The 56,554-nt window shown below is 65.5% G+C and carries 49 protein-coding genes, 1 tRNA gene and 1 pseudogene (1 of these 51 cut by a window edge); 25 read left to right on the top strand and 26 right to left on the bottom strand.

The genetic code is table 11. The annotated features are described in order from the left end of the window. A protein-coding gene (locus J2S75_RS21165) for an endonuclease/exonuclease/phosphatase family protein (RefSeq protein WP_307023029.1) crosses the window boundary here: on the bottom strand, positions 1–943 show its 5' portion. 17 nt of this gene lie to the left of the window's left edge; 943 of the gene's 960 nt are visible here — the first part of the coding sequence; the start codon lies at positions 941–943; the stop codon falls past the left edge of the window. 136 nt (positions 944–1,079) lie between these two features. Between J2S75_RS21165 and J2S75_RS21160 the strand changes: the two genes are divergently transcribed. The 14 genes from J2S75_RS21160 to J2S75_RS21095 all read left to right on the top strand — a co-directional run bounded on the left by J2S75_RS21160 (position 1,080) and on the right by J2S75_RS21095 (position 16,964). Further along, on the top strand, positions 1,080–2,231 hold the full coding sequence (locus J2S75_RS21160; protein WP_307023027.1) for an aminotransferase: 1,152 nt from the start codon (positions 1,080–1,082) through the stop codon (positions 2,229–2,231). 130 nt (positions 2,232–2,361) lie between these two features. Beyond that, positions 2,362–3,225 carry an outer membrane protein gene (locus J2S75_RS21155; protein ID WP_307023025.1) on the top strand — a complete coding sequence of 288 codons (864 nt, stop codon included), beginning with the start codon at positions 2,362–2,364 and terminating at the stop codon, positions 3,223–3,225. A gap of 484 nt (positions 3,226–3,709) precedes the next feature. Continuing rightward, the gene (urtA, locus tag J2S75_RS21150) at positions 3,710–5,017 is read left to right on the top strand and encodes an urea ABC transporter substrate-binding protein (RefSeq protein ID WP_370874182.1); all 1,308 of its coding nucleotides are present in this window, start codon (positions 3,710–3,712) and stop codon (positions 5,015–5,017) included. 192 nt (positions 5,018–5,209) lie between these two features. Then, the gene (gene urtB, locus J2S75_RS21145) at positions 5,210–6,844 is read left to right on the top strand and encodes an urea ABC transporter permease subunit UrtB (protein ID WP_307023023.1); all 1,635 of its coding nucleotides are present in this window, start codon (positions 5,210–5,212) and stop codon (positions 6,842–6,844) included. Positions 6,845–6,861: 17 nt separating this feature from the next. Then, positions 6,862–8,004 carry an urea ABC transporter permease subunit UrtC gene (gene urtC / locus J2S75_RS21140; protein ID WP_307023021.1) on the top strand — a complete coding sequence of 381 codons (1,143 nt, stop codon included), beginning with the start codon at positions 6,862–6,864 and terminating at the stop codon, positions 8,002–8,004. 11 nt (positions 8,005–8,015) lie between these two features. Next, the gene (urtD, locus tag J2S75_RS21135; RefSeq protein WP_307023019.1) at positions 8,016–8,822 is read left to right on the top strand and encodes an urea ABC transporter ATP-binding protein UrtD; all 807 of its coding nucleotides are present in this window, start codon (positions 8,016–8,018) and stop codon (positions 8,820–8,822) included. Positions 8,823–8,826: 4 nt separating this feature from the next. Continuing rightward, a complete protein-coding gene (urtE, locus tag J2S75_RS21130; protein ID WP_307023017.1) occupies positions 8,827–9,522 on the top strand; it encodes an urea ABC transporter ATP-binding subunit UrtE in 696 nt (231 codons plus the stop codon). After that, on the top strand, positions 9,497–10,387 hold the full coding sequence (locus J2S75_RS21125) for an urease accessory protein UreD (RefSeq protein ID WP_307023015.1): 891 nt from the start codon (positions 9,497–9,499) through the stop codon (positions 10,385–10,387). The genes urtE and J2S75_RS21125 overlap by 26 nt, the downstream gene beginning before the upstream one ends. A gap of 58 nt (positions 10,388–10,445) precedes the next feature. After that, complete coding sequence (locus tag J2S75_RS21120; RefSeq protein WP_307023013.1) at positions 10,446–11,066, top strand: urease subunit gamma; 621 nt, start codon at positions 10,446–10,448, stop codon at positions 11,064–11,066. A gap of 61 nt (positions 11,067–11,127) precedes the next feature. After that, positions 11,128–12,840, top strand: coding sequence for an urease subunit alpha (gene ureC, locus J2S75_RS21115; RefSeq protein ID WP_307023011.1), 1,713 nt, complete (start codon positions 11,128–11,130; stop codon positions 12,838–12,840). 51 nt (positions 12,841–12,891) lie between these two features. Further along, positions 12,892–13,710, top strand: coding sequence for an urease accessory protein UreE (locus tag J2S75_RS21110; protein ID WP_307023009.1), 819 nt, complete (start codon positions 12,892–12,894; stop codon positions 13,708–13,710). A gap of 9 nt (positions 13,711–13,719) precedes the next feature. Further along, complete coding sequence (locus J2S75_RS21105; RefSeq protein ID WP_307023008.1) at positions 13,720–14,427, top strand: urease accessory protein UreF; 708 nt, start codon at positions 13,720–13,722, stop codon at positions 14,425–14,427. Between the two features lie 16 nt (positions 14,428–14,443). Beyond that, positions 14,444–15,097: an urease accessory protein UreG gene (gene ureG, locus J2S75_RS21100; protein WP_307023006.1), complete on the top strand. Its 654-nt coding sequence runs from the start codon at positions 14,444–14,446 to the stop codon at positions 15,095–15,097. 244 nt (positions 15,098–15,341) lie between these two features. Then, positions 15,342–16,964: an ArnT family glycosyltransferase gene (locus J2S75_RS21095; protein ID WP_307023004.1), complete on the top strand. Its 1,623-nt coding sequence runs from the start codon at positions 15,342–15,344 to the stop codon at positions 16,962–16,964. 36 nt (positions 16,965–17,000) lie between these two features. Here the strand turns inward: J2S75_RS21095 and metC are convergent, their stop codons facing one another. Then, positions 17,001–18,191: a cystathionine beta-lyase gene (metC, locus tag J2S75_RS21090; protein WP_307023002.1), complete on the bottom strand. Its 1,191-nt coding sequence runs from the start codon at positions 18,189–18,191 to the stop codon at positions 17,001–17,003. Between the two features lie 284 nt (positions 18,192–18,475). Between metC and J2S75_RS21085 the strand changes: the two genes are divergently transcribed. The 4 genes from J2S75_RS21085 (at position 18,476) to J2S75_RS21070 (ending at position 22,998) form a co-directional block, all read left to right on the top strand. Then, complete coding sequence (locus J2S75_RS21085; RefSeq protein WP_307023000.1) at positions 18,476–19,498, top strand: amino acid ABC transporter substrate-binding protein; 1,023 nt, start codon at positions 18,476–18,478, stop codon at positions 19,496–19,498. 110 nt (positions 19,499–19,608) lie between these two features. Further along, a complete protein-coding gene (locus J2S75_RS21080) occupies positions 19,609–20,799 on the top strand; it encodes an amino acid ABC transporter permease (protein WP_307022997.1) in 1,191 nt (396 codons plus the stop codon). Between the two features lie 7 nt (positions 20,800–20,806). After that, entirely contained in the window at positions 20,807–22,183 is a 1,377-nt protein-coding gene (locus J2S75_RS21075) for an amino acid ABC transporter permease (RefSeq protein ID WP_307022996.1), read from the top strand. A 17-nt stretch (positions 22,184–22,200) separates the two neighbouring features. After that, complete coding sequence (locus J2S75_RS21070; protein WP_307022994.1) at positions 22,201–22,998, top strand: amino acid ABC transporter ATP-binding protein; 798 nt, start codon at positions 22,201–22,203, stop codon at positions 22,996–22,998. A gap of 87 nt (positions 22,999–23,085) precedes the next feature. On the opposite strand, the gene sseA is transcribed toward J2S75_RS21070, so the two are convergent. The 4 genes from sseA to J2S75_RS21050 all read right to left on the bottom strand — a co-directional run bounded on the left by sseA (position 23,086) and on the right by J2S75_RS21050 (position 27,245). Then, the gene (sseA, locus tag J2S75_RS21065; protein WP_307022992.1) at positions 23,086–23,949 is read right to left on the bottom strand and encodes a 3-mercaptopyruvate sulfurtransferase; all 864 of its coding nucleotides are present in this window, start codon (positions 23,947–23,949) and stop codon (positions 23,086–23,088) included. A gap of 27 nt (positions 23,950–23,976) precedes the next feature. Further along, a complete protein-coding gene (locus J2S75_RS21060; protein WP_307022990.1) occupies positions 23,977–24,690 on the bottom strand; it encodes an alanyl-tRNA editing protein in 714 nt (237 codons plus the stop codon). Continuing rightward, positions 24,690–25,721: a cysteine synthase A gene (locus J2S75_RS21055; RefSeq protein WP_307022988.1), complete on the bottom strand. Its 1,032-nt coding sequence runs from the start codon at positions 25,719–25,721 to the stop codon at positions 24,690–24,692. The genes J2S75_RS21060 and J2S75_RS21055 overlap by 1 nt, the downstream gene beginning before the upstream one ends. A 75-nt stretch (positions 25,722–25,796) precedes the next feature. Then, positions 25,797–27,245, bottom strand: coding sequence for a cryptochrome/photolyase family protein (locus J2S75_RS21050; RefSeq protein ID WP_307023170.1), 1,449 nt, complete (start codon positions 27,243–27,245; stop codon positions 25,797–25,799). Positions 27,246–27,387: 142 nt separating this feature from the next. On the opposite strand from J2S75_RS21050, the gene J2S75_RS21045 reads away from it, so the two are divergent. Next, positions 27,388–28,197 carry an SDR family NAD(P)-dependent oxidoreductase gene (locus J2S75_RS21045; protein ID WP_307022986.1) on the top strand — a complete coding sequence of 270 codons (810 nt, stop codon included), beginning with the start codon at positions 27,388–27,390 and terminating at the stop codon, positions 28,195–28,197. A 4-nt stretch (positions 28,198–28,201) separates the two neighbouring features. Here J2S75_RS21045 and J2S75_RS21040 read toward each other — a convergent pair whose 3' ends face one another. The 4 genes from J2S75_RS21040 to J2S75_RS21025 all read right to left on the bottom strand — a co-directional run bounded on the left by J2S75_RS21040 (position 28,202) and on the right by J2S75_RS21025 (position 37,388). Next, positions 28,202–32,437 (bottom strand): translocation/assembly module TamB domain-containing protein, encoded by a 4,236-nt coding sequence (locus J2S75_RS21040; protein WP_307022984.1) that lies wholly within the window; start codon positions 32,435–32,437, stop codon positions 28,202–28,204. 26 nt (positions 32,438–32,463) lie between these two features. Continuing rightward, entirely contained in the window at positions 32,464–34,464 is a 2,001-nt protein-coding gene (locus tag J2S75_RS21035; protein ID WP_307022982.1) for an autotransporter assembly complex protein TamA, read from the bottom strand. Between the two features lie 1,565 nt (positions 34,465–36,029). Next, on the bottom strand, positions 36,030–36,686 hold the full coding sequence (gene parA, locus J2S75_RS21030) for a ParA family partition ATPase (protein ID WP_307022980.1): 657 nt from the start codon (positions 36,684–36,686) through the stop codon (positions 36,030–36,032). Positions 36,687–36,818: 132 nt separating this feature from the next. Further along, positions 36,819–37,388 carry a L,D-transpeptidase gene (locus J2S75_RS21025; RefSeq protein ID WP_465252686.1) on the bottom strand — a complete coding sequence of 190 codons (570 nt, stop codon included), beginning with the start codon at positions 37,386–37,388 and terminating at the stop codon, positions 36,819–36,821. A 1,050-nt stretch (positions 37,389–38,438) separates the two neighbouring features. Here J2S75_RS21025 and J2S75_RS21020 point away from each other — a divergent pair. Next, positions 38,439–38,972: a DUF7662 domain-containing protein gene (locus J2S75_RS21020; protein WP_307022976.1), complete on the top strand. Its 534-nt coding sequence runs from the start codon at positions 38,439–38,441 to the stop codon at positions 38,970–38,972. Positions 38,973–38,974: 2 nt separating this feature from the next. Continuing rightward, positions 38,975–39,391 (top strand): type II toxin-antitoxin system VapC family toxin, encoded by a 417-nt coding sequence (locus J2S75_RS21015; protein WP_307022974.1) that lies wholly within the window; start codon positions 38,975–38,977, stop codon positions 39,389–39,391. A 75-nt stretch (positions 39,392–39,466) separates the two neighbouring features. Here J2S75_RS21015 and J2S75_RS21010 read toward each other — a convergent pair whose 3' ends face one another. Next, positions 39,467–40,066: a flavin reductase family protein gene (locus tag J2S75_RS21010; RefSeq protein ID WP_307022972.1), complete on the bottom strand. Its 600-nt coding sequence runs from the start codon at positions 40,064–40,066 to the stop codon at positions 39,467–39,469. Positions 40,067–40,069: 3 nt separating this feature from the next. Further along, positions 40,070–40,642 carry a nitroreductase family protein gene (locus J2S75_RS21005; RefSeq protein ID WP_307022970.1) on the bottom strand — a complete coding sequence of 191 codons (573 nt, stop codon included), beginning with the start codon at positions 40,640–40,642 and terminating at the stop codon, positions 40,070–40,072. 1,808 nt (positions 40,643–42,450) lie between these two features. On the opposite strand from J2S75_RS21005, the gene J2S75_RS21000 reads away from it, so the two are divergent. After that, positions 42,451–43,242: an RgsD C-terminal domain-containing protein gene (locus J2S75_RS21000; RefSeq protein ID WP_307022968.1), complete on the top strand. Its 792-nt coding sequence runs from the start codon at positions 42,451–42,453 to the stop codon at positions 43,240–43,242. A 91-nt stretch (positions 43,243–43,333) separates the two neighbouring features. After that, positions 43,334–44,464: a DUF2336 domain-containing protein gene (locus tag J2S75_RS20995; RefSeq protein WP_307022966.1), complete on the top strand. Its 1,131-nt coding sequence runs from the start codon at positions 43,334–43,336 to the stop codon at positions 44,462–44,464. Positions 44,465–44,471: 7 nt separating this feature from the next. Here the strand turns inward: J2S75_RS20995 and J2S75_RS20990 are convergent, their stop codons facing one another. The 8 genes from J2S75_RS20990 to J2S75_RS20955 form a co-directional block, all read right to left on the bottom strand. After that, entirely contained in the window at positions 44,472–45,290 is an 819-nt protein-coding gene (locus J2S75_RS20990) for an NAD kinase (protein WP_307022964.1), read from the bottom strand. Between the two features lie 88 nt (positions 45,291–45,378). After that, positions 45,379–45,624, bottom strand: a complete 246-nt coding sequence (locus J2S75_RS20985; RefSeq protein ID WP_307022962.1) for a DUF3297 family protein — start codon at positions 45,622–45,624, stop codon at positions 45,379–45,381. 84 nt (positions 45,625–45,708) lie between these two features. Next, positions 45,709–46,698: an MBL fold metallo-hydrolase gene (locus J2S75_RS20980; RefSeq protein WP_307022960.1), complete on the bottom strand. Its 990-nt coding sequence runs from the start codon at positions 46,696–46,698 to the stop codon at positions 45,709–45,711. A 108-nt stretch (positions 46,699–46,806) separates the two neighbouring features. Further along, a complete protein-coding gene (locus J2S75_RS20975; protein ID WP_307022958.1) occupies positions 46,807–47,400 on the bottom strand; it encodes a hypothetical protein in 594 nt (197 codons plus the stop codon). A gap of 110 nt (positions 47,401–47,510) precedes the next feature. Next, positions 47,511–48,308, bottom strand: a complete 798-nt coding sequence (locus J2S75_RS20970) for an ABC transporter permease (protein ID WP_307022955.1) — start codon at positions 48,306–48,308, stop codon at positions 47,511–47,513. Next, positions 48,305–49,342: an ABC transporter permease gene (locus J2S75_RS20965; protein ID WP_307022953.1), complete on the bottom strand. Its 1,038-nt coding sequence runs from the start codon at positions 49,340–49,342 to the stop codon at positions 48,305–48,307. Before J2S75_RS20965 ends, J2S75_RS20970 begins: the two co-directional genes overlap by 4 nt. After that, positions 49,335–50,429 carry an ABC transporter ATP-binding protein gene (locus tag J2S75_RS20960; protein WP_307022952.1) on the bottom strand — a complete coding sequence of 365 codons (1,095 nt, stop codon included), beginning with the start codon at positions 50,427–50,429 and terminating at the stop codon, positions 49,335–49,337. Before J2S75_RS20960 ends, J2S75_RS20965 begins: the two co-directional genes overlap by 8 nt. A gap of 118 nt (positions 50,430–50,547) precedes the next feature. Continuing rightward, entirely contained in the window at positions 50,548–51,675 is a 1,128-nt protein-coding gene (locus J2S75_RS20955; protein ID WP_307022950.1) for an extracellular solute-binding protein, read from the bottom strand. Between the two features lie 448 nt (positions 51,676–52,123). On the opposite strand from J2S75_RS20955, the gene J2S75_RS20950 reads away from it, so the two are divergent. Together J2S75_RS20950 and J2S75_RS20945 are read left to right on the top strand one after the other, a co-directional pair. Then, the gene (locus tag J2S75_RS20950; protein ID WP_307022948.1) at positions 52,124–52,936 is read left to right on the top strand and encodes a TerC family protein; all 813 of its coding nucleotides are present in this window, start codon (positions 52,124–52,126) and stop codon (positions 52,934–52,936) included. A gap of 87 nt (positions 52,937–53,023) precedes the next feature. Next, positions 53,024–53,722, top strand: coding sequence for a sulfite oxidase-like oxidoreductase (locus tag J2S75_RS20945; protein WP_307022946.1), 699 nt, complete (start codon positions 53,024–53,026; stop codon positions 53,720–53,722). A gap of 35 nt (positions 53,723–53,757) precedes the next feature. Here the strand turns inward: J2S75_RS20945 and J2S75_RS20940 are convergent. The 6 genes and pseudogenes from J2S75_RS20940 to J2S75_RS20915 all read right to left on the bottom strand — a co-directional run. Continuing rightward, a tRNA-Thr gene (locus J2S75_RS20940) sits at positions 53,758–53,832 on the bottom strand. Positions 53,833–53,918: 86 nt separating this feature from the next. Further along, on the bottom strand, positions 53,919–54,866 hold the full coding sequence (locus J2S75_RS20935) for a tyrosine-type recombinase/integrase (RefSeq protein WP_307022944.1): 948 nt from the start codon (positions 54,864–54,866) through the stop codon (positions 53,919–53,921). 5 nt (positions 54,867–54,871) lie between these two features. Continuing rightward, complete coding sequence (locus J2S75_RS20930) at positions 54,872–55,192, bottom strand: helix-turn-helix domain-containing protein (protein WP_307022942.1); 321 nt, start codon at positions 55,190–55,192, stop codon at positions 54,872–54,874. Then, on the bottom strand, positions 55,189–55,632 hold the full coding sequence (locus tag J2S75_RS20925) for a thermonuclease family protein (protein WP_307022940.1): 444 nt from the start codon (positions 55,630–55,632) through the stop codon (positions 55,189–55,191). The genes J2S75_RS20930 and J2S75_RS20925 overlap by 4 nt, the downstream gene beginning before the upstream one ends. Further along, positions 55,629–55,898, bottom strand: a complete 270-nt coding sequence (locus J2S75_RS20920) for a hypothetical protein (protein WP_307022938.1) — start codon at positions 55,896–55,898, stop codon at positions 55,629–55,631. The genes J2S75_RS20925 and J2S75_RS20920 overlap by 4 nt, the downstream gene beginning before the upstream one ends. A gap of 222 nt (positions 55,899–56,120) precedes the next feature. Beyond that, positions 56,121–56,554 (bottom strand): annotated as a pseudogene (locus tag J2S75_RS20915) (hypothetical protein); the annotation flags it as partial.

The following is a 56,554-nucleotide window of genomic DNA, read 5'->3' as shown; positions in this document are numbered from 1 at the left end:
CCATGCTGGCGCGGTGGTCGGACGGCCAGGGCGTGACCACCAAGTCGGCCTCCGGCGCCTTCTCGCCGACAATGCCGGCCTTCACCACGGTGAGGCCGGCGGCGCGGCCATAGGTGAAGTCGATGCGGTCGTGATGGTCGCTCGGGTCGGTCGGCTCGCTGGTGGTGGTCCAGGTCATGCCGGGCTTGGCGGCCGGGTCGGGATAGGCGACGCGGAACAGGTCGAGAAAGCCGGCCTCATCCGTCAGGCGCCGCGAGGTCGGCCAGGCGACGGCGAGCGGCTGGCGCCCGGCCTTCACCGCCGCCTCGGTCCAGTCGAGATGCGAGGGCTCGTTGAAGTCGCCGAACACGAACACCGCGTCGGCGCCGTCCGCTTCCTTCAGATCCTGCAGGAACAGGTCGATGGCCGGCCCGCGCGCCGCCTTCGCCGCCGCGATCGCCCCGTCGGCGGTGGCGAGCTTCGGCGCCGGGCCATAGTCGATGCCGAGCAGTTGATAGGGCTGGTAGGGGAAATCCGGCAGGTGCAGCGCATAGGCGAAGACCTTGCGGCCCTTCACCTCGATCGCGACGCCGAGATCGTTCGCCGTCGGCTGGAGGATGGGGGTGCGGCTCAGGATCGCGCCGCCCCACAGAGCCGGGTTCTGCTTGGCCTGGTCGTAATAGAAATAGCCGAGCCGCCCGGCGATCTCCTTGGCGACGCTGGGGCCGGTCGGCACGCAGTTATCGGCGTCGCAGGGGTCCGGCTCCGGCCGGGTTTCCAGCAGCGCGACGATGTCCGGGTCGACCGCCCTGATCACAGCCACCGTCTCGTCGACGGGCTTGCCGGCATTGGCGCCGCCGCCCCAGATGTTGAAGCTCATCACCGTGAGTTCGACGGGTTCCGCCCGCGTCGCCGCCGGCAGCAGCGTGGCGGCGATCAGCGTGGCCATCAGCAGGCGTTTCATTTCGGGCGCTCCTGAGTTGCGCCGAGGTGTAGGGCCCGGCGTTGACGCCGGTATGACGGTGCCGCACGTCGCTGTGCCCTTTCACCGGCGCCGGGGCGGAGCTAAGGAAGGCCGTGAACCTGCCGCAGGACCCGTCATGAATTCGCTTTTCGCCGCCCTGCCGACCACCGTGTTCGAGACTATGTCGGCGCTGGCGCGCCAGCATGAGGCGGTCAATCTCGGCCAGGGTTTCCCGGACGATCCCGGCCCGCGCGACGTGCGCGAGAAAGCGGCGGAAGCGGTGCTCGACGGCTGGAACCAGTACCCGCCGATGATGGGCACAATGGATCTTCGCCGCGCGGTGGCCACTCATTACCGCGACTGGCAGGGGCTCGACCTCGACCCGGAGCGCGAGGTGATGGTGACCTCTGGCGCCACCGAGGCCATTGCCGGCGCGCTGCTTGCGCTGATCGAGCCGGGCGACGAGGTGGTGCTGTTCCAGCCGCTCTATGACGCCTATCTGCCGCTGGTGAAGCGCGCCGGCGGCGTGCCGCGCCTGGTGCGGCTGGTGCCGCCGCACTGGCGGCTTACCGAGGACGCGCTGGCAGCCGCGTTTACGCCGCGCACCAGGCTGGTGCTGTTCAACAATCCGCACAATCCCACGGGCCGCGTGTTCGACGGCGGGGAACTCGCGCTGCTTGCCCATTTCTGCACCCGCTCCGGCGCTGTGCTGGTGAGCGACGAGGTGTGGGAACACGTCATCTTCGACGGCCTTGCGCATCAGTCGGTTCTCGCCTTGCCGGGGATGCGCGAGCGCGCGGTGAAGATCGGCTCGGCCGGCAAGATCTTCGGCATGACCGGCTGGAAGGTCGGCTTCGTCTGCGCTGCGCCGGAGCTGATGCGCGTGCTGTCCAAGGCGCACCAGTTTCTCACCTTCACCACGCCGCCGGCGCTGCAGCACGCCGTTGCCTATGGGCTGGGCAAGGAGCGCGAGTGGTTTCTCGCCATGCGCGCCGGGCTCCAGCGCTCGCGCGACCGGCTGGCGGAGGGGCTGACGCGAATCGGGCTGAGCGTGCTGCCCTCCGCCGGCACCTATTTCCTCAATGTCGATCTCGCCGCGCTGTCGCCGCAGCTGCGCGACGAGGCGTTCTGCCTGTCGCTGGTGGCGCGCGAGGGCGTGGCGGCGATCCCCGTCTCGGCCTTCTATGCGCAGGACCCGGTGGAGAGCGTGGTGCGGCTGTGCTTCGCCAAGACCGACGCCACGCTCGACCGCGCTCTGGAGCGGCTGAGCGGGCTGAACGCCGGCTGATCGCCGGCTAACAGCTTGATGTTGCTCCTCAGCCCGCGACCTATGGTTAGCAGGATATGAACAAAATTCGACGTTGAGGGCGGTATCCTCGTCCCTATCCTCCGCCGCACTCATCACGGGGGATTGATCCATGAACTACCGCATCTTTGGTTTTGCACTGTGCCTTGCGGGCCTGCCGCTGGCGGCGCAGGCGCAGGAAGCGTCCGAGCCGCTCATGCCGGCGAATGGCGTCTTCATCGGTGCCGGCGCGGCCTTGAACAAGGCGGATTTCGGCAATCAGGATCTGTTCGGCTTCGGCGTCAGCGATGTCTACGCCCTCGGTTTCTGGGTCGCGAATGGGCAGGCGGCAGGATCGACCTATCCCGATCTCGGGAACGAAACCGGCGCCTCATTCGTGCTGCAGGGCGGCTTCTACCGCACGATCAACGACACGCCCTGGATATGGGGAGCCAAGTTCAGCTATAACAGCCTTGGGCTCACGGGCTCGCGCGACAACATTCTCATCCCGCAGACCGGCAGCTATTCCGGCGAAATTTCCGGCACATTCAACGGCAATTACCTGCTGCAGAACTACAAGGTGGAAATCGAACATCAGTTCGCGCTGGTGCCACTGATCGGTTATTCCTTCGGCCGCGGGTTCGTCTATGGCGGCGCCGGCCCGACGCTCTCGCGCGTGAATTCCAACATGAACGGCCTGATCGGCTTCGCCGAACTCGACCATCGCTACGATGTGTCCGGGACACCCGGCTATTTCTCGTCGTCCGACTGGGTGTGGGGCGGCACCGCGACCGTCGGCGTCACCTATTTCCTCACGCGCAACTGGTTCCTCGACCTGAATTACTCCTATACGGCCTCGTCCACGGTGACCAATAAGTTCCTCAACCAGTTCGATACGGTCTATCCGACGGTTGAATTCTCCGGCACCTCGGGCGGCAATTATTCCGCGACCGCGAACAATCAGGCGGTCGCGCTCACCATCAACTACGTGTTCTGACCGAAGGTAGGGCGTGCCGGTCGGCGGACCGGCACGCCTCGCCCGTTACGCCGGGAGACGCCGCGCTGGTCGCGCCGTCCCCCGCTCGGCCGCCCCCAGGGTGAGGCTTGTCCCGGGGGGCGAACGAGGCGACCCGCGCACGCCTCCTCGACGCGGCGCCCCTCCGACGTTGCCACAGTCGGTATCTGATAACCCCATTCATCTGCCGCGCTCGTCACGTTGCGGCGCCAGCAAGGCGCCGTGCGGACGGGAGGCGCTGCGCAAGAAACAGGCGATCACGGCATGGATCGGCTATGATGTGCAATTCGTTGCATTTTTGATTAAAAAATAGGCTAATTGTTTCGCTGCTGCGTCGTCCGCCGGAACCCAAAGCGAGGCCGATCCCCGTTACCGGCCGCAATGCCGCCCTTGGCACGCGGGTTGCAAACAATCCCTTCGGCACGCGGACGGGGGTCCTGCGTGTGTACTCCAGAAGGGAATAAAGATGCTGAACATGTTCACGCATGCCCGGCGTATGGCCGGTCGCGCGCTTGTGGGTGCGGCTGCGCTGGCGCTGGCCGGAGGCGGCGTCGCGAGCGCCCAGGAGACGATCAAGGTCGGCGTGCTGCACTCTCTGTCCGGCACCATGGCGATCAGCGAGACGACGCTGAAGGACACCGTGCTGTTCATGGTGCAGGAGCAGAACGCGGCCGGCGGCGTGCTCGGCAAGAAGCTGGAAGCCGTGGTGGTCGATCCCGCCTCGAACTGGCCGCTCTTCGCCGAAAAGGCGCGCGAACTCATCGCCAAGGAGAAGGTCGCGGTGGTGTTCGGCTGCTGGACCTCGGTGTCGCGCAAGTCCGTGCTCCCGGTGTTCAAGGAGCTCAACAGCATTCTGTTCTACCCGGTCCAGTATGAGGGCGAGGAGAGCGAGCGCAACGTGTTCTACACCGGCGCCGCCCCGAACCAGCAGGCCATTCCGGCGGTCGATTACCTCATGGAGAATGAGGGCGTGCAGCGCTGGGTGCTCGCCGGCACCGACTATGTCTATCCGCGCACGACCAACAAGATCCTTGAAGCCTATCTGAAGTCCAAGGGCGTCAAGTCCGAAGACATCATGATCAACTACACGCCGTTCGGTCATTCCGACTGGCAGACCATCGTCGCCGACATCAAGAAGTTCGGCTCGGCGGGCAAGAAGACGGCGGTAGTCTCCACCATCAACGGCGATGCCAACGTGCCGTTCTACAAGGAACTCGGCAACCAGGGCATCAAGGCCACCGACATTCCGGTCGTGGCCTTCTCGGTGGGTGAAGAAGAACTCGCCGGCATCGACACCAAGCCGCTGGTCGGCCACCTCGCGGCCTGGAACTACTTCCAGTCGGTCGATGTGCCGGAGAACGCCGCCTTCATCAAGAAGTGGCAGGCCTTCACCAAGAACGACAAGCGCGTGACCAACGACCCGATGGAAGCCACCGTCATCGGCTTCAACATGTGGGTGAAGGCGGTCGAGAAGGCCGGCACCACGGATGCCGATAAGGTCATCGACGCGCTGATCGGCGTCACCGTGCCGAACCTCTCCGGCGGCTTCTCGGCCATGATGCCGAACCACCACATCACCAAGCCGGTGCTCATCGGCGAGATCAAGGAAGACGGCCAGTTCGACATCGTTGAGCAGACCCCCGGCCTGATCGTCGCCGAGGAATGGTCCCCCTATCTCGAAGGCTCTAAGGACCTGATCGCCGATTGGCGCAAGCCGCTCTCCTGCGGCAACTTCAACGTCAAGACCGGCAAGTGCGGCGGCGCCGGCCAGTGAGGCCGCGCCGCGGGCGGGGGGCATCCCCTCCCACCTGCTTCGCCTGACATCTCCGGCCGCCCTCGCGGCGGCCGGAACCGGCCCGGCCCCTCTGGGGCCCTAGGTCGGCCGGGAGCCCCTCCCGCTTTCGCGTACCGCCGTCGCCGCCGGAGCCCGCTCCGGTCTTCCGCAGCGCCACATCGACGGACGATGATGACCTCACGCGCTCGCCTTTTCCGCTTCGCCCGCCTGCTCTGTGCGCTCGCCCTGCTGTGTGCCGCCGCCCCGTTCGGGCGCGCCGCCGCGCAGGACGCTGGCGCCCCGGACATCAGCGCGCCGCTGGCCCAGCTCACCACCAACAAATATGACGACACCGAAGCCGCGCTCGGCGCGCTGGCGCTGAGCGGCAGCCCGGCCGCCGCCGGAATCGTCACGGCGCTGGCCGAGGGCAAGCTCGTCTTCGGCGGCACGCCGCCGCGCCTGTTCATCCAGGGCGAGGCTGGAGCGCTGCTCGACCCGCTGACCCTGCAGCCGGTCGCCGAGGCGCCCGCCGTCAAGCCGGTGCGCGTCAATAACCGCGTCCGCCGAGCCATTGATGCGGCGAATGGCGCCCTCTCGCTGGTGAGCCCCGATGCCGGCAAGCGGCGGGAGGCCGCGCTGGCGGTGGGCCGCTCGCGCGACGAGGCCGCCCTGCCGGCGCTGGAAGCCGCGCTCGCCAAGGAGAGCGACCCGAAGGTGAAGTCGGCGATGAACCTCGCCCGCGCCTCGATCCTGATCGGCAAGGAAGGCATCACCCCGGCCGAGCGCATCGCCGCCGTCGAGCTGGTGGGGGCCGAGGGCAATCAGGACGCGCTCGCCATCCTGCGCTCGGTGCCGGACAGCGCGGCGCCGGAGGTGAAGCAGGCCGCTGCCGACGCGATCGCCGGCATCGAGCGCAACCTCGCTTTGTGGGGCATGGCGCAGAATGTCTGGTACGGCCTCTCGCTCGGCTCGGTGCTGCTGCTGGCCGCCATCGGACTCGCCATCACCTTCGGCGTGATGGGCGTCATCAACATGGCGCATGGCGAAATGGTCATGCTCGGGGCCTACACCACCTTCGTCGTGCAGGAGGTGATCCGCACCTCCTATCCCGGCCTGTTCGACGTGTCGCTGCTGATCGCCATCCCGCTCGCTTTCGTCTTCACCGGCCTCATCGGCGTCCTCATCGAACGCACCGTCATCCGCTTTCTCTACGGCCGGGCGCTGGAGACACTCCTTGCGACATGGGGCATTTCGCTGATCCTGCAGCAGGCGATCCGCACCATTTTCGGCCCCACTAACCGCGAAGTCGGCGCCCCAAGCTGGATGTCCGGCAGCTTCGAGATCGGCCAGCTGGCGATCACCTCGGGGCGGCTATGGATTATCGTCTTCTCATTGCTGGTGTTTTTCGCGCTGCTCGCGACGCTTCGGCTGACCCGCATCGGCCTTGAAATGCGGGCCGTGACGCAGAACCGTCGGATGGCTGCCTCTATGGGCATCCGCACCAACTGGGTCGACGCGATGACCTTCGGCCTCGGCTCCGGCATCGCCGGCATGGCCGGGGTGGCGCTGAGCCAGATCGACAATGTGTCGCCAAACCTCGGACAGAGCTACATCATCGACAGTTTCCTCGTCGTCGTGTTCGGCGGCGTCGGCAACCTCTGGGGTACGCTGGTGGGCGCCATGACGCTCGGCGTCGCCAACAAATTGCTGGAACCCTATGCCGGCGCCGTGCTCGGCAAGATCGCGTTGCTGGTCATCGTCATCCTGTTCATCCAGAAGCGCCCAAGAGGCCTCTTCGCCCTCAAGGGAAGGTCGATTGAGGCATGAATACCAAGGGCTTAGCCATGACCCGACCGCCCGCCCTGCTTGGCACCAGCGGCATCGTTTTTCTCATCGTGCTCGCCGTCGTCGCGGTGCTGGTTCCCGTCCTCAACCTTGCCGTGACGCCGGACTCGGCGGTGCATGTGCCGACCTATGTGGTCTCGCTGCTCGGCAAATATCTGACCTATGCGCTGCTCGCACTCTCGGTGGATCTCATCTGGGGCTATGTCGGCATTCTCTCGCTCGGGCAGGGCGCGTTCTTCGCGCTCGGCGGCTATGCGATGGGCATGTATCTGATGCGCCAGATCGGCACGCGCGGCGTCTATGGCGACCCGGTGCTGCCGGATTTCATGGTGTTCCTCAATTGGAAGGAACTGCCCTGGTTCTGGTACGGCTTCGACATGTTCCCCTTCGCCGCACTGATGGTGCTGCTGGCGCCGGGCCTTCTTGCGCTGGTGTTCGGCTGGTTCGCCTTCCGCTCGCGCGTCACCGGCGTGTACCTGTCCATCATCACCCAGGCGATGACCTTCGCCCTGCTGCTGGCCTTCTTCCGCAACGATATGGGTTTCGGTGGCAATAACGGCCTCACAGACTTCAAGGACATTCTCGGCTTCAACATACAGGCGGACGGCACGCGGCTGGTGCTGTTCGTGCTGTCGGCGGTGGCGCTGGGGCTCGGCTATGTTCTGTGCCGCTTCCTCGTGCGCTCGCATTTCGGCAAGGTGCTGGTCGCCATCCGCGATGCGGAAACCCGCGTGCGCTTCACCGGCTACCGCGCGGAGAACTACAAGCTGGTCGCCTTCGTCGTTTCCGCCATGCTCGCGGGTATTGCCGGCGCGCTCTATGTCCCGCAGGTCGGCATCATCAACCCCTCCGAGTTCTCGCCGGCCAATTCCATCGAGATCATCGTCTGGGTGGCGGTCGGCGGGCGTGGCACGCTGGTCGGCGCGGCGCTGGGGGCGGTGCTGGTGAACTACGCCAAGACCTATTTCACGTCAGGCATCCTCGCCCCGTACTGGCTGTTCATGCTCGGCGGCCTGTTCGTCGCCGTCACCCTGTTCCTGCCCAAGGGCATCGTCGGCACCTATTACGACTGGCGCGAGAAGCGCCGGCCGCATGATGACATACCGGGCGCGCCCATAGCCGCGCCCGGCCCGGCCGAGTGAGGGAGAGCGACATGACCGACACCGCGACGCTCGAACCCCTTGCCGAGGCGGCACCTGCCGCGAAGAAGGAGCTGACCGAGGCGCTGCTCTATCTCGACGCCGTCACCGTGACCTTCGATGGCTTCCGCGCGCTCAACGCGCTGTCCTTCACCGTCGATCCCGGCGAGATGCGGGCCGTGATCGGCCCCAATGGCGCCGGCAAAACGACGATGATGGATGTCATCACCGGCAAGACCCGTCCCGATCGGGGCGACGTGTTCTTCAATGGTGGCACCACCGATCTCACCAAGCTGGACGAGACGCAGATCGCCACGTTGGGCATCGGTCGCAAGTTCCAGAAGCCGACCGTGTTCGAGAGCCACACGGTGCTCGACAATCTCCGCCTCGCGCTGAAGGGCCAGCGGCGGGCATTGCCGAACATCTTCCGGCGCGAAAGTGCGGCGGAGCGCGAGCGCATCGACGAGATTTTCGAGACCATCCGTCTCACCGAGCACCGCGACCGCCTCGGTGGGGCGTTGTCGCACGGGCAGAAGCAGTGGCTGGAAATCGGCATGCTGCTGGCGCAGGACCCCAAGCTCCTGTTGGTCGACGAGCCGGTCGCTGGCATGACTGACGCGGAGACCGCCCAGACCGCCGAACTGCTGCGGGCGATCAACGCCAACGGCCATTCGGTCGTGGTGGTCGAGCACGACATGACCTTCGTGCGTGACCTCGGCGTGCGGGTCATGTGCCTGCATGAAGGTTCTGTGCTGGCCGAGGGGACGCTCGATCAGGTGAGCGCCAATGAGCGCGTCATCGAAGTCTATCTGGGGCGCTAGGCTCATGCTGGAAGTTCAGGACATCAACCTCTTCTACGGCGCGGCGCAGGCCCTGCGCGGCGTCTCGCTGACCGCCGAGCCCGGCAAGGTGACGTGCGTGCTCGGCCGCAACGGCGTCGGCAAGACCAGCCTGATGCGCGCCATTGTCGGCCAGGCGCCTGTCGCCAAGGGCACAATACGGTTCAATGGCGAGGACATCACCGCCATGGCGCCGTCCGAACGGGCGCGGCGGGGCATCGCCTTCGTGCCGCAGGGGCGCGAGATCTTCCCGCTGCTCACCGTGGCGGAAAATCTGCAGACCGGCTTCGCCCCCCTTAAGCGCGCGGAGCGTTTCATTCCCGACGATGTGTTCTCTTTGTTCCCAGTGCTCGATTCGATGATGCGCCGGCGCGGCGGCGATCTCTCCGGCGGCCAGCAGCAGCAACTGGCCATCGGCCGGGCGCTGACGATGCGGCCCAAGGTGCTGGTGCTGGACGAACCGACCGAGGGCATTCAGCCTTCGATCATCAAGGACATCGGCAATGCCATCCGCTATCTGCGGTCCAAGGGCGATATGGCCATTGTCCTCGTTGAGCAGTATTTCGACTTTGCCAAGGAACTTGCCGACCATTTCATCGTCATGGAGCGTGGCGCCGTGGTGATGTCCGGCGATGGTGCCGCGCTTGAGGATCCCGATGTTCGCAACCGCATTGCCGTCTGACGCCGCCACCACCATCCCGGTCGAACGGCGCGGGCAGGGGCGGTTGCGGGTCGAGGCACAGGCGCTGGATGGGCGCACGGTGCGCGGGCGAATAGAGGAGGAGGGTTTCGCGCGCGTGCGTTTCCCGCGCTCGGGCCGCCGGGGGAGCGCCCTGGAAGCGGTGATGATCAACACCGGCGGCGGGCTTGCGGGGGGCGATGCCTCGCAAAGTTGCCTTGTTGCTGGGCGCGATGCCCAATTGGTAGTCACCACCCAGGCGGCCGAGAAGATCTACCGCTCCGACGGGGCCACCTCCCACATCGAGGTCGAACTCATCGCGGAGACGGGTGCCAGCCTGCACTGGATGCCGCAGGCGACCATCGTGTTCGATGGGGCGCGGGTGGAGCGCTCCATTGTTGCCGAGGTGGCGCCGGATGCGCGCCTGCTGCTGGTCGAGCCGATCATTCTCGGTCGCACCGCCCGCGGTGAGCGCCTCTCCTATGGCAGCTTGCGGGACCGCTGGCGTATCCGCCGCGGCGGCCGTCTGGTTTATGCTGACGGGCTCCAGCTCGACGGCGACATCGCCGCCACGCTCGACCGCCCCGCCACCGCCGGTGGCTGGGCCGCTTTCGCCACGCTGCTGCTGGTCGCGCCGGATGCCGAAACGCGGCTCGATGCCGTGCGCGGCGCCCTCGGACTCGCTGCGGGAGAGGACGCATTTCTGCCCGCCGAATTGCCGGACGGGCTCGACGCCGGGGCCAGCGCGTGGGACGGCATGCTCTCCGTGCGGCTGCTCGCCCGTGATGGTGCGCCGCTGGAAAGTGCCATCCGCCGTGTGCTCGCCGTGCTCGGTGTCGGCGAGGTGCCGCGCATTTGGCATTCCTGATGCAAGTAAGGCGGACTTTTGCCGCGACCATCGCCTTTGCAGAGCCGGAGATGCTTCCATGAACCTCAGCCCGCGCGAGAAGGACAAGCTGCTCGTCGCTATGGCGGCCCTGGTGGCCCGCCGTCGCCTGGAGCGGGGCGTGAAGCTCAACTATCCCGAAGCGGTCGCGCTCATCACCGATGTGGTGGTCGAGGGCGCGCGCGACGGGCGCACGGTTGCCGAACTGATGACGCTTGGCACCACGGTGCTGTCCGCCGACCAGGTGATGCCGGGCGTCGCGGAAATGATCGTCGAAATCCAGGTCGAGGCCACCTTTCCGGACGGGACCAAGCTCGTCACCGTGCATGAGCCGATCGCCTCCGCCCATGCTGCGGGGGCGCCGGGCGAGATGCTGCTGGAAGAGGGCGAGATCGAACTGCTGGCCGGGCGTGACTTTGTCTCCGTCACCGTCGCCAATACGGGCGACCGGCCGATTCAGGTCGGCAGCCATTACCACTTCTTCGAAACCAACCCCGCCCTCGCTTTCGAGCGGGAGAAGGCGCGCGGCATGCGCCTCGCCATCCCTTCCGGCACGGCGGTGCGCTTCGAACCCGGGCAGAGCCGCGAGGTGACGCTGGTCGCGCTCGCCGGCAAGCGCGAGGTCTACGGCTTCCGCCAGGACGTGATGGGCAAGCTCTGACGCCCGCCCCACAAGATCGCCGCCGCTTGTCTTATCCGACCGCCTGAAACGGATTGCCGCCATGTCCCTGAAGATGTCCCGCGCCTCCTATGCCGAGATGTTCGGCCCGACCACGGGCGACCGGGTGCGCCTCGCCGACACTGCCCTCGTCATCGAGGTGGAGAAGGACCTCACCGTCTATGGCGAAGAGGTCAAGTTCGGCGGCGGCAAGACCATTCGAGACGGCATGGGCCAGTCGCAGGTGATGCGGGCAGAGGGGGCGGTCGACACCGTCATCACCAACGCGCTGATCCTCGACCACTGGGGCATCGTCAAGGCCGATATCGGCATCCGCGACGGCCGCATCTGCGGCATCGGCAAGGCCGGCAACCCGGACATCCAGCCGGGCGTCACCATTATCATCGGCGCCTCGACCGAGGTCATCGCCGGCGAGGGCAAGATCATCACCGCCGGCGGTTTCGACTGCCACATCCACTTCATCTGCCCGCAGCAGATCGAACATGCGCTGATGAGTGGCGTCACCACCATGCTGGGCGGCGGCACGGGCCCCGCGGCGGGCACCAACGCCACCACCTGCACGCCCGGCCCGTGGCATATCGAGATGATGCTGCGCGCCTTTGACAGCTTCCCCGTCAATCTCGCTTTGTCGGGCAAGGGCAATGCTTCGCTGCCGGGACCGCTGGTCGAGCAGATCGAGGCGGGCGCCTGCTCGCTGAAGCTGCATGAGGACTGGGGCACGACGCCGGCGACGATCGACAATTGCCTGTCGGTGGCCGATGAGTACGACATCCAGGTGATGATCCACACCGACACGCTCAATGAGAGCGGCTTCGTCGAGGACACCATCGCCGCCTTCAAGGGGCGCACCATTCACGCCTTCCACACCGAAGGCGCCGGCGGCGGGCATGCGCCCGACATCATGAAGGTGGCCGGTCTGCCGAACGTGCTGCCGTCTTCCACCAATCCGACGCGGCCCTTCACCATCAATACGCTCGACGAGCATCTCGACATGCTGATGGTGTGCCATCACCTCGATCCGCTGATCGCCGAGGACCTCGCCTTCGCCGAAAGCCGCATCCGCAAGGAGACCATCGCGGCGGAGGACATCCTGCACGATCTCGGCGCGATCTCGATGATGAGTTCCGACAGCCAGGCCATGGGCCGGCTCGGCGAGGTGATCACCCGTACCTGGCAGACCGCTCACAAGATGAAGCTGCAGCGCGGCCTGCTGCCGGGCGACAGCGAGCGCAACGACAATGAACGCGCCAAACGCTACATCGCCAAATACACGATCAACCCCGCCATCACCCATGGCATTTCCCGCCATATCGGCTCGGTTGAGACCGGCAAGCTGGCCGATCTCGTGGTTTGGACGCCGGCCTTCTTCGGCACCAAACCGGACATGGTGATCAAGGGCGGGACCATCGTTGCGGCGGTCATGGGCGACCCCAACGCCTCCATCCCCACTCCTCAGCCGGTGCATTACCGGCCGATGTGGGGCGCTTACGGCAAGGCGCGCACCGCGACCTCGCTCACCTTCGTCTCGCAGGCGGCGATGGATCTGAACGTCGCGCATAAGCTCGGTCTGGAGAAGCGGACGGTGGCGGTGGAGAACGTGCGCGGCGGCATCTCCAAGGCGTCGATGATTCACAATTCCGCGACACCGCATCTGGAGATCGACCCGGAAACCTATGAGGTGCGGGCGGATGGCGAATTGCTGACCTGCGCCCCGGCCACCGAGCTGCCCATGGCGCAGCGCTATTTCCTGTTCTAAGGGTTGGGGGAGGACGCCTAGACCGCGCGTCGCCCCCACCGGAGTTGTCCCATGATCCGTGCCCGCACTGTGCTTCCCGCCGGCAGCTGGGATGCCGCCACCGCCGCCGACCGTGTGGTGCTGCCGCATGACGGGCGCTACCGCCGCCGTATCGCCATGCGCGGCGAGGGCGACGTGGCGTTCCTGCTCGACCTTGTCGAGGCGACGCGGCTGAAGGACGGAGACGGCCTCTCGCTCGAAGACGGACGCATCGTCGCGGTGGTTGCGGCCGAGGAGCCGGTGGCGGAGATCGTGGCGCAGGATGCGCATCATCTGGCGCGGCTCGCCTGGCATCTGGGCAACCGGCATGTGCCGGCGGAGCTTCTTGCCGATCGCATCCGCATCGCCCGCGACAGCGTGCTGGAGGAGATGGCGCGCGGCCTTGGTGCCACCGTCGCGGTGGTCGACGCGGCCTTCGAGCCGGAGGGCGGCGCCTATGAAGCCGCCGAGGCACACGGGCACCACGCCCACGGCCATGAGCACCATCACGACCACGCCCATGGCGAGGCCTGCGGCTGCGGTCACGACCATCACGACCACGACCATCACGACCACGACCATCACGACCACGACCATCACGCTCATGACCACCACGATCATGCGCATCATGACCACCATGGCCATGATCACCATGGTCATGAGCACGCCCATCACGCGCCTGCCCGCGAGCGCGATGTGCTGCACGTTCAGGACGGCAAGCCGCCCGCGCATGAGCACGGTCCCGGCTGCGGTTGCGGCCACGACCATGTGCATGAGCACGGCCACGACCACAAGCATGGCCATGACCATGAACATCATGGCCATGGGCACGACCACAAGCACGGACACTAGGGCGCTGGCATGAGCGAGGCACCTGTGGCGCTCTCTGGCGCCTCGCCCGATCTCCTAGCCTTGTTCGTCTGGCTGTCGCCGGCCTATCCCGTGGGGGCGTTCGCCTATTCGCACGGGCTCGAATGGGCGGTGGAGACGCAGGAAGTCTCCGATCTCGCCTCACTCACCGGCTGGGTGGACGATCTTCTGCGCCACGGCGGTCCGTTTGCCGATGCTGTTCTGCTGGCGCACGCCTTCGAAGCGGCGCGGGAGGGCAACGATGCGCGGCTGCGCGATGTCCTGGAACTCGCAGCCGCCTTCGCGCCCTCGCGCGAGCGGCAGATGGAAACGCTGAATCAGGGCGAGGCCTTCCTCGCCGCCACCCGCGCCGCGTGGCCGGCGCCGCTGCTGGAGCGGCTGCCGGCCCTCTGGGACGGACGCGTCGCCTATCCCACTGCCGTGGGCGTCGCTGCGGCCGCACATGGTCTGCCGCTGGCGGCCACGGTTTCCGCCTTCCTCAACGCCGTCGCGGCGAACCTCATCTCCGCCGCAGTGAGGCTCGTGCCGCTTGGCCAGACCGACGGCAACCGGGCGCTGGCTGCGACCCTGGCCATCATCCGCGAGGTTGCCCCCCATGCGGCCGAGATGCCGCTGGATCGCCTCGGTGGAGCGGCGCTCAAATCCGATATCGCGTCGATGCGTCACGAGACGCAGTACACGCGGCTGTTCCGAAGCTGAAGGCGAGGAGACAATCATGGCTAGCGAGACGAGCGGCCCGCTCCGGGTCGGCATTGGCGGGCCGGTCGGTTCTGGCAAGACGGCGCTGATGGAGGCGCTGTGCCGGACTTTCCGCGAGCGCTACGACCTCGCTGCCATTACCAACGACATCTACACCAAAGAGGACGCGGAAATCCTCACCCGCGCCGGCGCGCTTCCGGCGGAGCGCATCATGGGCGTGGAGACGGGCGGCTGTCCGCACACCGCCATCCGCGAGGATGCCTCCGCCAACCTCGCCGCTATCGCCGAGATGCGCGCACGCTTCCCTCGGCTTGACCTGATCCTCATTGAGTCCGGTGGCGACAACCTCGCCGCGACCTTTTCGCCGGAGCTGGCGGACCTGACGATCTATGTCATCGACGTTTCCGCCGGTGAGAAGATCCCGCGCAAGGGCGGCCCCGGCATCACCCGCTCCGATCTCCTCGTCATCAACAAGGTGGATCTCGCCCCGCTGGTGGGCGCCTCGCTCGACGTAATGGACCGGGATTCGCGCCGCATGCGGGGGCGCCGCCCCTTCGTGTTCGCCAATGTGCGGGCAGGTGACGGTGTTGCCGAGGTGGCGCGCTTTATCGAGGAAGCGGGTGGGCTCACGGCGACGGCGGGCGCGGGCGGAGACAAGGTGCCGGCCTGACCTGACCGTACTGTGGCGGATCGGCGGCACGCCCGGATGCGGGGTGGCCGGTCGGTCTGCTAAGGTTTCATCGAGCCGGGAGGGATTCCATTCGATGAAGTCATTTGCTTCGGGCCGCAAGGCACGTTCCGCCCCGCTTTATTCCGCGCGGGGCCCGCGCTTTCCGGATCGCATCGTCGCGCTGTTCGAGGCGTGCTGCCGCACCGACCGCCGGGCCTGCCTGTTCCTCATCGGCCTCTGTCTGGTGGCGCTGCTGCCCGGCCTCTTTTCGATTCCGCCCGTGGACAGAGACGGCGCGCGTTATGCCTTGATCAGCCGTCATATGGCGGAAACGGGTGCGCTGACGGAAACGAGGCTCGGCTGGGAGCCCAAGCGGACCCAGGCGCTGGGGCTGCACTGGATGCAGGCCGGTCTGGTCAAAGCCGCGGCCTCCATAGGCGTCGCAGAGGCGCCGACCCGCGTCTGGCTTTATCGCCTGCCGTCTCTGGCGGGGGGCATCGCCGCCGTGCTGCTGACCTTCTGGGCGGCACTGGCCTTCACGCACCGCCGTGGAGCGCTATTGGCCGGCAGCCTGCTGGCCAGCAGCGTTGCCCTTGGTGTCGCCGGGCGGCTCGCTGTGCCGGAAGTGTTCCTGATCGCGGCGGTCGCGGCGATGCTCGGAGCGATGGGCCGGCTCTATCTTGCCGAGCGCCAGAACGGAGCGGCAGGCGCCTGGCACCAGTCAGGTCACGAGGCGCGCATAGCCCTGGTGTTCTGGGCGGCTCTGGCATTCGGGTTGTTCACCAAAGGGCTGATGACACCCCTGTACGTTCTGATGCCGCTGGTGTCGCTGGTGGCGGTGGACCGCTCGGCACTCTTCCTGCGACGCGCCCGTTCCTATGCCGGGTTGGCTCTCCTCCTGCTGGTCATCATCGGCTGGGTCGTGTTGCGCCGCTATGGGCCGGCGGAGACACAGCCCGAATTGCTCGCGCGCACGCTGCTGGGGCCGGTGGCGCGTGAATACCAGGGCTTTACCGGTCTGCCGGGCGTGTATCTTCTGTTGTTCTTCGCCCTGTTCTGGCCGGCGGCGCCGCTGGCTCCCCTCGCGGCCCCCATTCTTTGGAAAGCCCGACGCATTGGCACAGTGCGCTTTTTGCTCGCCTGGGTCGTGCCGGTCTGGGTTCTCTTCGAAATCCTGCCGACCAAGGTCCCGGCCTATGTGGCGCCAACGCTACCGGCTATTGCCATACTGATCGCTCTGGCGGTCGAGCGGGGAGCGCTGGCGATCGGCAATACGCGGCTCACGCGGGTGCTCTGGCTGTGGCCGCTGATCGGAGCGGTGATCGCGGTGGGAGCGCTGCTGGGCATGGCGGTGTTCGATCGCACGACCAGCGTGCTGGCGTGGCCGCTGCTGCTGATGGGCTTCTTCGCGTTGGTGATCGCTGCCGCCTCCGTCCGAGACTATGGGGTGGAGAAAGCGGCGCTGGTCGCTATCGCCGGCATGCTGGTGTCCGGCCTGGGCGTGATGCAGCTTGTGCTGCCGAACATTGAGAGCTTCTGGATGGCGCCGCGCGTGGTTGCGGCGGCCGCGCGCGAATCCTGCGGGGCCGATGCAGGCCCGATCGAGGTGGCCATAGCCGGCTATAATGAGCCGAGCTTCGCGCTGCTCCTGCCCAATGCGCCGCGCTTTCTTGACGGGGCGGCGGCAGCGGACTTCCTCAAGGCCGGCGGCACCTGCCGGGTCGCCTTCGTGGAGAAGCGGCAGGAGCCGCGCTTTGCCCGCCGGGCGGAGGCGATCGGCTTGCGCATTCAGCGCGGGGCGGATCTGCGCGGCTTCGACTATAACGGGCTGCGCGAGGTGCGGCTGGCGCCTTATCGGCCGGGATGACGGCAAGTCGCCGCCCGCCCGGACCGGTTGGCGCGTTCAGCGCGCTGCCGCGAGGGCCGCGAAGCCGGAATCGAGGTCGGCGATGAGATCGGCGGGGTCCTCAAGGCCGATCTGCAGCCGGATCGCCGGGCCGCCTGGAGTCCAACAGGTCGCGGTACGATAGGCGCTGCAGTCGAACGGTATGGCGAGGCTCTCATAGCCGCCCCAGCTGTAGCCGAGGCCAAAAAGGGCCAGGCTGTCGAGGAAGGCGTCGACGGCCGGTTTCGGCACCGGTTCGAGGATGATGCTGAACAGGCCTGACGCGCCCTTGAAGTCGCGCTTCCACAAAGCGTGGCCCGGGTGCTCCGGCAGGCCGGGATGCAGAACCTGTCGCACTTCCGGCCGCGACGAGAGCCAACGTGCCACCGCGAGCGCCGACTGCTGGTGGCGTTCGAGCCGCACCGCCATGGTGCGCAGGCCGCGCGACGCCAGGAAGGCATCCTCCGGCGCGACGGTGATGCCGAGATCGCCATGGGTGGCGAGGACGCGGCGGAACGTGCGCTGATTGGCGGAGATGGTGCCGATATTCAGGTCTGAATGGCCGCTGAGATATTTGGTGCCGGCCTGAATGGAAACATCCACGCCGAAATCATGCGGGCGGAAAAACAGCGGCGTTGCCCACGTATTGTCCATCAGCGTCGTGATATCGCGCGCGGAGGCGGCAGCGACGATGGTGGGTATGTCCTGGATCTCGAAGGATTGGGAGCCTGGGGACTCAAGGAAGATGGCGCGGGTGTGGGGGCGGATAAGGCCGGCGATGTCGCCGGCGATCAGCGGGTCATAATAGGTGGTTTCGATCCCGTAGCGCGTCAGCACCTCATCGCAGATGCGGCGTGTCGGCTGATAGGCGCTGTCGACCATCAGCAGATGATCGCCGGCCTTTAGAACTGAGAGAAGCGCAATGCTGACGGCCGAAAGGCCGGAGGGGGTAAGTACCACGCCAGCGCCGCCTTCGAGGCGAGTCAGGGCGGATTCCAGGCTCTCGACCGTCGGGTTGCCGCGCCGGCCATAGGTATAGCGGCCGGTATGGCCTTCAAGATCCGCGACGCTGGGCGAGAGAACGGTCGAACCTCGGACGATGGGGGTGTTCACGAAGCCGTCATGGCGAAACGGATCGCGTCCGGCGAGGACGAGTTCGGTTTCCACGGAGAGATTGCCGGGGAGTGTGGTTTTTGCCTTGTTCGCCATGGTTGTAGCCTGCTGAAGCGAGAATATCGAAGGTCGCATAGGGAAGGGAGGGGTGGTGCGCCGTCAAGCGCTTGACCGGGCTTGATTGCGGCGCTCTGATGACGCTGCGTTCGCTGCAATGGTGCCCGAGGGGGTCTTCTGGGCACCATAAGACGAAGGACGCAGGCATGACACGTTGCCGGAAGTTCTCCGCGGCATGCGAATTGCCTTTTCTGTCGCCCGTTCCGTCCCGCACCGTTGCGGCGGAAACGTCAGCTCCAATCCGAATGAAGAAGGCTGCCATCATGAAACGCCTCCTCTCCACATTCGCCCTTGCGGGTGCCATGGGCCTCTGTGCCTTCGGCGCGCAGGCGGCCACCAAGCTTGAGCAGGTGAAGTCGAAGGGCTTTGTCCAGTGCGGCGTCAGCCAGGGCCTGCCCGGCTTCTCCAACCCCAATGACAAGGGTGAGTGGAGCGGCCTCGATGTGGAATTCTGCCGTGCGGTTGCGGCTGCCATCTTCGGCGACGCCACCAAGGTGAAGTTCACGCCGCTCTCGGCCAAGGACCGCTTCACAGCTCTGCAGTCCGGTGACATCGACATCCTGTCGCGCAACACCACCTGGACCATCACCCGCGACACGTCGCTGGGCCTGAACTTCACCGGCGTCACTTACTATGACGGCCAGGGCTTCATGATCCGCAAGGACAAGAAGGTGAATTCGGCTCTCGAACTGTCCGGCGCCTCGGTCTGCACGCAGACCGGCACCACGACCGAGCAGAACCTCGCCGACTATTTCCGCGCCAACAACATGACCTATGAGGTCATCGCCTTCGCCACCAATGACGAAGTGGTCAAGGCCTACGACGCCGGGCGCTGCGACGTGCTCACCACCGACCGTTCGGGCCTCGCCGGTGAACGCCTCAAGCTGACGAACCCCGACGACCACGTGGTGCTGCCCGAGATCATCTCCAAGGAGCCGCTCGGCCCTGTGGTCGCCCATGGCGACGACCAGTGGTTCGACATCGTGAAGTGGGTTCTGTTCGCCCAGCTCAACGCCGAAGAACTCGGTGTCAACTCCAAGAATGTCGACGACCAGCTCAAGAACGCCACCAACCCCGAGATCAAGCGTCTGCTCGGCACCGAGGGCAAGTATGGCGAGGGCATGGGCATCGGCAATGACTGGGGCTACCTGATCATCAAGAATGTCGGCAACTACGCCGAGATGTATGACCGCACCGTCGGTCCGGACACGCCCCTGAAGCTCAGCCGCGGCCTCAATGCGCTGTGGAACAAGGGTGGCATCCAGTACGCCCCGCCGATCCGCTGACACATCGATGTAAGGAGGCTCCCGCGCGTCGGGAGCCTCCCCGCTCCGGAGAAGCTGGCAAAAGTCCGGCACCGGAACATTTCGGGCCTCGATCCGAGGCGAGGGGGACTATGACGGATTTGGCTGGGCCCGCCGGCGGGCACGAGAAGACTACATTCATCAACGACCCGAAGGTCCGCAGCATCGGCCTTCAGCTTGTGGCCCTGATCGTGGTCATTTTTCTCGGCTGGAGCTTCGCCGAGAACGCGCGCGACAACCTCGCGGCGCAGAAGATCGCAACCGGATTCGGCTTTCTGGACAACACGGCCGGCTTCGGCATCAACCAGACGCTGATCCCCTATTCCGAAACCTCGACCTATGGCCGCGCCTTCATTGTCGGCCTGCTGAACACCATCCTGGTCGCGGTGGTCGGCATTTTTATCGCTACGATTATCGGCTTCCTGGTGGGCATCGGCCGCCTGTCGAAGAACTTCATGGTGCGCACGATCTCGACCGTCTATGTCGAAGTGCTGCGCAACCTGCCGCCGCTGTTCCAGATCCTGTTCTGGTACCTTGCCGTTCTGAGCGCCATGCCCGGGCCGCGCAACAGCATCAGCGTCTTTGGCGAGATCTTCATTTCCAATCGCGGCATCATCATTCCGCGCCCGCTGTTCGGTGAAGGTGCCGGAATCGTCGTCTGGGCGATCGGTCTCGCCATTCTCGGCGTCATCCTGTTTCGCCACTGGGCGGCGAGCCGGCAGGAGGAGACGGGGCGCCGGCTTCCCGTCCTTTGGGTGTCTCTCTGCGTTCTCATCGGCCTGCCGCTCGCGGCGATGATCGCGACCGGTTTCCCCATCAGCTTCGAGGTGCCCGAACTCAAGGGCTTCAATTTCGTCGGCGGCGTGCGGGTGATTCCCGAATTCGTCGCCCTGACGCTCGCGCTGGCCACCTATACGGCGGCCTTTATCGCCGAGAATGTGCGCGCCGGTATCCAGTCGGTGAGCCATGGGCAGACGGAGGCGGCGCATTCGCTCGGCCTGCGTCACGGGCAGACGCTGCGGCTGGTGGTCATTCCCCAGGCCATGCGGGTGATCATCCCCCCGCTGACCAGCCAGTATCTGAACCTCACCAAGAACTCGTCGCTTGCCGTCGGCATCGGCTATCCCGATCTCGTCGCGGTATTCGCCGGCACGTCGCTCAACCAGACGGGTCAGGCGATCGAGATCATCGCCATCACCATGGGCGTCTATCTCCTGCTCTCGATCATCACCGCGATCATCATGAACGCCTACAACAAGCGCGTCGCGCTGGTGGAACGGTGAGCCGGCCATGAGCATGACCTTCGACGACGGAACCTTCATCCGCAACGAGATGGCGCCGGTCCTCCCGCCGCCCAAGCTGCGCATCGGCCCGGTGGCCTGGATGCGGGAGAACCTGTTCTCCGGCATCTTCAATACGCTGCTGACCCTTCTCGGCATCCTGCTGGTGATTTCGGTGGTGCCGCCCTTTGTCCGCTTCATGTTCATCGATGCGGTGTGGACCGGAGAGAACCGCGAAGCCTGTCTCGGCCCCGATGTCGGCGCGTGCTGGCCGTTCATCCACGCCAAGTTCGGCCAGCTGATCTACGGTTTCTACCCCATTTCCGAGCGCTGGCGTGTGGACATCGTCTTCGCCCTTGGCGCGGTACTGCTGGTGCCGCTTCTCGTGCCGAGCCTACCGTTCAAGCGGACGGGCTCGTTGCTCTTCTTCGTTGTCTATCCCGTGGTTGCCTTCGTGCTGCTGACCGGCGGCAACATCAACGCATCGGCTTTCCTGCTGGAGCGCTTCGGCCTGATCCGCCCGTTTGTCGGTGACGCGCAACTGGGGGGCATCAACCTCGCCTTCTGGGTCGACTTCGGGCTGACGACCCTGCTGTTCATGGCGGCCATCGGCGGGTTTATCGCACTGTTGGGGGGGAATGGCCGTTCCGCCGCGCGCACCACGCTGTTCGTGTTCCTGGCGCTCGGCGCGGTCATTTTCTGCTGGGATGCCGATGTCGGGCTTAGCTATGTCGAGACGCGGCAGTGGGGCGGGCTGCTGGTGACGCTGGTGATCGCAGTGACCGGGATTGTCGCCTCCCTGCCGCTCGGCATTCTGCTGGCGCTCGGCAGGCGCTCGCAGATGCCGGTGGTCCGACTGCTCTCGGTGATCTTCATCGAGTTCTGGCGCGGCGTGCCGCTGATCACGGTGCTGTTCTTCGCCACCTATATGCTGCCGCTGTTTCTGCCGCAGGGCACGAATCCGGACGCATTGCTGCGGGCGCTCGTGGGTGTTGCTCTGTTCTCGGCCGCCTATATGGCGGAGGTGGTGCGCGGCGGCCTGCAGGCTATCCCGAAGGGCCAGTATGAGGGAGCGATGGCGGTCGGGCTGACCTGGAGCCAGATGATGCGCCTTATCGTCCTGCCGCAGGCGCTGACCCTCGTCATTCCCGGCATCGTGAACAGCTTCATCAGCCTGTTCAAGGACACGACTCTGGTCCTGATCGTCTCGATCTTCGACTTTCTCGGCCAGCTGCGCGCCGCCTTCACCGACCCCAACTGGGCGACGCCGGTGACGCTCTATACGGGCTTCGCCTTTGCCGGCGTGGTCTATTTCTTCTTCTGCTTCGGTATGTCACGCTACTCGCTCTTCGTGGAGCGGCGGCTCAACACCTCCCACCGGCATTGAGAAACGGAGAAACCCATATGAGTGAACTTCATTCGACCGTTTCCCCTGACGAACTCCCCGCCGTCCACACGCGCCCGGGACGGGAGGTCGCCGTCGATCTCGTCGGCGTGCATAAATGGTACGGCGAGTTCCATGTGCTGAAGGACATCAATCTCAGGGTGCATCGGGGCGAGCGCATCGTCATTTGCGGGCCGTCGGGCTCCGGCAAGTCCACCATGATCCGCTGCATCAACCGGCTGGAGGAGCACCAGCAGGGCTCGATCATCGTCGACGGCATCGAACTGACCAACGACCTCAAGCGCATCGACGAGATCCGCCGCGAGGTCGGCATGTGCTTCCAGCACTTCAACCTGTTCCCGCATCTCACCATTCTGGAAAATCTGACGCTGGCGCCGATCTGGGTCCGCAAGATGCCCAAGAAGGATGCCGACGAACTGGCGATGCATTTTCTGCGGAAGGTGAAAATCCCGGAGCAGGCGAACAAATATCCCGGCCAGCTTTCCGGCGGCCAGCAGCAGCGCGTCGCCATCGCCCGCGCCCTGTGCATGAAGCCGAAGATCATGCTGTTCGATGAGCCGACCTCGGCGCTCGACCCGGAAATGGTCAAGGAAGTGCTGGAGACCATGGTGAGCCTGGCCGAAGAGGGCATGACCATGCTGTGCGTGACCCATGAGATGGGCTTCGCCCGCCAGGTGGCCAACCGGGTGATCTTCATGGATGCGGGGCAGATCATCGAGATGAACGAGCCGGAAGCGTTCTTCTCAAACCCGCAGCATGAGCGCACCAAGCTGTTCCTCAGCCAGATACTGCACTGAAGCGTGCAGGCGAAATAGAAACGGCCGGAGCGCCCAAGCGCTCCGGCCGTTTTTCATTTGGGCAAAGCTACAGCGGTCGGTGCCTGCTCAGTCCGCCGGGCCCGTCGCCACGGGTTTGTCGGAGGCGCCCCACTCGGTCCACGAGCCATCGTATAGCGCGACCGGTGGCGTTCCGATCGTGTCCAGTGCCAGCCACAATATGGCGGCGGTCACCCCTGAGCCGCAGCTGGTGATGACGGGCTGGGAGAGGTCGATGCCTGCTTCCTTCACCGCCTGGCGAATGGTAGCGGCGTCGACGAGCCGGCCACCCCTCACCACCTCGGACACTGGCAGGTTGCGCGCGCCGGGAATGTGCCCCGCACGGACTCCGGCGCGCGGTTCCGGCGCCTCGCCGCGGAAACGTTCCGCCGCGCGCGCATCGAGCACCTGTGCGCTGCGGTCGGCAAGCCGGGCGGCCACATCGTCGATGGAGGCCACCCAGTCCGTGTCCAGCTTCGCGTCGAAACGGGCAGGAAGATAGGGTGCCTCGCCCTCCTCGGTGGGGCGGCCTTCGGCCAGCCATTTGGGAAAGCCGCCATCGAGAATGGCCACATCGACCGCGCCGAAAGCCCGCAGGGTCCACCAGACGCGCGGCGCTGAGAACAGGCCCTGCGTGTCATAGACGACGATCTTCATCTGCCGGCCGATGCCGAGCGATTCCATCGCCGCCCGGAACAGAGTCTCGGAGGGCAGCATATGCGGCAGCGGGCTCGTCAGGTCCGAGATGCCGTCAATGTCGAAGAACACCGCGCCCGGAATATGCGCCTTGAGATATTCCTCGCGTGCCTTCCGGCCGGTCGCCGGCATGTGCCAGGAGCCGTCCACCACGACGAGGTTGGGCGCCCCGAGATGGGCGGCCAGCCATTCGGTGGAAACGAAGCGGCTGACATCAGGCAGATCGGATTCGGGCATCGGGCACTCCGGAACCGCGCGCGGACATCAAGCCCAGGCCAGCCGCACGCGGCGGTTCTGCTGGCCCTTCTTTTCGATCTTGGTCACCTGCACCGCGCCGATCTCGTCGAGGCTTCGAACATGGGTGCCGCCGCAAGGCTGCAGGTCGATCCCTTCGATGTCGACCAGGCGGACCTTGCCGCTTCCCATTGGCGGCTTGACCGACATGGTCTTCACCAGCCCGGGATTGGCGAGCAATTCGTCATCCGAGATCCAGCGTTCGGTCACCCGGGCGCCGGTGGCGATCAGCCCCGCCAACTTGGCGGTGATGGCGTCCTTGTCGAGGCCGGCATCGGGAATGTCGAAATCGAGCCGGCTCTCTTCCTCACCGATCGACCCGCCGGTGACGGGAAAGGGCAGGGCGACGGAGAGCAGATGCAGCGCGGTATGCATGCGCATCCGCTTGTGGCGGGTCGGCCAATCCAGCCGCAGCGTCACGGCCTCGCCCAGTTCGGGCAACGCGGCTGCGGGGGCCGGGACATGGATCACATCGACCTTGGAGGGGCCGTAGACGGCCGTCTCGATGCCGATCTCGCAGCCATCCGCGCGGATCAGCGTGCCGCGATCACCCGGCTGGCCACCGGCGCTGGCGTAGAACACCGTGCGGTCGACGACGACACCTCCCTCCGGCGTCAGCGCGGTGACGACGGCGGAGGTTTCGGTCTGGTAGGCGTCGTCGCGAAACAGCAGAAGCGTTGCCATCACACCAGCACATTGGGCACGCCGATGCTGCGCTCAAGCCAGCCCGGCACGGGCAGGCCCTTCTCGCGCAGGAAGGCGGGGTTGAACAGCTTCGACTGATAGCGGGTGCCGAAGTCGCAAAGAATGGTGACGATGGTGTGGCCCGGGCCGAGTTCCTTCGCCAGCCGGATCGCGCCGGCGACATTGATGCCGGAGGAGCCGCCGAGGCACAGACCCTCATGCTCCAGCAGATCGAACACGATCTCAACCGCCTCCGCGTCGCCGATCTGATAGGCGCAGTCGACCGGCGCGCCCTCCAGATTGGCGGTGATGCGGCCCTGGCCGATACCTTCGGTGATCGACGAACCTTCGGCCTTCAATTCGCCCGTGGTGTAATAGCTGTAGAGCGCCGCGCCGAAGGGGTCGGCGAGGCCGATCCGGATCGCCGGGTTGCGGGCCTTGAGCGCGATGCCCGTGCCCGCCAGCGTGCCGCCCGTACCCACGGCGCAGACGAAACCGTCCACCTTGCCATTGGTCTGCGCCCAGATTTCCGGCCCCGTGGTTTCGATATGGGCGAGGCGGTTCGCGACATTGTCGAACTGGTTGGCCCAGACCGCGCCATTCGGCTCGGTTGCCGCCAGCGCCTCAGCGAGCCGGCCGGACACTTTCACATAGTTGTTGGGGTTGGCGTAGGCGACGGCCGGCACTTCCACGAGCGTGGCGCCGGCGAGGCGGAGCATGTCCTTCTTTTCCTGGCTCTGCGTCTCGGGAATGACGATCACTGAGCGGAAGCCAAGCGCGTTTCCCACGAGCGCGAGGCCGATGCCGGTATTGCCCGCCGTGCCTTCGACAATGACACCGCCGGGGCGAAGCTGGCCGCGCGCCACGGCGTCCTGAATGATGAACAGGGCTGCGCGGTCCTTTACCGATTGACCGGGATTGAGGAACTCGGCTTTCCCGAGAATGGTGCAGCCGGTGGCCTCGGAAGCGCGCTTGAGCTTGATGAGCGGCGTGTTGCCGATCGCCTCGACGAGACCGTTGCGGATTTCCATGGACCTGTTTCTTCTTCCGAATTGACGGTCCACGAAGTTAGTGATGCATGCCCGTCTCGGCAACCGGGCGCCGGCCTAATCCCCGCGAATGGGCTGAAAGCGTTCGAGTGCGCGGTCGCGGGCGGCGGCATGGTCGACGATGGGGCGGGGATAGGTTTCCCCGAGTCGCACACCTGCCCGGCGCAGCACGTCGGGAGTTGCTTCCCAAGGGCGGTGGACGACATTCGACGGCAGCGCCGTCAGTTCCGGCACGTAGCGGCGGACATAGTCACCATCGGGATCGAACTTCTCACCCTGGGCGACGGGATTGAAGATGCGGAAATAGGGGGCTGCGTCGGCGCCGGACCCCGCGACCCACTGCCAGCTCGCGGGATTATTGGCGGCGTCGGCATCCACCAGCGTGTCCCAGAACCACGCCTCGCCTTGGCGCCAGTCTGTCAGACAATGTTTGATCAGGAAGGAGGCGGCCACCATACGCACGCGATTATGCATCCAGCCGGTCTGCCAGAGCTGGCGCATGCCGGCATCGACAATGGGATAGCCCGTCATTCCACGCCGCCAAGCGCGGAGTAGCGCAGGCGCGTTCTGCCACGCGAAGGCATCGAAACGGTCGTTGAAATTGGCGGTGCCGATATCCGGATAATGGAACAGCAGATGATAGCTGAATTCGCGCCAATAGAGCTCGCTGACGAACTTCTCCACGTCGCGCGGGGCCGCGCTTGCACCCGCTTCCGCGTGCCGTACGGCGGCAAGGATGCGGTGTGGCGCGATTTCGCCGAAGCGCAGATGCGGGGAGAGGCGGGAGGTCGACGTCCGGTCCGGGCGGTCGCGCTCGTCGGCGTAGCCCGTGATCCCGCCATCGAGGAAGCGGGTCAGCGCGTCACGCGCGCCTTCCTCGCCCGGTGTCCACGTCTCACGCAGCCCGCCGGCCCAATCCGGCCGGGAGGGCTCCAGCGCCCAGTTCTCCAGTCGCTCGCCCTCTGGGTAGGGGGCGAAGCGCCAGGGCAGGCGGGTCTGAGACGGCGTGCGCGGCGCTTGCATCCTCGCGCGGCGATAGAAGGGGGTGAAGACACGGAAGGGACCGCCTGACTGCGTTGCCACCGTCCAGGGCTCGTGCAGGAGGTTGCCGCCGAAGCTCTCGACCGCGACGCCGGCCGCGGTAAGGGCGGACTTCACCGCCGTATCGACGGCGATCTCGGCCGCGCCATAGCGCCGATTCCAGTAGACCGCCTGCGCATTCACGTCTCCGGCGAGGCGCGTCAGCGCGTCGAGCGCCATCCCGCGCCGCAGCAGCAATCGCCCGCCCTTGGCCTCAATGGTCGCCGCCAGGGCCTTGAGCGAGTGGCTCAGCCACCAGCGCGCGGCCCCACCGAGCGGGCGCAGGCCGGGGCTCTCCTCGTCAAGGAGGAAGGCAAGCAGCAGCGGGCGCCCGCTCGCCTGCGCCGCCGCGAGTGCGGGATTGTCGTCGAGACGGAGATCGTCGCGAAGCCAGACAAGGGCGGGGCGTTCAGTGGAGGAGGGCATGAGCGTTCCGGACATTGTGTGACTTTTACGAAACCGCACGCAGAACCGATCAGCCTCTCTGGCGCAAGCGTGCGCGATTTATTAATGATGCTTGTCATGAAAGTGGTCCGATGCGGGCCGCGACAAACGGGAAACCTCCACCATGACCTCCTCCCTAAACACCGCACTGGTGACGGGTGCTTCCAGCGGCATTGGCCGGGTCTATGCCGAGAAGCTCGCCCGACGCGGTCATGATGTTGTGCTGGTTGCCCGCGATGGAGCCCGGCTGGAATCGCTCGCGGCAGCCATTGCCGGCGAGACGGGCCGGCGGGCGGAGGTGCTGGCGGCCGATCTTTCGCGCAACGAAGGCATCGAGACCGTTGCCGCCCGGCTCGCCTCCGATCAGAGGATCACCGTGCTGGTGAACAATGCAGGCATGGGTACTGAGGGGCCGATCCTGGGCGCCGCGGCGGAAAAGACCGATGCCATGGTGCAGCTCAACGTTGCCGCGCTGACGCGGCTCTCTCTGGCCGCTGTCACGGCCTTTGCCGGGCGTGGCGAAGGAACCCTGGTCAACATCGCTTCCGTCGTGGCTCTGGTGCCGGAGCATTTCCCTGGCGCCTATGCCGCAACCAAGGCTTATGTGCTGGCCTTCACGCAATCGCTGCAGAGTGAACTGAGGGGCGGGCCGTTGCGCGTGCAGGCGGTGCTGCCGGGCTATACGCGCACGGAGTTTTTCGACCGGGCCGGCATCGACGCCGCGGCACTTCCGGCCGAAATGGTGATGGCTGCCGAGGATCTGGTCGAAGCCGCCTTGCGCGGGCTTGAGGCAGGTGAGGCGATCACCATTCCTTCCTTGCCCGACATGGCCGCCTGGCAGGTGCTGGTGGATGACCGGATGCGGATGATGCCGGGCCTTTCGCTGAGCCGCCCGGCCGCGCGCTACGGGCTGGGCGAGGCTGCGCCGGCCTGAGCACTCAATAATCCCATTGGGCGCCGATGCCGACTTCGGCGGCGCCGTCGGCGCCTGTGGCGCCCTGCAGGCGAATGTTCCGGGTCACGTCGACATCGACCGTGACCCGGCTGGATCCCGCCGACGTGCCCTGGCGGACGCCGAGATAGATGTTGTCATTGAGCCGGCGCCCGAGACCGACCTGACCGCCGGTGCCGGCGGCGTCGGTGCCGATTTCGAGACTGTCGACGCCGAGCGAGCGACGCACATTCTCCAGTACGCCGGCACCACCGGAGAATTGAGCGGCGGCCTGGGCCAGCTGCAGCGCCTGCCCGCCATTGAGCGAGCCGGCGGAGCGGCCGAACAGCAGACGCGAGATCACCTCGTCCTGCGGCAGGGTGGGGGTCGACGAGAAGCTCACCACCGGGCGGGAGGCCGGCCCGGACACGAGCACCCGGGCGGTGATATCCGTCGTGGTCGTCTCGGCGATGAAGTCGAGCTCGGGATCGGTGTTGCCGGTGAAGGTGATGGTGCCGCGCGTGAAGGTGAGACGGCGCCCACCGAAATCGAACGAGCCGCGCCGCAGCTGGAAGGCGCCGAGGGTTACCGGCGCGCGCGTCGTTCCGGTCAGCTTCAGTTCGCCGCCGAGTTGCGCCTCAATGCCGAGGCCGCGGACAAACACGTTATTGTTCGGCGCCGACAGCACGAGATCGAGCGCCACGCCGTTGCGCGCGGGCGGCGCGGGGCCCTGCTGGCGTTGCACGGTCGGGCTCTTGCGCTTGAACTCGGCGCTGGCGTTGACGTGGCGGACATTGAGGTCTTGAACGCCGCCGGGGAAGCGGTCCGGCACATTGATGTCCAGCGCGCGCAGCACCAGCCGTCCGGTCAGGCGCGGTCCATTGAGAAATGCGCCTTCAACGCCGAGGCGACCCTCGGCCACGAGGCGCATGAGGTCGCTGTTCACCAGTGCGGCGTTGACGAGATCAAGGTCGATGCGGCCGGGATAGCCGGCAGCGGGGTCGAGCGCGACATTGCCGCGGCCGGTGATGCTTCCGCCATTGGTGGTTGCGGCGCGGAAACTGGTGATCGTGACGGAGCGATCGGTACCGGTGAGCACGGCGTCGATATTGCTCAACGCCACGCCATTGACGGAATCGTCGAAGCGCCCACCGCTCACCCGCACGGTGCCGCCTGCGCGGGGCGCGGCGGCCGTTCCGCGCAGCGTGGCGTCGACATTGGCGATGCCGGTGATGCGGGCGCCGGTGGCGGCGAGCATCGGATTGGCGATGGCGAGATTGATCGCGCCGCGCAAGGCGAGGTCCAACTCGCCGGCCCCGAGCGGAACCGAGCCGCTGACGGTGAAATTCTGGAGGTTGGTGCCCGCAATGGTCGCCCGGAGCTGCGCCCGGCCATTGCCGAGCGTGCCATTGGCCGCGATGTCGAACGGCCCGGCGCCGGAACTGGCGAGGTCGGGCCGGCTCAGGCGGGTGATGCGCAGGTCAAACGGTCCCGTCGGGGCCGAGGTGGTGCCGCCGATGCGCGCGGTGCCGGCCAGCGTGCCGGAGAGGTTCAATTCCGGCGCGACGATATTGAGCAGCGAGAGCGGCAGAGCGCGTAGGTTTACTGCGAGGTCGAGCCGCTCCCCCACACTGCCCGAGACCGTGGCGGTACCGCCGCTGGCGGCGAGCGCGAAACGGTCGATGGCGACGGTGCCGCCCGAGAGGGTGAGGGTGGCCGGCGCGCTCAGGGCTGCATTCAGTCCGGGGCGGGTGGCGGTGAGCCGGTCGAGCCGCAGGCGGGCGCCGTCCGGTCGTGGCTCCAGCCGGCCGCCGGCACGCAGATTGGTGCCCTGGGCGAGCGCTTCCACCGTCAGGTCGGTTCCGGTGGCGTTGCCGGTAGCCCGGAGGGTCGCGGTTTCGACCGCGACGCCCGCTATCGAGACGGTGCGCAAGGCCGCGGTGCCATCCAGCATCGGCACGCCGCGCAGATCGAGGACGCGGCCATTGATATCGGCCGAGTCGACGCTTTGGTCGAATGCCAGCAACTGCTGGGCGCTCGCGCGTATATCGGCGTTCTGGCGGCCCTGCGCGACGCTCAATGTGATATCGGCTTTCAGCGTGCCCGCCATGTCGGTGAGGGTGAGCGCGGCAATGTCCGCTAGGTCGCCCGCAACGATCGCGAGCCTCCCTGAGGCCAAACCGGCGGGGCTGAGCGCCATGTCGCCGCGGGCCGTAACCGAACCGATGGCGAGATCGAGGCTCGACAGCTGGCGGGTTCCGTCCGGCTGCGTCCGCAGCGCGGCAGTGCCACGCGCCGGCTTGCCGCCGACCTCGCCGGCGAGGGCGAAATTGCCGGAAATTTCTCCGGTGATGTCGGCAGCGGTGATGTCGACGGTGACATCGCGCAGCGGCCTACCTTCCGCCATGCCATTCGGCACGCGTAACGTCGCCGTCACGCCGAGTGCGTCGAGTGTCCCGGAGAAGGCGGCGTTGGCCTCAGCGCCGCCGGCCAGGCGCGGATCGAGCCGCGCGAGATCGTCCAGGGTAAGTGCGGCGGTCAGATTGGCGACATCCGTGGCGAGGCGGCCATTGACGGTCGCTGAGATGCCGTTGGTAGCGATCTTCAGATTGTCCACGGCCAGCGCGTTGACGCCGTCGCGGGCGAGGGCGCCGTCGATGCTGACACTGCGGCCAATCAGTGCGTCGAGCCGCGCGATACCTGTCTCGAGCCGCTCCGCGCGGCCCTTTACGGCTGCGCTGGCGCGGCTGAAATCGGTGGAGGCGGAAAGCCGGGCGTCGACCACGGCTGAACCGGCGAGGGGGCGGCCGGCAAGCGGCGAGAAGGCGGCGAGGTTGAGCCGGCTGACATTAAGATCACCGTCGATGGCGCGCGAGTCGGCGTGCCCGGCAAAGCGCGCGGTTATCGCCGCGAGATCGGCGGAGGCGGCCTCAAGCACGGCGGCGCCGTTGGCGGGGAGAGTTCCCGAGGCAGAAAAGCGTGCCTCGGTGCCAAGCGCCGCGGCAACGTCCGGGTCCGGCGCCGACAGGCCATTTGCCGTTCCCTCGATGGCGAAGGCGAGGGCGCCTTCCGCATCCGGCAATGTCCGGAGCGTGGCAGCTACGGTGGCGGCGCGGTAGTCTTTTCCCGCCAGCTGACCGGCGCTGATTCGCGCCTCAACGGTTGGCCTGAGCACCGCGCCTTTGAGCGTGCCTGACAGGGCGAGTTCCTGCCAGCGTATACCCGGCACGAGCTCAGCATAGCGCGCGGCATCGCCCAATTGGGCCTCGAAGGCGAGATCGGCGGACCGATCCGCCATGAACGAGCCGCTCAGGCGAGCCTGGAAGCCCGCTGTGCGGGCGGAAAAGCCCTCAAGGGCCAGATTCAGCCCAGAAGTCACCGTTGCTGAGCCGGCTAACTCGCTGCGACCTTCAAAGAGCGGTGATATGTTTGCCGGCAAAATGCGTGAGATATCGGCGTCAAGGGCAAGGTTGATCTTGTGCCCGTCGGCCACCGCGCGAATTCCCGCGGCGCCGCTGGCTTCCGCCAGATCGCCCACGCGCAGGCGCAAATGCCCATCCCAGGCATCCAGCGGCCCGGCGCCTTTCACGTCGGCTGAAATCTCGGGCAAACCGTCGAAACCGGCGGCGCGCGCCATCAAACCGCCAGCCGGCTCGCGCGCGGTGATGTCCAGGTTGAGGAAACCGGCCTCCGGCGCGTAACCGGCAGAACCCTTCAGCGAGCCCGGTGCATCAAGCCGCTCCAGCGCGAAGGTCGCCGACAGGCCTTGTGTCAGCGAGGCGAGGTCGGCAGAGCCACTGAAGGACAGTCGCGCCGCATGGTCGAGCACAGGCTCGGCGAGGGTGATGTCGGCGATGGCAAGCGACTGGATCCGCACGGGGAGGGCGAAGCTTGATCCCCCATTGGCATTCGCTGGCGCGGGCGGCAGCACCGGGCGGCGGTTCAGGCTGAGGCGCGCCGCGGACAGTGACGTGACCTCCACACGCCCGGAGAGCAGCGCCAGGGGGCGCCATTCCAGCCGGGTGTCCTCAATACGGGCGAACGAGCCTTCGGCATCGGCGAGGTCGATGGCCTCCACGCTCATATCGAACGGCACAAATCCCCTGAGGCCGTTTACGGAGACGATAAGGCCCGGAGAGGAGGCCAGCGACGAGGCGATGTTGGCGAGCAGCGCTTTGCCCGGCGGCGTCTGCAGCGCGCCGAAGGTGCCGACCAGCACCAGCAGCAGCGCGAGCAGGACCATTCCAAGCATTTTGAGCGCGCGCGTCATCAGAAGGCCTGCCCCAGGCTGACATAGACTCCGAAATCACCGTCCTCAGGGCCGGGATTGAGCGGGAAGGCGAGGTCGATCCGCAGGGGACCGATCGCGGTGTAATAACGCAGGCCGATGCCCGCCGAGTACTTGATGCTATCGAAGTCCGGCCATTCGGAGGCGAAGGCCGAACCCATGTCGAAGAACGGCACGATGCCGATGGTGTCGGTGACGCGCAGGCGGGCCTCGACCGACGCTTCGAAGAAGCTGCGCCCGCCGATGATGATGCCGTCCTCATTGCGCGGGCTGGCGGACTGGTAGTCATAGCCGCGCAGCGAGCCGCCGCCACCGACATAGAAGCGCCGCTGCGGCGGCACGTCATAGAGGCCCGCGCCGACGATACTGCCGGCGGCCATGCGGCCGGCGAGGATGAAGCGCTTGTTCTCGTCAAAGGCGTGATAGGTCGAAACGGCGCCGCGGAACAGGGTGGGGCCGGCGCCGGCTTCGCCGAGATAGGCGAAAGGTTCCACCGTCGCCGTGGCGCGCCAGCCGCGCGACGGGTCGAGCTTGCTGTCGGTGCTGTCATAGGTGAGTTCGATCGGCACGCCAACGATGCCGTAATCATTGGTGCCGGTACTGTCTTCCACCTGGGACTGCTCAAGGTCCAGGCTCACCTGCAACGTGAGGTCGTCGCTGTAACGGTGACGAATGCCGGCGAGCAGGGTCACCGCCTCGCGCACATAGGCGTTCGTCACCTCGCGCAGCACGGCGGCGTTGGCAACGAGATCATCCTGCGCGGTGTAGATGCCGGGTTTCACGAATGTGGCGGCCAGCTTGTAGCCGAACGGATCGGCGTTTGGCACCGCTTCGGACTTCTCGCCGAACCACGATATCTGCGCGTCGAGCCGCAGAGTCTCACCGCCGCCAAACAGGTTGCGGTGTCCCCAATAGGCGTTGATGGCCGAACCGTCGGTGGAGGAATAGGTGGCGCTGAAGCCGACATAGCGCGGCAGACGCGCCGACACCTCGATGGTGATCGGCAGGCTGCCATCGGGCGCCAGCCTGTCCGCCTCGTTGATGCGCACGCTGGCGATGGCTTCATATTCCAGCAGGCGCCGGCGCAGACGGTCGAGCACTTCGGGCGAATAGGGCGTGCCCGGAGTGATCTCGATACGCTCTTCGATGAAGCCCGGGGTGAGGAAATCGGCGCCGACGACAGTGAAATGGCCGAACGTGGCCACTGGGCCGGGAGCTATAAGGAAGGTGACATCCACCTTATTCGTCTTGTGATCAGCCACGACCTCCTTATCCGCCAAGCGCGCGAAGGGATGCGCCATGCGCCGCCAGTGGTCGACGATCGCGCCCTCGGCCCGGACGATGGACGTCGCGAGGGCTGGTTCACCCGGCTCCAGCCGCAGCCGCGTCAGTGACGGCGCTTCCGCAAGCGGGCGCCGGTTCGCGGCGTCGAGCAGTTCCACGCGCCCGAACTGGAACAGCGGTCCAGCCTGCACGTCGATCTCCACGGGCACAGGACCGCGCGCCCGCGCGGCCTCGACGCGCTGGAAGATGTCCGGCGCGTCCGGCGCGATGCCCGCGAGGCGGATGCGGATGATGCCGCCATAATAGCCGGCCGCGTACAGAGCGGCGTTGATGTCACGACGATCGGCCAGCGCCCGGCGCACAAGCCCCGCCGCCCCGGAGGGCGCGCGCTCGCGGAGCCGTTCAAGCGCGGAGGCCGCCTCAATGCGGTCCCTCAGTGCGCTGTCGCCACCATTTACGGTGAGCGACACGGCGTAGGGCGTGGCGTCCGGCGCCGGAGGCCCTGACGTCAGCGGTTTGGGGCTGAAGAGATTGATGATCGGCCCGAAGAAGCCACCGGCGGCGCCGTTCTCGCTCGTCTCGTCCTGCGGGCCGCCGAACAGCTGGGCGAAGGCTGGAACAGGGAAGGCAGACAGAACCAGCGCCGCGCAAAAGGCGAGCACAAGCCAGAGCCGCTTCGTCCGCCTTTCAAACGCCAAGCCGTTTCCTCCCCCTTACTGTTTCCGAGCCCGGGCCGCTGGCACGGTCTTCTGCCGGCGTGACCTTAACGCAGCGACAATGAACGCCGGCTTTCCATAGGAGAGCCTCCCCCTGATTGCCGTGCCAGACTGGCAAGCGTCAACCTGGTGAGCCGAAGAATGCAAATTTCCGCGCGCAAGCCAGGCCGATTTCCGACATGAGCCAAGGGCTTGCCGCCTTCCACCCCGGCTCGGCACCGCCTGCACGGAAGGCCGCCCTCTCGCTGGGGGCCTTGCTACCTGCCATGACAGCTGGGGCGACCAAAAGTTCCGTTGTCGCCGCCAGCCGGGAGCGTGTGTGGTCGCAAGGCCGAATAGACGCGCGCGGGCCGTTTTGGGCAAATGACGGAAGCGAGCAAAACGGGGGGCCTCTGTTAGACGTCGGGCATTGCAGCGCTGCCGCCGGGCTGGCTGGCCGCACCGCCTCCGGAGGCGCCTTCGACCTTGGCACTGATTTCGCTGCCTCATTGTGCCGCTGACATCCGCCGACGCGCGGGATAGCCCCCGGCGATGTGGGGCGGGAAGCTGCACGGAGCCGAAAGGGCGCGGACGGGCCGGTGCCGGCGCCCTGCCCGTAGCGCGCCGTTCAGGCTGTCTAGATCGGCGCCGTGTCTGGCCGTTTATCCAGCCAAAGCTGATTGGACGCACGCCGGCGTCGCGCTGGACATGAGGCGCCTATCGCCGACCTCCCTCCAGGGCGTCGCTGGCCGGATCGGCGCAGCCGTTAGGGCATCGGCAGAAGGTGCCGATCCGGCCTTTTTCGCCCAAGCCTTGTTACGCTTTTGGCACAAATGCTTGGTGGGTTCGAGTGCGATCCGCCCGGCTTGGTGCCCGTTGCTGCCCGTTGCGGTCCGGACCTCGGGCGCGCCTCGGGCGCCGTTTCCTACGGGGGCGTAAAGGGGGCGGCAGCGACACAACGCACCCCTTGTCGCAGCGGCTCGGTGCGCGGTTGGCTGCGCCGAAGCGGGTCGGCTAGGTTCGTGGGCGCAGGAACGGCCTTGCGACGGCTCTGGTGATGGGCACCACTGGCTTGTCCATCAATGCTCGCGAGCATGCCCTAAGCGCGGTTGCCTGGGCACGGTCGGAATGTCCCCTCGCCGGCACCAAGCGCGCCGCTACCGGGCGACGCTGGTCGAAACGATGGGGGCAGCATCGCGACGTCCAGCTTCGCCCAGCATTGCGCTCGCCCGCGCCGCGTGGATACCGCCGAGCCAGCTCGCCAAACGGCTGCCATCGAAGGGGTTGGCACGGAGAGGCCTTACCGCAGAGCGGCGGTCGCGCGACCCTTGCCGGATATTCGGCTAAGCGGCGCATTCTGGGACGGCAGCCGTCAACCACGGCATGCCGTACAGGTGCGAAAAGGCCGACTGGGCGAAGGCAACGATCCGATCGACCGCATCCGCAGGGGCGGAAGGGCGCCGGCGCCGGACGGGAACTCTTCTGCGCCGTTCAGCGTGGCATGGGTACCGGCTGCGTCGCAGCGAGCCGTGAAATTACCGCCAGGACTGGCTTCCCTGCGAATACAGCTAGCGGCGGAGCAGAGCCATGAACTCTGCTGCCAGCGCCTCCACTTCCAAAGCGCCCTTGGAGCCTGGCTCCGTCTCAAGCAGCGTCAAGCCTTGCCCCATGCTGGCGGCGAAGCCGACACGATTGCCGAGCCTTGTGTGAGCAGCGGGATGGGCCAGGGCTTCGATGGCGGAGGCGATTTCCTTGGTCAGGGCGGCGCGGGGTTGGGCCCGATTTATGACCAAAAGGCAGGAGGTTCCCTCCTTGTTGATCATCTCCAGTGTCGGCCGGGTGGCCCATAAATCAACTGGAGTTGGCTGAACAGGCACGCCCACCAGATCGGCCACCTCGATAGCCGGACGCGATTCAACGTCCGACTTTGGGGGCGTGTCGATAATGATGAAATGGTGATCGCGGGCGAGGCTGCGTGCCTCACGTCGGGCGCCCCAGCCTGACGCGGTGCGGAATGAGAGGCCGGTCGCCTCGTCACCCAGAGTCCTTTCTCGGACCTCGAACCACTCGCCCAGGCTTCCCTGAGGATCGCAGTCCAAGAGTGCCACGCGGGTCGACCCTCCTTCCAGAGGGCGTTGTGAAAGAGCCACAGCAAGATGGGCGGCCAGCGTTGTCTTGCCGGATCCGCCCTTCTGCTGCGCGATAGTGATGATCTTGCCACTCATCTGACCGCCTCAAGGATTGGCTGCGCCGTTAGCGTGTCACTGAAATACCACGAATGACGCCCTCTGCGGTTCGCGGATGGGTAGATCCACCATGCGCGCGTAGATTGTAGGCCGCTTGCCAACCACGCCACTTCAGCTGGCGGGCTTCGACCCAAGCACGACGACCTTCGTGCCCACCCCTACGCGCCCATAGAGATCAATGGCGTCCTGATTGATCATGCGGATGCAGCCCGAAGAGACATTTGTGCCGATCGTCTCAGGCTCCAACGTACCATGGATGCGATAGAGTGTGTCTTTTCCGTCCTGCCAGAGATACATCGCCCTGGCGCCTAGCGGGTTGGACAAGCCTCCCGGCACTCCGTCGCCACCCTGCAGCTTAGTGAGTTGCGCCAGGATATCCGGGCGTCGCTGGATCATTTCCTTCGGGGGATACCAATCCGGCCACTCCTGCTTGGAATTTATCGTGGCAACTCCGGACCAACCAAAACCCTCCTTCCCCACGCCGACGCCATATCGCATTGCGGTGCCACCGGGTTGGATCAGATAAAGGAAGTGCGCGGCCGGATCGATCACAACCGTTCCCACCGGATAGGGCGATTGATAGACAACCTCACGGCGCAGATAGGTTGGATTTATCTGGGAAGTATCGACAGCCGAAATAGGAAATTTATCCGCAACGGCACCATACCGATCCGCGAACATAGTGGTCGGGTTTGTACTAGGCGACGATAGGGTGGTGCCGGTAGCGGGGGTTCGTTTGCAGCCTCCCAGGGCGATCGCCGCACTGGCCACGCATAGCGCTAGAACGGTCCGACGATGAAGCGCAGGCATATCGCAACCCCCTCCAATTTCATTTCCCGAATCTTAACGCAGCTTGGTAAACAAGTCGTTGCTGAAGGGCCGGCATTGGTTACCTCGGTCGTCGAACATGGGCGACTCGCGGTCAAAGCCTGACGTACAGATCAGTGCCTATTTCTGGCTTCGGGCGCACAAAGGTGAGCGGCCTGAGACAGCAGGCTATTTATGCATAATATGTATCAATCGGCTATCGTGTCGTGAGTGGCCAAGAGGGCGCCTTGCGCCGGCGCATTCATCTGCAATAAAAAATATTATATCGCAGGTATTTATAGACGATTCCGGAAGTGATTTGTCGATTCCAGGTATCGAGGTACATATAAGTCAACATTAGGAACTTAAAGCAGATAATCTCGGGTTTCGTCCCCGGCTGGGTCGTCCGTGAAGCCCCGCCGCGTCTCGCTGGGGTGCTCTTGGTTGGAACGAACTCTATGCACAATGCGGGCGATGGCTCTGCCGGTTGAGCTCTCCCCATCCGCCAGCGCCTCAGCGACGAGTGCTGCGTGGAGCGCAAAGCTCTCGCGTCTCGAATGTTGAAAAATTAGTGTATGAAAAATAAAGTTACTGTATTGTCAAAGCTGATGAAATTCACAAGGCGGCGACCGCCTAGCGTTGAAAAAAGTGGGAATTAAAATATGAGGTTACGGTAGGAAACTGACATCGCGCATGATGCCTGTCGAGGACCCAAAATGTGCGAGATGTATGTGGGGTTGTGTCGATGTAAGGGGGAAAATTTTGGCGATATCCGTCGGCGATTTGTCGGCCGCTTGGTGAAATGGAGGGCGGGCGGCTTGGTCCAACCACCTGTCTGCAGGCGATGTCGGGGCTCTTGAGTATGTCAGTGGAATGCAGTACCTTATGTTTAAAAGGCACTTTGCTTTTCTGGGAGATCGGATCATGTCGAAATACAGTTCGCTGACGACGTTTTTGGCAAGTCGGACGCAGCCAAGAATATCAATGTCATTCGAGGATATAGAGCGAATTGTTGGGTCAAAACTTCCACAATCTGCGTTCAATCATCGGGCGTGGTGGAGCAACAACCCAACCAACAGTGTGATGACCAAAGCGTGGCTGGCAGCCGGGTTTCGTTCTGAGGACGTAGACATGACGGCGCGCAGGCTGGTGTTCTCGCGTAGCGTTCCTCAGCTCTCGACAGGAGATGTGAGTCGGGTTGCGCCAGCGTCGACGGGGTCTCCCTTGGCTGGCTTGTTCGGGGGGTTGAAAGGGACGGTTCATATCGAAGCTGGAACCGATCTGACGTTGCCCAGCACGGCTCCGATCTATCTCTACGATGGGGTGGGTGAAGAAGACCCCATTCATCCGGTCGAGCCATCAGACGGGGCCTGGCAGACCGAGCGCCTGTCGTCGTCGGAAGAGTTGTCAAAGGAATATAGTCCGTTGGATGGACGTGAGTGGACGGAGGAGAACTAGTCATGGGCATGCCGCTTCTTCTCGATACCTGCGCCGCACTTTGGGTGGCACAGGGAGCACCGATCTCGGACGAGGCCCGGGGTACGTTGATTGAAGCTCGGCTGCGCGGGGCGCCGATTTCGATTTCACCGATGTCCGCGTGGGAACTCGGTCGCCTGGTAGAGCAGGGCCGAGTACGGCTGGCGATGGAGCCGGCGAAGTGGTTTGCGGCGCTCGCCGGCTTGCCTGGCATGAGCATCGCGCTCATGAATCCAGAGACGTTGATCGCGTCATCCTTCCTGCCAGGCTTGCCACCCCTCGACCCTGTAGACCGTGTTCTGATCGCCACAGCGCGTGATCAGGGCTACCGGCTGATGACCCGCGACCGAGTGATGCTTGATTACGCCGCTACCGGATATGTGCAGGCGGTTGCCTGCTAGTTGCGGCACGCAGGCAGTGGTGAAGGGGCGAGCGCGGACGGCGCGCGTCGGTCGTGGCGCGCCCCGGATTGGCCGTTAGCGGGGGCGTGGCACGGATGTGACAGCGTCGATCCACGCGTAGTCGAAGTAGCCGGCGCGCGATAATGGCTGCAACTTCTCGGTGCAGACTCGGCCGGCCTCGATGAATCGATCATCGATGTGGATGCCGATGATCTCCCCATAGGTCACGTGATATCCAGCCCGCTGGCCGCGGCGATCGGTCATTTCGACTGTGTCAATCCAGACACATTCGAGAGAGCAGGGGGAAATCGCGACGCGTGGTGGGCGGATAAGGCGGCAGGGCGCCTGGGCCAGTCCCGCCAATTCGAACTCGTTCTCGCCAGACGGCAGTGGAGTCGAGGTGATGTTCACCTCATCGATCAAATCACGCGTGGCGAGATTGCAGACAAACTCCCCGGTCGCCATCGCGTTGCGCACGGTGTCCTTCAGCCCCGCGCTGGAGAACATCACGATATCCGGGCTCTCGCTGACGATGTTGAAGAAGGAATAGGGAGCGAGATTGGGCTTCCCCTCCGGAGACACTGTCGAAATCCAACCTATCGGTCGCGGCGCCACGAGCGCCTTCAGCGGGTTGTGCGGCAGGCCATGATTGCCGAGAGCGGGTTCGTAGAACATGGATCAGTACCGCGTGACGAGATCGGCGAGGGCCGGTCGGGGGCGATCCTCCTGCGGGCGGGCGAGCGTGCCGATGTAGAGAAATCCGATGAAGCGCTCCGCGTCTGACAGCCCCAGCGTGGCGCGTATGCGAGGGTCATAGCTGTACCATTCCGTCAGCCAGGTGGCGGCATAGCCATGCGCGTGTGCGGCGAGCAGCAGGAGTGTGCAGGCCGCCGCGCCTGACAGGGTCTGCTCCCATTCCGGAATCTTGGCGTGCGGTGCCGCTCGTGAAACGACGGCGATCACGAGCGGCGCCCGGCAGAGCCGGTTGCGTTCAAGGGTGGTCCGCTCCGGCTCCGCTTCGGGGTTGTCGATGGCGAAGACGGCCGCGATGGCATCGCCGGCGCGCGCCCGTGCCTCTCCCTCGAACACGATGAAACGCCACGGCGCGAGTTTGCCGTGATCCGGTACGCGCGTAGCTATGGCCAACATGGAATCGAGCTCGATCTCATTCGGGCCCGGAAAGGTGAGGTCGAACACCTTGGGGCTCTTGCGTGTCCGGAGCAGGTCGAGGGTGGGGCCGTCGGCAGTCATTGGCAAAAGTCCACGGTGAGCGCGCTGGAAAGGCGACGAGGCAGCCGGGTGAGCCACCTCAGGGAGATACGGGGCTGGCCGTTCTCGGGCGCGAGAATGCGGCTCGGAGAATCACAACGCGATAATAACAGGGCTTGGTCACGTTCTCCCGAAGACGGGGCCATCCGCTGATCGAGAGGCGTCCTGCCGACGGATCGGAGAGACGAGCGTGAAGCTCTGCGCGCAAGCCGACTTATGAAGTTCCAGGAGGTGACTTCTCGTCAGATTGTTTCGGAGGAGACTGAACGGGCGTTCTTCTGGCGAGGCCAGGCAGTGGCCTCTCGCGTTGGGCGGGCAAGCCCTCTTGGCAGGTTCGCGGCCCTTCGATGGAAGGATCGGAACGGGTATGAAAGGCCACTTCGCAGCAGGAAGGGGATGAAGTGCTCGGCTACGCCGTTGGTCTTCGGCGTGTAGGGCCCCGTGCGGATATGTTGGATCCCAGCATCCGACGCATCGCGGAACAGTCTGGCGCTATCGCTGGCTCATGGTCGGTAGCCACTCGCTGGATACGGGCGCTGCGTGCCCGGACACGGGGCCAGGTTGGTAGGAAAAGGCACGCCGTCGCACCGCGCTGCTCCTCGGGTGGCATTTGCACACAGGCGAGAGGGGCGCAGTCGTCTATAGTCACGTGCAGGACGTGATAGCCGGCCCTTGCCGGCTCCCCACGGGTTGCCGGTGATGCGATGACCGACGCCTTTTGAAGGCGGGCGAGCTTCTTTTTGATGTCGAGATGCTGGGGGCATCCGGCCGTTCGCGCTGGTAGTGCCGCGAGGGCTCCTGCGGCGCTAGTGCGGTGAGCTTGCCGAGCGCACCCGCATCCCGCCACCGTGAAGCGGGCGAAGCTCAGCCGCAATGCGGTCTCCTTGCCGCTCAGCTGATGATCCCGTCGGAGGCGAGGCGCGACGTCCCGCCGGAACTGGCGATGGCGGCGCAGCGGAGCCTACGGTAGCTCCGATACGGAAGTCGACGCTTTGCGAGGCTTCTTTGCGGAGGGCTCTGTTCATGTCCGCTCGGAACGTCATTGCCTGCAAGTTCCGGTGAAACAGCGGAGCGCTTTTGCCGGCAGCGCTCCAGTCTCAGGCGGGGGCGCGCGCCGCTTCGTCGTGCCTTCGCGGCTTTGATTTAGGTGGCGTCGAGCACGACACGGACCGTTGGAGGACGCCGCGCAAGAGGTAGCGGCGGCTGAGGGCGCCACGCGGTCTGATCCACGCGGGAAGCCGCATCCCGTAGGGGGGCACAACAGCGCGAGCCAATCGATCTTTTCTGCGTTCCCGGATGGGCTCGAGGCAGGGGGGCGGCCATCATCGGGCATCCCGATGACTTGAATTCGCCTCTGTTTGAAGGCACCTAAAGCGCCTATGTCGCAACGTGTCCTTCCTCCCGTGCTACAGTTCCTTGGCCATACCCGGCGAGCGCTCGCGCTTGGTTCCGGCGCACCCGTTCGTCGATGTGCGGCGGTACTGAGCCTGGCCGCCATACTGCTTTCCGGCGGCGGTGTCCTGGCGCAGGTGACGCCCTCGTCGCCGACGGGGAACGTTGCGCAACTCGCCCCCTTTCAGGCGCCATCCCCAGCGCGATCACCCCAGCCTTTCACTTCGGCGCCGTTTCAGCCATCCCGCGCCATGCCTTTTGTCGGCGCGCCGGCGCCGTCTCCCCCGCCTTCGGGCGCGGCCGGGCCGGCGGCGCGCATACCCGCCACCGGACGCGCCGAGGGGGGCGACCCGCATACGATCCTGCCGCAGCCACCGGCAGGAAAGGTGGCGATCGGCATGAGTGCCCGTTTCGGCGACAAGGACGGGTTGATTCCGCGTGGTCTCGTCTGGCGCGTCTTCGCCGACCGGCCGGAAGCGTCCGGTGCCTATCCGCTGGTGGCAGAAGCGGCCGATCCCGCGCCGGTGTTCTTCCTCTCGCCCGGTGGTTATGTGGTCCATGTGGCCTATGGCCTCGCCAGCGTCGCGCGGCGCATCGTGGTCGGCGAGGAATCGCGGCGCGAGCAACTCGTCGTGCCGGCCGGTGCGGTGACGCTGCACAGCGATGTCGGCGACAAGCCGGTGCCGGCGGACAAGGTCACCTATGATTTGTTCGAGGGCAGCTTTCTGCAGGGACGGGCGTCGAGCCGCCCCTATTACCGCGGCGCAAATCCGGGAGATCTCATTATCCTGCCGGCCGGAGACTATTATGTCGTCTCCACCTATGGCGACGGCAATGCGGTGATCCAAGCGGATCTCGCGGTGGCGGCGGGCAAGGTGACGGATGCGACGCTGCACCACCGCGCGGGCGAGGTGACCCTGCGCCTGGTGAAGGTGGCCGGAGGCGACCCCATGCCCGAGACGCAATGGTCGATCGGTACGCCGGGGGGCGACAGCGTCAAGGAATCGATCAATCCCGAGCCGACCTTCGTGCTGGCGGAAGGCGAATACACGGCGGTCGCCCGCTACCAGGGAAAGACCTACTCGAAGGTGTTCACCGTCGAGACGGGCAAGAACGAGGCGGTCGAGGTACGCGTCGGCGATCAGGTGACGCCGGATGCGCTGGATGGGCAGGACGGCAGCGGCGACTGAGAGCCGGCCGCCCCGTCTTCTATGGTCAACGCTTTCTTAAGTTGCCGCGGTGCACGATCGCTGTCGTGATGAACCGGGCCGGGAGTGCGCGATGATCGTGCGGCAGTTTCTGGATTGGGCGCGGACCGCTCCGGAGGATGCGCGAGCCAAGGCGGTCGCGGCTCTGGCCCGCGCCTATGTGCGCCCCGAACTAGGCGCGACCGAGCGCGCCGAGATCGACGAGGCCCTCCCGGCGCTGGTGGCCGACCCTTCGCCGATGGTCCAGTTTCAGCTCGCTTCGGCCCTGTGCCGCCACCCTCTCGTGCCAGCTGATGTGGCGCTTCAGCTTGCGCGGCTTCCAGGCGCGGCGGGCGAGACGATGCTGGAACATTCAGCCGTACTTAATGTGCGTGAACTCATTGCCCTTTGCGCGGATGGCGAGGCCGACAAACAGCAGGCGATTGCGCGGCGGGCGAGCCTGCCGGCGCCCGTCGCCGCCTTGCTGGCGGAGGTCGGCGGTGTCGAGGCCGTGCTGGCGCTGGTGAGCAACCCGACGGCGGACGTGCCGGGCTTCGCCCTCGGTCATATCGTGTCGCGTTTTGGACGGGTGCCGGAAGTACGCGAGGCGCTGCTTGGCCGGCCGGACCTGCCGGCGGCGGCGCATCAGGCGCTGATCCGTGTGGTGGCCGGCGCGTTGTCGGCCTTTGTCGAGGAGCGCCAGTGGCTCTCCCCTCAGCAAGCCGCGAGGCTGGCGCGCGAGGCCGTTGACCAGGCCACGGTGACCCAGATCGCGGCCACGGATTTCACCCAGACCCGTGCTCTGGTTCAGGACCTGCAGGCCAGGGGCGAGTTGACCTCGGCGCTGGTGCTGCGCTCGCTGCTGTCGGGGCAGATGCGGCTTTTCCTTGAGGCGGTTTCCGTCCTCTCCGGGATCGGCGTCAACCACGTCTCGGCTCTCGCCGCCGACCGTTCGGGCGAGGCCTTCCGCGTGCTCTACGACCGGCTGGGGATGCCGCGCGGGGCGTTCATTGCCTTTCGCACCGCGCTCTGCGTCGTCCAGTCCGAAGCCTATGTCGATGATCTCGATGAGGAGCCGGGCCTACGCCTGCGCATTCTCGACGAGGTGCTCGCGGCTTATGAAGAGGCCGGTGAGAGTGCGCAGGGCAATCGCATCGTCGGCATGCTGCACCGCTGGCAGAGCGAGGCGCGCGAGCGTTCGGAACGGCAGACCCTCGCGGCATAAGCGCCGTTCAGCCGAATTGTTCGGCCAGGATACGTTCCTCGATCGAGTGATCGCGATCGACAAGCATGGTCATCGAGGAATTGGCGTCGAGCCGTGCGCGCACCGCCACCACGTCGCGCACTTCGAAATGATCGGCCGTTGCATTCACCGGACGCTTCTCGAACTCCATCACCGCAATGTCGACGCGGGCGCGGTCGGGCACGAGCGCCCCGCGCCAGCGGCGCGGCCGGAAGGCGGAAATGGGGGTGACCGCCAGAAGTGGCGTGCCGATGGGAAGAATCGGGCCCTGAGCGGAGAGGTTATAGGCCGTTGATCCTGCCGGCGTCGCCACGAGAACGCCGTCGCAGATCAACTCCTCCATCCGCACCTTGCCGTCGATGGCGATGCGCAGCTTCGCCGCCTGATAGGATTGGCGGATAAGCGACACTTCATTGATGGCCCAGGCGCGGTGCTGGCGCCCTTTAATGTCGGTCGCTTCCATCATCAACGGATGGATCACCACCCGCTGCGATGCGGCGATACGCGCGGGCAGGTCCTCCTCGCGAAAACTGTTCATGAGGAAGCCGACCGAACCGCGATTCATACCGTAGATCGGCGTGCCGCTGTCGCGGAAGCGGTGCAGCGTCTGCAGCATGAAGCCGTCGCCGCCAAGCGCGACGACGACATCGGCGTCTTCCGCCGGCACGGTGCCATAGCGCGCCGCGAGCCGGCCTTGGGCCTGGAGCGCGTCCGGCGCCTCACTGGCCACGAAGGCGATGCGGGTCAAGGCGGTTGACGCGTCAACCTCGGCATGACTCGGACCGGCGGGGCGGGCGACTTCGTTCATGCGGACTGCCCGATGGCTGAGATGGCAAGGCCGGAAGGCGGCGACGGCACCGATGTCTATACGTATGCACCGTGCGCCGTCGAGACGCTTACTCGTCCGGCGTGCGCAGATAGGGCTCGACCGGGCCCACCAGCTTGACCGTCATCGGATTGCCGGCACGGTCCTTGGCCTTGCCGACCGAGACGCGGATCCAGCCCTCGCTGACGCAATATTCCTCTACGTTGGTCTTCTCCGCGCCCTTGAAGCGGATGCCGACGCCGCGTTCCAGCAGCTCCGCATTGTGGAACGGGCTGTTCGGGTCGCTCGACAGGCGATCGGGAAGAGTATCGGACATGGACGGTCCTCGGTTCAGAAACAGGTGGGGCGAGACATAGCCCCGCCCCGCCGGTCTTGCCAAGTCACGACCTGCCGGCCGGCGTCAGAGCACCGGGCGCCACAGCGCCGGAACGACGGCGTAGCCCTCGCCCTCCTTCCGGATAAAACCGGTGGCGGGGAAGGGGTAGTGGTAGCCGGTGAGCTGGAGCCGTTCCGCCGCCACCATGTCGTAGATGCGGCGACGGGTCTGCACGGCCTTCGGCCCGTCCATATCGAACTGCACCTGCCATTCCGGGTGGGGAGCGAAGAGAATCGGTGTGTTGGTTGTGTCGGACTGGATGAACAGCCGCTCATTGCCCGAGGCGAAGATGAAGGCGGTGTGGCCGGGTGTATGCCCAGAGGCATCGACACTCGTCAGGCCAGGGATGATCTCCTTATCCCAGCCATAGCGGTTGACCTTGCTGTCGATGTCCTTGAACACCCGGCGCACATTGGTGAAATTGCCCTTCAGCGCTTCCGGCGCGCGGCTCATCTCGCCTTCGTCCATCCAGAAGGCCCATTCAGCCTCGGGCACCAGAATCTCGGCATTGGGGAAGGCGAGCCCGCCATCGGCGGCGCGCAGGCCGTTAATGTGGTCGCCGTGGAAATGGGAGATGACCACCGTCTCGATGTCCGCCGGCTTGACGCCCGCCCAGGCCAGATTGGCCTGCAGCCGCCCGACCGGCGCATTGCCGGACTGGGGACCATTGCCGGTGTCGATGAGAATGAGCTTGCCGCCATTATTGATGAGCAGCGGATTGAACGGGATCGACATTGTGTCCTTCGGCTGGAAGGCGGCTTCCAGCGCGGCATTGATCTCCTCGCGGGAGGCGTTGCGCACGAAGCCGTCGGCCAGCGGGAAGGTTCGCATGCCGTCATTCACGGCGGTCATCTCGGCTGTGCCAACACGGTAGCGATAGAGTCCAGGTACCTGCTGGCCTGTGACGGTTTGTGCTGCGGCTGGGGAGACACTTGCGAGCAGCGGCAGGGCGGCGGGCATCGCGGCGAGGCCTGCGGCACCGGCAAGCGCATGGCGGCGGGACATCTGGCTCATCGCTGGCTCCGTTACGTTGGCGTAAGGTCGTGGGGGATGCCGCAGGCTAGTGCCGCAGCGCGAGCCCGTCACGACGAGTGCCATCACGTTCGGGTGATGATAGCCGGCTCAGAACTTGTGCTTGAAGCCAAGCTCGATGCCGTTATAGGCGGGCTCGCCATCGGTCCAGTCGCGCTCGATGAAAAGCGTGATGGCGGTATGGTCGGTGGCCCAATAGCTGATGCCGGTGGCGATTTCGGGCGTGTTGTAATCGTTGGCCGTGTCGAAGGCATTGCGGTAGCGCAGCTTGAACGCGGTCCAGGTGAACTGCTTGGTGATCGGTATGTCGGCCGCGACGCTGAAGAAATAGTAAGGGAAATTTCTGGGATCGTCCGACTCGATGAAATGTTGGCCGATGCCGGCCATGCCCGTCAGGGCGAAGGCGCCGAAATTGTGCGTGTAGCCGACGGATGCGTCGACATTGACCTTGTAGTCGGTGGTTCGCGCCGTGTCGTAGTACTTTCCATTCGCGGCAATGATGAAATGGTTGTCGAAGGTGTGGGCGATGCCGAGCCCCCAGTCGGTTCCTTTGGTATCGCTGAAATCGTCCGGGACGCGCTCTGTCGTCACGTTGCCGGAAAGTGTGGTGCTGCCGGCAAGGGCCGGCGTCAGCGGTAAAACGCAGAGAAAAAGACAGGAAGCGGCGAGGGTGCCGGCGCGCATGAACTAACCCCAAAGGTTGTTGTTCGGAGCGTGCGCGACATCGGAGGCCCCGAATTATCGGGTCCCGGCGTGTAGCCAGTAATTCGAGTTATGTCGAAGCTGCAGCTGCCTCAGGTCTTCGGCTTTTGCTTCAGAACGACATAGGTTATGGCGGCGACCAGGGTCAGCGCCACGAAGATCACGCCCACGACGTTGATCACCGGCGAGAGCCCGAAGCGCAGCCTCGAAGCGATCTCGGTGACAAGAGTCCACTCGCCTCCGATGGCGAACACCGTGGTGTTGTAGTTCTCGAACGATTGCAGGAATGCGACGACGGCGGCGGTGAAGCAGGTCGGTGCGAGGAAGGGCAGGGTGATGCGGCGAAACACCAGCGTGTGGCTGGCGCCGAGATCGAGCGCGGCTTCCTCCAGCGTGCGATCCTGTCGCTGCAGCCGGGCGAGAAAGAGCAGCATGGCGTAGGAGGCGATGAAGCTGGACTGCGCCATGACGGCGACGAACAGGCCGCCCGGCACGCCGAATTCACGCCAGAAGATCAGGCTCGAGATGCCGAGGATGATACCCGGCGTCAGCACCGGCGAGACCAGCACGGAATAGAGCATCGTGCCGGAACGCTGTCCCAGCCGCGTCAGGATCAGTGCCCCCGACAGGCCCGCCGGGATCGAGACGACGATCACCCCGAGCGCGACCAGTACGGAGTTCACCAACCCCTGCAGCAGCCGCTGGTCATGAGCAAGGGCGACGAACCATTTGAGGGTAAAGCCCTGCCATTGTGTTACCGAGGGGTAGTCGAAGGAATTGAACGCCGCCGCCGACATCACCGCCAGAGGCAGGAAGAGGTAGAGGACGAAAAGGCCGATATAGATGTTCAGCACCAGCCGCGCGCCGGCACTCTCGGTGGCGGTGCTCATTTCGCGATGTCCCTCAGCCCGACGCCGAACAGGCGCATCATCAGGAGGATGAAGGCGGTGCAGACCACGAGCAGCGACACGGCATAGGCCGAACCCATGTTCCAGTTGTTCGCCTCATAGAACTGCCGGTAGACGAGCTGGCTGAACCAGTCGCCGCCCTGGCCGCGCGTCATGATCGCCGGCACGGAATAGGAGCCGGCCGACAGCATGAAGGTCATGATGCAACCCACCGCGATGCCGGGCTTTGCGTGCGGGATGATGACGCGGCGGTGGATGCGCAGCGTCGAGGCGCCGAGGTCGCGTGCGGCCTCGATCTGGTTGCGGTCCAGTGTCTCCAGCGTGTTCACCATCGGGAACACCATGAACAGGACATAGGTGTAGATCATCGCCAGGAAGACGGCCGAGGGATTTTCAAGGAACGGGATCCACTCGCGCGCGTCGAGATTGATGAACCCCATCCATTGCAGCACGCCGTTGATGACGCCGCGATAGTCCAGGATCATCAGCCAGGCATAGACGCGCAGCAATTCGTTGATCGCGTAGGGGACGATCAGCGCGACCATCAGGATGATCGCCTTGCGTGGGCCACTCGCCAGCGCCACGACATAGGCGACGGGGTAGCAGACGACGAGCGCCAGTGCCGTCACCAACAGAGCGTAGAAGATGGTGCGCACGAAGATGTAGAAATGCAGGCCGCTCATGCGGGTGAAGTTGGCGATGCCGTAGCTCTTCGGCGGGTTCTTCTCCTGCGCTTCCAGCGTGGCGATCTCAGCCTGCTTCTCCGAGACGCTCTGGTCGAGGATCGCCTTCTTCGCCGGGTCGGTTTCGCTTTGCCGGTCGAGCTCCATCAGCGAGATGTCATTGTAGAGCCGGTCGATGGTGAGCGACACGTCGCCCTTTGATTCCCGCCACCACAGCGACTGCTCGACCATGGCCCCCAGCGGCACCAGAATCAGCACGAGTACCCAGGCGACGGCGATGCCGACAATGACCGCGGCGAGGGGGCGGCCATAGGCGCGGGCGAGGCTACCCATGAGCGAGTGCTCCCACGGGGTAGATGAGCGCATCATCGATACCGAAAGACAAGGTAAGTTCGTCCGGCAACTCGCGCACCAATGGGCCGTTCGGCACGGTGACGGTGAGCGTCTGACCGGCGGCGGCGCATTGCAGATGCACCGACGCACCTTCCAGGCTGCGGGCCGCGAGACGGACGGCCACGGTGTTTGCATCCGTGCCGCCGAGAGCGATGCGCTCGGGGCGGACGAGAAGCAGTGCGTCCTCGCCGACGCGAAGCGGGCCCTTCACCCGCCCCTCCAGTCGGCCGATGGAGGTGTCGACCACCGCCCGTGTATCGGCGACGCCGGCCACTGTGCCTCGGAGCACATTCTGCTCGCCGACGAACGTAGCGACAAAGGGTGTCGCGGGATCGGCATAGAGCGTATCAGCGTCCGCGACCTGCTCGAGCTTGCCGCGGCTCATCACCGCCACGCGGTCGGACATGGCGAGCGCTTCGCCCTGGTCGTGGGTAATGTAGATGAAGGTGATGCCCACCCGCTTCTGGATGGCGCGCAGTTCGCTGCGCATGTGCTGGCGCAGCTTGAGGTCGAGCGCGGAGAGCGGTTCGTCCAGCAGCAGCACGGCCGGCTCCACTGCGAGCGCTCGGGCGATAGCGACGCGCTGGCGCTGGCCACCGGAGAGGTCCGCCGGCTTCTTGTCGCCATAACCGCCAAGCGCCACGAGTTCGAGGAGTTCCTGCGCGCGCTTCAGCCGCTCGGCCTTGCGCATGCCGCGTGCTTCCAACCCGAAGGCGACGTTCTCGGCCACGCTCATCAAGGGGAAGAGTGCGAGATTCTGGAATATCAGGGCGGTAGGGCGCTCATTCGGGCCCTTGCCCGCCATGTCCTCGCCGCCGATCAGCACCCGGCCGGCGGTAGGCTCGATGAAGCCGGAAATGGTGCGCAGCAATGTGGTCTTGCCGCAGCCGGAGGGCCCGAGAATAGAGAAGAACTCGCCCGCGTGAATGGAAAGATCGGTCGGCTGCACGGCAGTGGAATCGCCGAAGCGGATCGACACCTTGTCGAGACGCACGTCTTTGCCGCGTAGCGGGGTCGTATCAGCCATGGTGGGTCCGTCCTGGCCGGTCCGTCCGGCCGTCCACGTCATACAGGCAATCCGCCGGGGCGGCAGGCATCCCCGAGCGAGGCCCGGAGATGCCGTGGTGTCGTGCGAGACCGCCGTATCAGCTGTTGGTCAGCTTCTCGACATACTCGCCGCGCAGCTTGGCGTAGAAGTCCGTCTGCATCGGCCACCAGAACAGGTTGTCTATGGTGCCGGCCGGATAGGCCGCGTCGAACGCCGCCCGGGCTTCCTCGGAGAGGAACTGCTGGGCGCCGGCGGCGCAGCTGTTGTAGCCGGTGGTGTTGGCGAAGCGGGCGCCGACTTCCGGCTGGTAGAGGAAGTTGGCAAAAGCGTAGGCCTGCTCGACATTCGCGGCGCCCGAGGGGATGCCGAGCGTGTCGGTCCAGGCAAGGCCGCCTTCCTTCGGCATGCCGTAGCTCCACTTCTTGTCGGTGTTGCGGTGGAGCAGGATGCCGGTCGTATCCCAGGTCTGGCCGATGGTGCAGCCGGCGTCGGTGAAGGCGGCAGTCGCCTCGGTGGCGTTGTTCCAGTAGGCGCCGATATTGCCCTTATGGGCGAGGATGTACTTGAGCACGCCCTCGAAGACGCGGCGTGAATCAGCCTCGGACTTGTAGAGGTCGAGGCCGCGGTCCGACTTCAGCTCGCCAGTGGCGTCGAGATAGAGCGCGACGCCATTGAAAACCGACTTCTGGCGGATGGCGGTCTGCTTCGGGTGGTCGGCGAGCCACATGTCGCCATAGGAGATTTCGCCGGACTTCTTGCCGGGGAACTTGGTGGAATCCCAGGTGATGCCCTCGGTGCCCCAGTCAAACGGCACGAGATAGCGCTTGCCGCGATAGGCCGCGCCGAGCTTGAGCGAGTTGCGGTAGATCGAGGGAATGATCAGGGAGGACTGGAACTTCGCCTCGTCGATCGGCTGGAGCAGATTGTCCTTGTAGTAGTTGGGGCCGGTGTCGACCGACGGGAAGATGATGTCAAAGCCCTTGCCGCCGGCGGCGCGCAGCTTGTTCTCGCATTCTTCATTGGAACCGTAGGTCGACAGATTCACCTTGACGCCAGTGGCATTGGTGAAGTCGGCCAGCAGCGTGTTCTTGTCGAAATAGTCGCCCCAGGCATAGACGTTGAGCGAGCCGGAGGTGGCGAGCGCGTCGTGGGCGCGGAGCACGGCGGGCGCGGCGATCGCGAAGGCGCCGACCTTCATCAGGTCGCGACGAGAAAAGCGGGTCATCAGTACCTCCCTTTGCCCCCGGAGGGCGAAACGGCGTTCGCTCTAGTTCGGGGCGATGAACGGACGATGACACGGTAAATCCGCGCACGAAAGTCACTGTCGTAAATCACCAACTGCCTGTCGTCATGGTTCAGCGTCAGCAACCCCTGGCCGCACAGAGGGGAAATCGAATGATTTGGCAGGGTGCGACAATCTGTCATGCAGAGGATGGATGGCATTGATGCGCGCCTGCCTTAGTTTCTCACGACCCGTTGATCCGGGCCCCTCTGACGCGAGCCGCCGGCGTTCGCGTGATGTCGGATCGCTTTCCGACGTCGCGCCGGCAGGATTGTCTCGCAGATGATTATTTTACCCCCGTCTCGATCCGAACGGCCCGTTGGTGCGTTAATGCGCCGCGCGGTCATGGCTGCGCCGACCCGTCTCTTGGCGATCTCTGGGGAGTGATCCGGTGGAATATTTGATGGAACTTGCCGCCAGCCCGGCGGCCTGGGCAGCGCTTGTTACGCTTGTCGCCATGGAAGTCGTGCTCGGCATCGACAACCTGCTGTTCATCTCGATCCTGACCAACAAGCTACCTGAAGATATCCGGCCTCGCGCCCGGCGGATTGGCATCGGTCTGGCGCTGGTCATGCGTCTCGGCCTGCTCAGCACCATCGCCATCATCGTCACCCTGGTCGAGCCGGTGTTCTCCGTTTTCGGCCATCCCTTCTCCTGGCGCGACATCATCCTGATCGCCGGCGGCCTGTTCCTGGTGTGGAAGGCGACCAAGGAGATTCATCACAGCATGGCGCCGCATGACGAACAGGAGGCGTCCCTCGGGGGCACCCTGCAGGTCAGCTTCAGCGCGGCCATTGTGCAGATCCTGATCCTCGACCTCGTCTTCTCGGTCGACAGCATCATCACGGCGGTCGGCATGACCGAGCACATTCCGATCATGGTCATCGCCGTCGTGTTTGCGGTCCTCACAATGCTGTTCGCTGCCGGCCCGCTGGCGAATTTCATCAACCGCAACCCGTCCATCGTGATGCTCGCGCTCGGCTTCCTGCTGCTCATCGGCACGACGCTGATCGCGGAAGGTTTCGGCGCCCATGTTTCGAAGGGCTACATCTATGCCGCCATGGCGTTCTCGGCCTTGGTGGAAGGCCTGAACATGCTTCAGCGCAAGCGCCGGCCGACAACGGCGGGGCAGGCCGTTGCGGGGCATCATCACAGCCCCGCGCCCGACGCGCCGCCTGCCGAACACAGCCGCGTGAATGCCTGAATGTGAAGGGGTGGCGTGGGAAAGGAAAAGCCCGCGCCGCCGGACACTGCTAGGATCGGGCGTCCCTCCAGAGAAGGAGCCCGGTCCATGGCGGACACACCCGAGCCGCATCTCCCCGTTGATGAGAGCGGGGACCTCCCGCCCGACAGCAAGCTCACCCGCACCAAGCGTGCCTGGGCACGGGCCGGCAAATTTCTCACCGGCCGTGTCGCCCGCCCGGAAGAGGACCGGTTGCCTCCCGGCCAGCATCTCGTGCGCGACTGGCCGGTGCTCGACCTCGGTATGCAGCCGCGTATCGCACTTGATCGCTGGCGGCTCGACGTAACGGGTGAGGTGGAGCATCCCGTCTCCTGGGACTGGGCGACCTTCCGCGCGCAGAAACAGACCCGCGAAACGACGGATATTCACTGCGTTACCACGTGGTCGCGCTACGATAATCACTGGGAAGGCCTCGCCACCCGTGACCTGCTCGATGTGGTGATGCCGCGTGAGACCGCGCGCTTCGTGCTTCTCCACTCCTATGACGGCTACATCACCAATCTGGCGCTGGAGGACTTCGCGGCCGAGGACGCTCTCATCGTCCACAGCTGGGAGGACAAACCGCTCACCATCGAGCATGGCGGCCCGGCGCGGCTGGTCGTGCCGCATCTCTACTTCTGGAAAAGCGCCAAATGGCTGAAGAAGATCGAGTTTGTCGTCGCCGACAAGCGCGGCTTCTGGGAGGAGAACGGCTATCACAACCACGCCGACCCTTGGCGGGAAGAGCGCTATTCCGACGAGGAATGAGGAGCGTTCTGGCGCGCGCCTGCCAGGATGCTGGATGGTGCCGGCTGAGGGGATCGAACCCCCGACCTTCGGTTTACAAAACCGCTGCACTACCGCTGTGCTAAGCCGGCATTAAGCGCACATTCCCAAGGCGTATCAAAGTCTTAGTCGATACTCCGCACGGCGCAGACCGATGGTCATGTGTCGTGCTTTGTGCCTATCCCTTCCGGGCGCTCACAATCGCTTCTTCGCCCAACGCGGCGCGAGGGTCAAGCCTTCCGCGCTTGGCGGCTTCAGCCTCCTCGGGCGTCAGGAAGTCGAGATAGAGCTCGGTCGTCTTCACCGAGGAGTGCCGAAGATGCTCCTTGAGGGTGTAGATGTCACCGCCATCCCGCAGGAACTCCACGGCGTAGAGGTGGCGCATGTCGTGGAAGCGGAAACCCCGGAACGCACGCCCCTCTTTCTGTGCCGCCTTCTGTGCCGCCCGCCGTGCGCGTGAATAGACGAACGCGGCCTGGGCGATCGGCTTGCCGTTGACGTGGAAGATGTTGTCGCACAGCAGCGATGCCGGCTGCCGCTCGAAGATCGCTGCAGCCTCCTCGGACAGCGATATCGCCCGCTGCTTGTTCCCCTTGCCGCGCACCAGCAGGCTGCGGCCGGCGACGTTGAACTGCTTCCGCGTCGCTCGCACGAGCTCATCCTGCCGCATGCCGGTGGCGCGGGCAGCGCGCAGCATGTCGGCATAGGCTGGCGCCAGGCGGGACAGGACGAATCGATAATCGTCTTCGTCCGGCAAGACGATGGGGTCGCGGTTCTCCTTGAGCCGCCGCATCTTGTCGAGCGCCGGATTGCCCTCTCGCCAGCCCTCATCCTCCGAGAAGTCGAGCAGCGACGAGATCGCCATCAGGTCGCGTCGGATCGTGGCGTTGGTCACGCCGCCAGCACGCCGCGTCGCGACGAAGCGGTTGATCTCGGCCTTCCCGATATCGCAGATCGGCATGCCGGCAAGCGAGCGGCCGGCGATGACGAGCGAATCGGCGTAGCGTTTCACCGTGCGCGGCGATCCAACCTGCTGCCGGATATAGCTCGCCCAGGCGACGATGGCGTCTTCCCAAAGCCGCTGCTCCTCGCCGAACTTGGCGCGGCCGACGGCCTTCTCCCTCATCTCGGCTACACGCTTCGCCGCAACTCGCGGAGAGCTTGTTCGCAGGCTCTCGCGGACTTCGTTGCCTGCAACGGTAAACCGCGCCCAGAGCGTTTCCCCTCGCCAGTAGCAGTGCTTCGGGGCCGTCGGTCTTTCTGGCATTGCGTTCGCTCCTTGATCCATGATCGCAGCGCGGATTCATCGAAGGTCCAGAGCCCGCCGATCTTGGCCGCCCCTGGAACCTCGCCGCGCGCCGCCAAGGCTTGCACGGTGCGAACCTCAACGCCAAGGATGCCGGCCGCTGCATCGGCCCGGATGCGCTCGAAGACGATGGCCTTGCGCTTCATCCCGCCTCCCCACACCATCCGGCGCGGCGGGGACACCGCCCACCGGGGCAGTCGTAGCGACGCGCCAAGCCGGCGCCGATCATCGCTGCTGTCACATCGCGGCCGGCGGCCTTGATGGTCGCGAGCGTCCGGCCGTAGCGGTCCGGGCGGGGAAGGCGGGTTACGATCAGGCAGCGCCGCGCATCGGCCCGGCCAAGATCCCCGCACGCCGCCGACAGCAGCCGGATCAGCGCTGCCTTTGCCTCCAGTCCGCGCCGCAGCTCGGCATCGCATTTCGCCTGCCGTGTCTCGGGCGTGTCCATGCCGACGATCCGCACGACCTCTCGCGACCGGCCTGGAGCGGTCAGGACGATGGTGTCGCCGTCGGTGACGTAGATGCCGGCGAGAGCAGGGCCGACGGCGAGAGCCAGCGTTGCGGCGAGAATGAGCCTTGCGATCACCGGCCATCCTCCTGGGGGAGAGCGGCGCGGGTGGCGGCGCGCCGTTGAACTTCCGCCAGCATGTCAGGGTGCATGTGGAAGACGCCGCCGATCAGGTATGCCTTCGGGTCTGGCACAATGCGGTAAGCGACGTTCTGGCGGTGCCCCTGCCGGCGGCGCCTGATCGCCCGTGAAGGGGACCTGACGCCAGTCCAATCCTCGACAGTGACGGTCAGGTAAGGGCACGTGACGATCTTCTGCCCGTAAAGCATCGCGTCAGGTCGCATCCCCGCCTCCCTGTGCGCTGGGAGGGGCGGGGAAGACGACCCGGATATGATCAGGGCCGCCCCACACGGCCGCTACCCGCTCCCGCCCTTCTCCGCCGTAGATGACGCAATCTTGCCGACGCGGTCGGTTCCCATCTGCGAACCCGGCGCGCCGATACACTGCGATCAGCCCCGGCACGCGCCAGATATCTTCTCCTTCGGCGTTCAGCACCGTGATCTTCATCACTCCGCCTCCCCCTTGTCGGCGAGTGCGCGGATCGCGGCGGCGATATCGGGCAAGAGCAGCGCAATCATGCGCAGCTGCGTGTCAACCTCCGGGATGCGTCCGTTCTGTTGAGCAAGGATCCGCTTGCATTCCGCCTCAACGATACGGGCCGCTTCCGCCACCGCCTCTCTCCTCGCCTCGGCGCGCACCGTGGCGGCGTCGAGGGGGTGGGTGTAGAGGGGGCGCTCTTCTGTCTGATAGACGGACGCGCGCAGTTCTGGCGCCCGCCCATCCGCCCACGAAGACCATTGCGCTGCGGCGGGGCTATCGCTGTTCGGCGCTCGGAACCGCCACTGCCACGCCACCGGCTCCACCTCAGCGCCCGGCGCGGCAGGAGAGGCGGCGAGCATGGCGCGGTAGACTTCAAAGGCGACGTCGCACCCGAAGCCAA

Source organism: Ancylobacter polymorphus (assembly GCF_030813495.1).
Taxonomy (GTDB): Bacteria; Pseudomonadota; Alphaproteobacteria; order Rhizobiales; family Xanthobacteraceae; genus Ancylobacter; species Ancylobacter polymorphus.
This window is presented reverse-complemented; position numbering and strand designations above follow the sequence as displayed.

What these genes read in the sequence shown, in the direction of transcription:
- J2S75_RS21080 (WP_307022997.1), top strand. Translation starts at nt 19,609, where the DNA reads ATGACGGATTTGGCTGGGCCCGCCGGCGGGCACGAGAAGACTACATTC.
- urtC (WP_307023021.1), top strand. Translation starts at nt 6,862, where the DNA reads ATGACCCGACCGCCCGCCCTGCTTGGCACCAGCGGCATCGTTTTTCTC.
- J2S75_RS21045 (WP_307022986.1), top strand. Translation starts at nt 27,388, where the DNA reads ATGACCTCCTCCCTAAACACCGCACTGGTGACGGGTGCTTCCAGCGGC.
- J2S75_RS20965 (WP_307022953.1), bottom strand. Translation starts at nt 49,342, where the DNA reads ATGGGTAGCCTCGCCCGCGCCTATGGCCGCCCCCTCGCCGCGGTCATT.
- ureC (WP_307023011.1), top strand. Translation starts at nt 11,128, where the DNA reads ATGTCCCTGAAGATGTCCCGCGCCTCCTATGCCGAGATGTTCGGCCCG.
- J2S75_RS20920 (WP_307022938.1), bottom strand. Translation starts at nt 55,898, where the DNA reads ATGCGACCTGACGCGATGCTTTACGGGCAGAAGATCGTCACGTGCCCT.
- J2S75_RS20995 (WP_307022966.1), top strand. Translation starts at nt 43,334, where the DNA reads ATGATCGTGCGGCAGTTTCTGGATTGGGCGCGGACCGCTCCGGAGGAT.
- J2S75_RS21070 (WP_307022994.1), top strand. Translation starts at nt 22,201, where the DNA reads ATGAGTGAACTTCATTCGACCGTTTCCCCTGACGAACTCCCCGCCGTC.
- J2S75_RS21105 (WP_307023008.1), top strand. Translation starts at nt 13,720, where the DNA reads ATGAGCGAGGCACCTGTGGCGCTCTCTGGCGCCTCGCCCGATCTCCTA.
- J2S75_RS20945 (WP_307022946.1), top strand. Translation starts at nt 53,024, where the DNA reads ATGGCGGACACACCCGAGCCGCATCTCCCCGTTGATGAGAGCGGGGAC.
- J2S75_RS21040 (WP_307022984.1), bottom strand. Translation starts at nt 32,437, where the DNA reads ATGGTCCTGCTCGCGCTGCTGCTGGTGCTGGTCGGCACCTTCGGCGCG.
- J2S75_RS21155 (WP_307023025.1), top strand. Translation starts at nt 2,362, where the DNA reads ATGAACTACCGCATCTTTGGTTTTGCACTGTGCCTTGCGGGCCTGCCG.
- J2S75_RS21000 (WP_307022968.1), top strand. Translation starts at nt 42,451, where the DNA reads ATGAGTGCCCGTTTCGGCGACAAGGACGGGTTGATTCCGCGTGGTCTC.
- parA (WP_307022980.1), bottom strand. Translation starts at nt 36,686, where the DNA reads ATGAGTGGCAAGATCATCACTATCGCGCAGCAGAAGGGCGGATCCGGC.
- J2S75_RS21060 (WP_307022990.1), bottom strand. Translation starts at nt 24,690, where the DNA reads ATGGCAACGCTTCTGCTGTTTCGCGACGACGCCTACCAGACCGAAACC.
- J2S75_RS21160 (WP_307023027.1), top strand. Translation starts at nt 1,080, where the DNA reads ATGAATTCGCTTTTCGCCGCCCTGCCGACCACCGTGTTCGAGACTATG.
- J2S75_RS21125 (WP_307023015.1), top strand. Translation starts at nt 9,497, where the DNA reads ATGTTCGCAACCGCATTGCCGTCTGACGCCGCCACCACCATCCCGGTC.
- J2S75_RS21055 (WP_307022988.1), bottom strand. Translation starts at nt 25,721, where the DNA reads ATGGAAATCCGCAACGGTCTCGTCGAGGCGATCGGCAACACGCCGCTC.
- J2S75_RS21010 (WP_307022972.1), bottom strand. Translation starts at nt 40,066, where the DNA reads ATGTTCTACGAACCCGCTCTCGGCAATCATGGCCTGCCGCACAACCCG.
- J2S75_RS21085 (WP_307023000.1), top strand. Translation starts at nt 18,476, where the DNA reads ATGAAACGCCTCCTCTCCACATTCGCCCTTGCGGGTGCCATGGGCCTC.
- sseA (WP_307022992.1), bottom strand. Translation starts at nt 23,949, where the DNA reads ATGCCCGAATCCGATCTGCCTGATGTCAGCCGCTTCGTTTCCACCGAA.
- J2S75_RS20960 (WP_307022952.1), bottom strand. Translation starts at nt 50,429, where the DNA reads ATGGCTGATACGACCCCGCTACGCGGCAAAGACGTGCGTCTCGACAAG.
- J2S75_RS21020 (WP_307022976.1), top strand. Translation starts at nt 38,439, where the DNA reads ATGTCGAAATACAGTTCGCTGACGACGTTTTTGGCAAGTCGGACGCAG.
- J2S75_RS20955 (WP_307022950.1), bottom strand. Translation starts at nt 51,675, where the DNA reads ATGACCCGCTTTTCTCGTCGCGACCTGATGAAGGTCGGCGCCTTCGCG.
- urtB (WP_307023023.1), top strand. Translation starts at nt 5,210, where the DNA reads ATGACCTCACGCGCTCGCCTTTTCCGCTTCGCCCGCCTGCTCTGTGCG.
- J2S75_RS21075 (WP_307022996.1), top strand. Translation starts at nt 20,807, where the DNA reads ATGAGCATGACCTTCGACGACGGAACCTTCATCCGCAACGAGATGGCG.
- J2S75_RS20930 (WP_307022942.1), bottom strand. Translation starts at nt 55,192, where the DNA reads ATGAAGCGCAAGGCCATCGTCTTCGAGCGCATCCGGGCCGATGCAGCG.
- J2S75_RS20985 (WP_307022962.1), bottom strand. Translation starts at nt 45,624, where the DNA reads ATGTCCGATACTCTTCCCGATCGCCTGTCGAGCGACCCGAACAGCCCG.
- J2S75_RS20980 (WP_307022960.1), bottom strand. Translation starts at nt 46,698, where the DNA reads ATGAGCCAGATGTCCCGCCGCCATGCGCTTGCCGGTGCCGCAGGCCTC.
- J2S75_RS21110 (WP_307023009.1), top strand. Translation starts at nt 12,892, where the DNA reads ATGATCCGTGCCCGCACTGTGCTTCCCGCCGGCAGCTGGGATGCCGCC.
- urtA (WP_370874182.1), top strand. Translation starts at nt 3,710, where the DNA reads ATGCTGAACATGTTCACGCATGCCCGGCGTATGGCCGGTCGCGCGCTT.
- J2S75_RS20990 (WP_307022964.1), bottom strand. Translation starts at nt 45,290, where the DNA reads ATGAACGAAGTCGCCCGCCCCGCCGGTCCGAGTCATGCCGAGGTTGAC.
- urtE (WP_307023017.1), top strand. Translation starts at nt 8,827, where the DNA reads ATGCTGGAAGTTCAGGACATCAACCTCTTCTACGGCGCGGCGCAGGCC.
- J2S75_RS21005 (WP_307022970.1), bottom strand. Translation starts at nt 40,642, where the DNA reads ATGACTGCCGACGGCCCCACCCTCGACCTGCTCCGGACACGCAAGAGC.
- ureG (WP_307023006.1), top strand. Translation starts at nt 14,444, where the DNA reads ATGGCTAGCGAGACGAGCGGCCCGCTCCGGGTCGGCATTGGCGGGCCG.
- urtD (WP_307023019.1), top strand. Translation starts at nt 8,016, where the DNA reads ATGACCGACACCGCGACGCTCGAACCCCTTGCCGAGGCGGCACCTGCC.
- J2S75_RS20935 (WP_307022944.1), bottom strand. Translation starts at nt 54,866, where the DNA reads ATGAGGGAGAAGGCCGTCGGCCGCGCCAAGTTCGGCGAGGAGCAGCGG.
- J2S75_RS21015 (WP_307022974.1), top strand. Translation starts at nt 38,975, where the DNA reads ATGGGCATGCCGCTTCTTCTCGATACCTGCGCCGCACTTTGGGTGGCA.
- J2S75_RS21120 (WP_307023013.1), top strand. Translation starts at nt 10,446, where the DNA reads ATGAACCTCAGCCCGCGCGAGAAGGACAAGCTGCTCGTCGCTATGGCG.
- J2S75_RS21025 (WP_465252686.1), bottom strand. Translation starts at nt 37,388, where the DNA reads ATGTTCGCGGATCGGTATGGTGCCGTTGCGGATAAATTTCCTATTTCG.
- metC (WP_307023002.1), bottom strand. Translation starts at nt 18,191, where the DNA reads ATGGCGAACAAGGCAAAAACCACACTCCCCGGCAATCTCTCCGTGGAA.
- J2S75_RS20970 (WP_307022955.1), bottom strand. Translation starts at nt 48,308, where the DNA reads ATGAGCACCGCCACCGAGAGTGCCGGCGCGCGGCTGGTGCTGAACATC.
- J2S75_RS20975 (WP_307022958.1), bottom strand. Translation starts at nt 47,400, where the DNA reads ATGCGCGCCGGCACCCTCGCCGCTTCCTGTCTTTTTCTCTGCGTTTTA.
- J2S75_RS21050 (WP_307023170.1), bottom strand. Translation starts at nt 27,245, where the DNA reads ATGCCCTCCTCCACTGAACGCCCCGCCCTTGTCTGGCTTCGCGACGAT.